Source organism: Xanthomarina sp. (assembly GCF_035306605.1).
Lineage (GTDB): Bacteria > Bacteroidota > Bacteroidia > Flavobacteriales > Flavobacteriaceae > Xanthomarina.
Window position 1 is genome coordinate 1 of the sequence record NZ_DATGNR010000047.1, and the last position, 56,600, is coordinate 56,600.

The 56,600-nt window shown below is 31.9% G+C and carries 64 protein-coding genes, 1 tRNA gene and 1 pseudogene (1 of these 66 running past the window's edge); 26 read left to right on the forward strand and 40 right to left on the reverse strand.

From position 1 onward, the window contains the following. The 8 genes and pseudogenes from VKY41_RS06860 to hemN all read right to left on the reverse strand — a co-directional run. Positions 1–329: pseudogene (locus VKY41_RS06860) on the reverse strand (nitrous oxide reductase family maturation protein NosD); the annotation flags it as partial. A 300-nt stretch (positions 330–629) separates the two neighbouring features. Further along, entirely contained in the window at positions 630–1,070 is a 441-nt protein-coding gene (locus VKY41_RS06865; RefSeq protein ID WP_163515472.1) for a nitrous oxide reductase accessory protein NosL, read from the reverse strand. A 110-nt stretch (positions 1,071–1,180) separates the two neighbouring features. Next, entirely contained in the window at positions 1,181–1,795 is a 615-nt protein-coding gene (locus VKY41_RS06870; RefSeq protein WP_473792087.1) for a hypothetical protein, read from the reverse strand. 141 nt (positions 1,796–1,936) lie between these two features. Then, positions 1,937–3,910 (reverse strand): Sec-dependent nitrous-oxide reductase, encoded by a 1,974-nt coding sequence (gene nosZ / locus VKY41_RS06875; RefSeq protein ID WP_500813698.1) that lies wholly within the window; start codon positions 3,908–3,910, stop codon positions 1,937–1,939. Between the two features lie 33 nt (positions 3,911–3,943). Beyond that, positions 3,944–4,516 carry a fasciclin domain-containing protein gene (locus tag VKY41_RS06880; RefSeq protein ID WP_500813699.1) on the reverse strand — a complete coding sequence of 191 codons (573 nt, stop codon included), beginning with the start codon at positions 4,514–4,516 and terminating at the stop codon, positions 3,944–3,946. Positions 4,517–4,522: 6 nt separating this feature from the next. Continuing rightward, positions 4,523–5,026 (reverse strand): c-type cytochrome, encoded by a 504-nt coding sequence (locus tag VKY41_RS06885; RefSeq protein WP_500813700.1) that lies wholly within the window; start codon positions 5,024–5,026, stop codon positions 4,523–4,525. A 249-nt stretch (positions 5,027–5,275) separates the two neighbouring features. Further along, entirely contained in the window at positions 5,276–6,109 is an 834-nt protein-coding gene (locus tag VKY41_RS06890) for a universal stress protein (RefSeq protein ID WP_500813701.1), read from the reverse strand. A gap of 18 nt (positions 6,110–6,127) precedes the next feature. Further along, positions 6,128–7,492 (reverse strand): oxygen-independent coproporphyrinogen III oxidase, encoded by a 1,365-nt coding sequence (hemN, locus tag VKY41_RS06895; RefSeq protein ID WP_500813702.1) that lies wholly within the window; start codon positions 7,490–7,492, stop codon positions 6,128–6,130. Positions 7,493–7,628: 136 nt separating this feature from the next. On the opposite strand from hemN, the gene VKY41_RS06900 reads away from it, so the two are divergent. After that, positions 7,629–8,216 carry a superoxide dismutase family protein gene (locus VKY41_RS06900; RefSeq protein ID WP_500813703.1) on the forward strand — a complete coding sequence of 196 codons (588 nt, stop codon included), beginning with the start codon at positions 7,629–7,631 and terminating at the stop codon, positions 8,214–8,216. A 180-nt stretch (positions 8,217–8,396) separates the two neighbouring features. After that, the gene (locus VKY41_RS06905; protein ID WP_500813704.1) at positions 8,397–9,572 is read left to right on the forward strand and encodes an LETM1-related biofilm-associated protein; all 1,176 of its coding nucleotides are present in this window, start codon (positions 8,397–8,399) and stop codon (positions 9,570–9,572) included. A gap of 1 nt (position 9,573) precedes the next feature. Here the strand turns inward: VKY41_RS06905 and VKY41_RS06910 are convergent, their stop codons facing one another. From VKY41_RS06910 to VKY41_RS06925, 4 genes are all read right to left on the reverse strand, one after another. After that, positions 9,574–10,338 (reverse strand): LytR/AlgR family response regulator transcription factor, encoded by a 765-nt coding sequence (locus VKY41_RS06910; protein ID WP_500813705.1) that lies wholly within the window; start codon positions 10,336–10,338, stop codon positions 9,574–9,576. Positions 10,339–10,383: 45 nt separating this feature from the next. After that, positions 10,384–10,695 (reverse strand): 2TM domain-containing protein, encoded by a 312-nt coding sequence (locus VKY41_RS06915; protein ID WP_500813706.1) that lies wholly within the window; start codon positions 10,693–10,695, stop codon positions 10,384–10,386. Between the two features lie 2 nt (positions 10,696–10,697). Then, positions 10,698–12,035 carry a histidine kinase gene (locus VKY41_RS06920; protein WP_500813707.1) on the reverse strand — a complete coding sequence of 446 codons (1,338 nt, stop codon included), beginning with the start codon at positions 12,033–12,035 and terminating at the stop codon, positions 10,698–10,700. Positions 12,036–12,413: 378 nt separating this feature from the next. Beyond that, a complete protein-coding gene (locus tag VKY41_RS06925; RefSeq protein WP_500813708.1) occupies positions 12,414–13,145 on the reverse strand; it encodes an energy transducer TonB in 732 nt (243 codons plus the stop codon). Positions 13,146–13,327: 182 nt separating this feature from the next. Between VKY41_RS06925 and VKY41_RS06930 the strand changes: the two genes are divergently transcribed. Beyond that, complete coding sequence (locus tag VKY41_RS06930; protein WP_500813709.1) at positions 13,328–13,996, forward strand: lysoplasmalogenase; 669 nt, start codon at positions 13,328–13,330, stop codon at positions 13,994–13,996. Between the two features lie 65 nt (positions 13,997–14,061). Here VKY41_RS06930 and VKY41_RS06935 read toward each other — a convergent pair whose 3' ends face one another. Further along, positions 14,062–15,339, reverse strand: coding sequence for an NAD(P)/FAD-dependent oxidoreductase (locus VKY41_RS06935; protein WP_500813710.1), 1,278 nt, complete (start codon positions 15,337–15,339; stop codon positions 14,062–14,064). A gap of 128 nt (positions 15,340–15,467) precedes the next feature. Between VKY41_RS06935 and VKY41_RS06940 the strand changes: the two genes are divergently transcribed. Continuing rightward, the gene (locus tag VKY41_RS06940; RefSeq protein ID WP_500813711.1) at positions 15,468–15,962 is read left to right on the forward strand and encodes an RNA polymerase sigma factor; all 495 of its coding nucleotides are present in this window, start codon (positions 15,468–15,470) and stop codon (positions 15,960–15,962) included. A 4-nt stretch (positions 15,963–15,966) separates the two neighbouring features. After that, positions 15,967–16,611 carry a DUF8845 family protein gene (locus tag VKY41_RS06945; protein WP_500813712.1) on the forward strand — a complete coding sequence of 215 codons (645 nt, stop codon included), beginning with the start codon at positions 15,967–15,969 and terminating at the stop codon, positions 16,609–16,611. Here the strand turns inward: VKY41_RS06945 and VKY41_RS06950 are convergent, their stop codons facing one another. Together VKY41_RS06950 and VKY41_RS06955 are read right to left on the reverse strand one after the other, a co-directional pair. After that, the gene (locus VKY41_RS06950; protein WP_500813713.1) at positions 16,612–17,427 is read right to left on the reverse strand and encodes a lysophospholipid acyltransferase family protein; all 816 of its coding nucleotides are present in this window, start codon (positions 17,425–17,427) and stop codon (positions 16,612–16,614) included. Positions 17,428–17,475: 48 nt separating this feature from the next. After that, positions 17,476–18,117 (reverse strand): NUDIX hydrolase, encoded by a 642-nt coding sequence (locus tag VKY41_RS06955; RefSeq protein ID WP_500813714.1) that lies wholly within the window; start codon positions 18,115–18,117, stop codon positions 17,476–17,478. A 72-nt stretch (positions 18,118–18,189) separates the two neighbouring features. On the opposite strand from VKY41_RS06955, the gene VKY41_RS06960 reads away from it, so the two are divergent. Beyond that, complete coding sequence (locus VKY41_RS06960) at positions 18,190–18,894, forward strand: peptidylprolyl isomerase (RefSeq protein WP_500813715.1); 705 nt, start codon at positions 18,190–18,192, stop codon at positions 18,892–18,894. A gap of 27 nt (positions 18,895–18,921) precedes the next feature. Here VKY41_RS06960 and VKY41_RS06965 read toward each other — a convergent pair whose 3' ends face one another. After that, complete coding sequence (locus VKY41_RS06965; protein ID WP_500813716.1) at positions 18,922–19,533, reverse strand: trimeric intracellular cation channel family protein; 612 nt, start codon at positions 19,531–19,533, stop codon at positions 18,922–18,924. A 234-nt stretch (positions 19,534–19,767) separates the two neighbouring features. Between VKY41_RS06965 and VKY41_RS06970 the strand changes: the two genes are divergently transcribed. Then, positions 19,768–20,190 (forward strand): DUF2141 domain-containing protein, encoded by a 423-nt coding sequence (locus tag VKY41_RS06970; protein WP_500813717.1) that lies wholly within the window; start codon positions 19,768–19,770, stop codon positions 20,188–20,190. Positions 20,191–20,278: 88 nt separating this feature from the next. Here the strand turns inward: VKY41_RS06970 and VKY41_RS06975 are convergent, their stop codons facing one another. Further along, positions 20,279–20,758 carry a Dps family protein gene (locus tag VKY41_RS06975; protein ID WP_500813718.1) on the reverse strand — a complete coding sequence of 160 codons (480 nt, stop codon included), beginning with the start codon at positions 20,756–20,758 and terminating at the stop codon, positions 20,279–20,281. Positions 20,759–20,864: 106 nt separating this feature from the next. Between VKY41_RS06975 and VKY41_RS06980 the strand changes: the two genes are divergently transcribed. Continuing rightward, positions 20,865–21,815, forward strand: a complete 951-nt coding sequence (locus tag VKY41_RS06980) for a hydrogen peroxide-inducible genes activator (RefSeq protein ID WP_500813719.1) — start codon at positions 20,865–20,867, stop codon at positions 21,813–21,815. An 89-nt stretch (positions 21,816–21,904) separates the two neighbouring features. On the opposite strand, the gene VKY41_RS06985 is transcribed toward VKY41_RS06980, so the two are convergent. From VKY41_RS06985 to VKY41_RS07000, 4 genes are all read right to left on the reverse strand, one after another. Beyond that, positions 21,905–22,105 carry a hypothetical protein gene (locus VKY41_RS06985; protein ID WP_500813720.1) on the reverse strand — a complete coding sequence of 67 codons (201 nt, stop codon included), beginning with the start codon at positions 22,103–22,105 and terminating at the stop codon, positions 21,905–21,907. 129 nt (positions 22,106–22,234) lie between these two features. After that, the gene (locus VKY41_RS06990) at positions 22,235–23,035 is read right to left on the reverse strand and encodes a TIGR00266 family protein (protein ID WP_500813721.1); all 801 of its coding nucleotides are present in this window, start codon (positions 23,033–23,035) and stop codon (positions 22,235–22,237) included. A gap of 121 nt (positions 23,036–23,156) precedes the next feature. Then, a complete protein-coding gene (locus VKY41_RS06995; protein ID WP_500813722.1) occupies positions 23,157–23,612 on the reverse strand; it encodes a DUF4442 domain-containing protein in 456 nt (151 codons plus the stop codon). A gap of 82 nt (positions 23,613–23,694) precedes the next feature. Then, positions 23,695–24,885, reverse strand: a complete 1,191-nt coding sequence (locus VKY41_RS07000) for a T9SS C-terminal target domain-containing protein (RefSeq protein WP_500813723.1) — start codon at positions 24,883–24,885, stop codon at positions 23,695–23,697. 147 nt (positions 24,886–25,032) lie between these two features. Between VKY41_RS07000 and VKY41_RS07005 the strand changes: the two genes are divergently transcribed. The 4 genes from VKY41_RS07005 (at position 25,033) to VKY41_RS07020 (ending at position 28,576) form a co-directional block, all read left to right on the forward strand. Next, positions 25,033–25,479: a DUF4870 domain-containing protein gene (locus VKY41_RS07005; RefSeq protein ID WP_500813724.1), complete on the forward strand. Its 447-nt coding sequence runs from the start codon at positions 25,033–25,035 to the stop codon at positions 25,477–25,479. 121 nt (positions 25,480–25,600) lie between these two features. After that, on the forward strand, positions 25,601–25,939 hold the full coding sequence (locus VKY41_RS07010; RefSeq protein ID WP_500813725.1) for a PadR family transcriptional regulator: 339 nt from the start codon (positions 25,601–25,603) through the stop codon (positions 25,937–25,939). Beyond that, the gene (locus tag VKY41_RS07015) at positions 25,939–27,711 is read left to right on the forward strand and encodes a PspC domain-containing protein (protein WP_500813726.1); all 1,773 of its coding nucleotides are present in this window, start codon (positions 25,939–25,941) and stop codon (positions 27,709–27,711) included. Before VKY41_RS07010 ends, VKY41_RS07015 begins: the two co-directional genes overlap by 1 nt. A 136-nt stretch (positions 27,712–27,847) precedes the next feature. Beyond that, on the forward strand, positions 27,848–28,576 hold the full coding sequence (locus VKY41_RS07020; RefSeq protein ID WP_500813727.1) for a head GIN domain-containing protein: 729 nt from the start codon (positions 27,848–27,850) through the stop codon (positions 28,574–28,576). Positions 28,577–28,650: 74 nt separating this feature from the next. Here VKY41_RS07020 and VKY41_RS07025 read toward each other — a convergent pair whose 3' ends face one another. The 19 genes from VKY41_RS07025 to VKY41_RS07115 form a co-directional block, all read right to left on the reverse strand. Further along, on the reverse strand, positions 28,651–29,094 hold the full coding sequence (locus VKY41_RS07025; RefSeq protein ID WP_500813728.1) for a GNAT family N-acetyltransferase: 444 nt from the start codon (positions 29,092–29,094) through the stop codon (positions 28,651–28,653). Between the two features lie 140 nt (positions 29,095–29,234). Next, positions 29,235–30,215: a thioredoxin-disulfide reductase gene (gene trxB / locus VKY41_RS07030; protein ID WP_500813729.1), complete on the reverse strand. Its 981-nt coding sequence runs from the start codon at positions 30,213–30,215 to the stop codon at positions 29,235–29,237. 250 nt (positions 30,216–30,465) lie between these two features. Further along, positions 30,466–30,624, reverse strand: a complete 159-nt coding sequence (locus VKY41_RS07035) for a hypothetical protein (protein ID WP_500813730.1) — start codon at positions 30,622–30,624, stop codon at positions 30,466–30,468. Positions 30,625–30,650: 26 nt separating this feature from the next. Continuing rightward, positions 30,651–30,812, reverse strand: coding sequence for a DUF1328 domain-containing protein (locus VKY41_RS07040; protein WP_500813731.1), 162 nt, complete (start codon positions 30,810–30,812; stop codon positions 30,651–30,653). A gap of 133 nt (positions 30,813–30,945) precedes the next feature. Then, entirely contained in the window at positions 30,946–31,974 is a 1,029-nt protein-coding gene (locus VKY41_RS07045; protein WP_500813732.1) for a helix-turn-helix transcriptional regulator, read from the reverse strand. A gap of 238 nt (positions 31,975–32,212) precedes the next feature. Beyond that, positions 32,213–34,795 (reverse strand): ATP-binding protein, encoded by a 2,583-nt coding sequence (locus tag VKY41_RS07050; RefSeq protein ID WP_500813733.1) that lies wholly within the window; start codon positions 34,793–34,795, stop codon positions 32,213–32,215. Positions 34,796–34,809: 14 nt separating this feature from the next. Then, entirely contained in the window at positions 34,810–35,256 is a 447-nt protein-coding gene (locus VKY41_RS07055; RefSeq protein WP_500813734.1) for a response regulator, read from the reverse strand. Between the two features lie 9 nt (positions 35,257–35,265). Then, positions 35,266–35,823 (reverse strand): helix-turn-helix domain-containing protein, encoded by a 558-nt coding sequence (locus VKY41_RS07060; protein ID WP_500813735.1) that lies wholly within the window; start codon positions 35,821–35,823, stop codon positions 35,266–35,268. 145 nt (positions 35,824–35,968) lie between these two features. Further along, positions 35,969–36,859, reverse strand: a complete 891-nt coding sequence (locus VKY41_RS07065; RefSeq protein ID WP_500813736.1) for a mechanosensitive ion channel family protein — start codon at positions 36,857–36,859, stop codon at positions 35,969–35,971. Between the two features lie 14 nt (positions 36,860–36,873). After that, a complete protein-coding gene (locus VKY41_RS07070; protein ID WP_500813737.1) occupies positions 36,874–38,700 on the reverse strand; it encodes an SLC13 family permease in 1,827 nt (608 codons plus the stop codon). Between the two features lie 293 nt (positions 38,701–38,993). Beyond that, entirely contained in the window at positions 38,994–39,605 is a 612-nt protein-coding gene (locus VKY41_RS07075; protein ID WP_500813738.1) for a nitroreductase family protein, read from the reverse strand. Positions 39,606–39,819: 214 nt separating this feature from the next. Continuing rightward, a complete protein-coding gene (locus VKY41_RS07080; RefSeq protein ID WP_500813739.1) occupies positions 39,820–40,020 on the reverse strand; it encodes a hypothetical protein in 201 nt (66 codons plus the stop codon). Positions 40,021–40,147: 127 nt separating this feature from the next. Further along, a complete protein-coding gene (locus VKY41_RS07085; RefSeq protein WP_500813740.1) occupies positions 40,148–40,498 on the reverse strand; it encodes a hypothetical protein in 351 nt (116 codons plus the stop codon). A gap of 5 nt (positions 40,499–40,503) precedes the next feature. Beyond that, positions 40,504–40,833, reverse strand: a complete 330-nt coding sequence (locus tag VKY41_RS07090) for a YtxH domain-containing protein (RefSeq protein WP_500813741.1) — start codon at positions 40,831–40,833, stop codon at positions 40,504–40,506. A 264-nt stretch (positions 40,834–41,097) separates the two neighbouring features. Further along, positions 41,098–41,526, reverse strand: coding sequence for an FKBP-type peptidyl-prolyl cis-trans isomerase (locus VKY41_RS07095; protein ID WP_500813742.1), 429 nt, complete (start codon positions 41,524–41,526; stop codon positions 41,098–41,100). A 340-nt stretch (positions 41,527–41,866) separates the two neighbouring features. After that, the gene (locus VKY41_RS07100; RefSeq protein ID WP_500813743.1) at positions 41,867–42,016 is read right to left on the reverse strand and encodes a hypothetical protein; all 150 of its coding nucleotides are present in this window, start codon (positions 42,014–42,016) and stop codon (positions 41,867–41,869) included. A gap of 393 nt (positions 42,017–42,409) precedes the next feature. Then, a complete protein-coding gene (locus VKY41_RS07105; RefSeq protein WP_500813744.1) occupies positions 42,410–42,553 on the reverse strand; it encodes a hypothetical protein in 144 nt (47 codons plus the stop codon). Positions 42,554–42,783: 230 nt separating this feature from the next. Next, a complete protein-coding gene (locus VKY41_RS07110; protein WP_500813745.1) occupies positions 42,784–43,362 on the reverse strand; it encodes an MliC family protein in 579 nt (192 codons plus the stop codon). Positions 43,363–43,761: 399 nt separating this feature from the next. Further along, positions 43,762–43,836: transfer RNA gene (locus VKY41_RS07115), tRNA-Pro, on the reverse strand. Positions 43,837–43,946: 110 nt separating this feature from the next. On the opposite strand from VKY41_RS07115, the gene VKY41_RS07120 reads away from it, so the two are divergent. From VKY41_RS07120 to VKY41_RS07185, 14 genes are all read left to right on the forward strand, one after another. Continuing rightward, on the forward strand, positions 43,947–45,053 hold the full coding sequence (locus VKY41_RS07120) for a PQQ-dependent sugar dehydrogenase (protein ID WP_500813746.1): 1,107 nt from the start codon (positions 43,947–43,949) through the stop codon (positions 45,051–45,053). A gap of 87 nt (positions 45,054–45,140) precedes the next feature. Beyond that, complete coding sequence (udk, locus tag VKY41_RS07125; RefSeq protein WP_500813747.1) at positions 45,141–45,749, forward strand: uridine kinase; 609 nt, start codon at positions 45,141–45,143, stop codon at positions 45,747–45,749. After that, positions 45,749–46,051: an FtsB family cell division protein gene (locus VKY41_RS07130; protein ID WP_500813748.1), complete on the forward strand. Its 303-nt coding sequence runs from the start codon at positions 45,749–45,751 to the stop codon at positions 46,049–46,051. The genes udk and VKY41_RS07130 overlap by 1 nt, the downstream gene beginning before the upstream one ends. After that, the gene (locus VKY41_RS07135) at positions 46,048–47,400 is read left to right on the forward strand and encodes a methylmalonyl-CoA mutase subunit beta (protein WP_500813749.1); all 1,353 of its coding nucleotides are present in this window, start codon (positions 46,048–46,050) and stop codon (positions 47,398–47,400) included. Before VKY41_RS07130 ends, VKY41_RS07135 begins: the two co-directional genes overlap by 4 nt. Before the next feature lie 19 nt (positions 47,401–47,419). After that, positions 47,420–48,121 carry a hypothetical protein gene (locus tag VKY41_RS07140; RefSeq protein WP_500813750.1) on the forward strand — a complete coding sequence of 234 codons (702 nt, stop codon included), beginning with the start codon at positions 47,420–47,422 and terminating at the stop codon, positions 48,119–48,121. A gap of 1 nt (position 48,122) precedes the next feature. Continuing rightward, positions 48,123–50,246: a methylmalonyl-CoA mutase gene (gene scpA, locus VKY41_RS07145; RefSeq protein ID WP_500813751.1), complete on the forward strand. Its 2,124-nt coding sequence runs from the start codon at positions 48,123–48,125 to the stop codon at positions 50,244–50,246. A gap of 123 nt (positions 50,247–50,369) precedes the next feature. Next, positions 50,370–51,416, forward strand: coding sequence for an AAA family ATPase (locus VKY41_RS07150; RefSeq protein ID WP_500813752.1), 1,047 nt, complete (start codon positions 50,370–50,372; stop codon positions 51,414–51,416). Between the two features lie 47 nt (positions 51,417–51,463). Then, complete coding sequence (locus tag VKY41_RS07155; RefSeq protein WP_500813753.1) at positions 51,464–51,688, forward strand: hypothetical protein; 225 nt, start codon at positions 51,464–51,466, stop codon at positions 51,686–51,688. A 449-nt stretch (positions 51,689–52,137) separates the two neighbouring features. Then, positions 52,138–53,088 carry a DUF2157 domain-containing protein gene (locus VKY41_RS07160; RefSeq protein ID WP_500813754.1) on the forward strand — a complete coding sequence of 317 codons (951 nt, stop codon included), beginning with the start codon at positions 52,138–52,140 and terminating at the stop codon, positions 53,086–53,088. Continuing rightward, a complete protein-coding gene (locus tag VKY41_RS07165; protein ID WP_500813755.1) occupies positions 53,076–54,140 on the forward strand; it encodes a DUF4401 domain-containing protein in 1,065 nt (354 codons plus the stop codon). Before VKY41_RS07160 ends, VKY41_RS07165 begins: the two co-directional genes overlap by 13 nt. Further along, on the forward strand, positions 54,137–54,625 hold the full coding sequence (locus tag VKY41_RS07170) for a GDYXXLXY domain-containing protein (protein WP_500813756.1): 489 nt from the start codon (positions 54,137–54,139) through the stop codon (positions 54,623–54,625). Before VKY41_RS07165 ends, VKY41_RS07170 begins: the two co-directional genes overlap by 4 nt. A gap of 103 nt (positions 54,626–54,728) precedes the next feature. Further along, the gene (locus VKY41_RS07175) at positions 54,729–55,163 is read left to right on the forward strand and encodes an RrF2 family transcriptional regulator (RefSeq protein WP_500813757.1); all 435 of its coding nucleotides are present in this window, start codon (positions 54,729–54,731) and stop codon (positions 55,161–55,163) included. A gap of 137 nt (positions 55,164–55,300) precedes the next feature. Continuing rightward, positions 55,301–56,032 (forward strand): iron-sulfur cluster repair di-iron protein, encoded by a 732-nt coding sequence (gene ric, locus VKY41_RS07180; protein WP_500813867.1) that lies wholly within the window; start codon positions 55,301–55,303, stop codon positions 56,030–56,032. A gap of 228 nt (positions 56,033–56,260) precedes the next feature. After that, on the forward strand, positions 56,261–56,600 hold the 5' portion of the coding sequence (locus tag VKY41_RS07185) for a hypothetical protein (protein WP_500813758.1). The gene runs 848 nt beyond the window's last position; only the first 340 of its 1,188 coding nucleotides appear in the window; it begins with the start codon at positions 56,261–56,263; the stop codon falls past the right edge of the window.

Genomic DNA, 56,600 nt, shown 5'->3' on the forward strand with positions numbered 1-56,600 from the left:
TTAAATTCGGTTACGGCTTCTCCTCTAACGGTGTTATTCAATACTTTTCCATTATTTGATTTTTGAAGATATATTCCGAAAAACAGTTTTTCCAACTCCAAATTCTGGATGGTAAAGCCTTCACTTCGGACAACTCTTACAGCGGCATAGTCGGTGGTATAGCTCACGCCGACATTTATAATCTTAAATCCGTCAAGTGTGACATTATCCGCGCCTATGGTTATGATTTCCCCTTTTTGTTCACCATCTATCGTTGGATGATCTTCGCCAATCAGGGTTATACTTTTATCGATTTTTAAATTGGCCTCCTTATAAATTCCTTTTTTCACAACAATGGTGTCGCCGTCAGACGCCTCTTGGATTGCTTCACGTATTGTTTTGACTGTACAAGAGGAACAGACAGTTATTGTTTTTGACCATATATTAGTCAAGGAAAGCAATGCCGTTAAAAAGAAGATTATGTAGTGTTTATTTTTCAAAATGAAGTTAAAATTTATCAATATGAAGTCATTCTCTTTCAAGAGGATCAATAAATGATGCTTTATAAAATTAATGTAATTTTGAAATCAAAAAATAGACTTCAGCAAATCTCGGAGATTTTAAATCATTAAAGAACTGCTGAAGCCTTTTTATTTTCTAATTTTAAGGTGGTCCTGAATTTCTTTCCAGGAATAGATATCTCCAGTAAATTTTTCTTGAGCTTTCTTTCCCGCTTCTTCATTTGAGAATGCCGAAAGATTTTCTCCCATTGGACTTTGCAATTGTTCGCTGACCAAATAAGTAGCCTTCGTAGCATCGATTAGCTCACCTGGAGCATCAAGGTCTGCCACCAGATAATAAGCCATTTCTGTATCCTTAAACTCATCTTGTACGGAATGCACCATACATTCAATAGCATCATACTTATAGGCTCTACCTTTTGAAGTCACCAATTGAGAGGCGTGTTGCTTGTCTACAATAGTCATATCACAGAAATGACATGCATCCGAACCGTAATTTATTGGTTGGGGGCTCACAGTGCAAGACGCTAAAAAAAGACTTATTATACTTAAGAAAAAAAACTGTTTCATTTGTTTTAATTTTTAATATTGGATAATCAAATTTAAATTTATTCAAAAAAATCTACATATCAATTTCCTATCAGGTCTTACAATTGGTCCACAGTTAAGTTCAGCCCAAATTAAGACACTTTTTGGGATTCTTTTTTCCCAACAAAGAAGGCTACTACAGTAAGCAACATTCCCACAAATATCATATATGCTCCAGTTGCTGGCCAAGAGTCCACATCAAAGTTCAGCATCTTTTGGTAGCCAATCAGTGGTGGCTTATAGGTCATTGGAGTACCATCCAAGTTTTCAAGCTTCATGATTGCTTTCGGATCGAGGTCAGTTCCGTATTCAATTAACCATAGGTTGAAATCATACATACCCATAACGCCAAGTATAGACATCAATATGAACCATCCGAGAAACCATTTGTAACTTAATTTTCCGAAGAAACCCAGCAAACCGATGATGACCCCAAGAGCCACCATAATCCCAATTACCATTGGAAATACTTGAAATTCCCACATATCTTCTACTTTAGGAATGGTTTTCATTCCGATGTAATGGTTAAGGCCGTCAATATTTTGGATATCAAACTCTTCTACCCCCTCAATACCTTGAATATAAATATCCATCCCAAGTGGATCTGGATATTGTGGTGCTCCTAACATGATATTCCACAATGGAAACTTGAATAGTCCTAACAACAAAAGCGATCCTATTATCATTATAATACCAGCTTTTTTCATAATAATTTTAAATTAAATTAACCATTCAGTTAATAGCATTTTTAAAAGAAAGGCGAGAGCGATAATTCAACTCTCGCCTCAGAATAAGGAAATAAACACTAAAACAAAATTTCCTTATTCTTATATTGTGGTCCTTTATAATTAATCTTCACCTAAAGACCAAGACAACTCAATATTTGAATCTGCCGGAGATACACGGACATAACCTTGCATTTCCTGGTGAAGCGCAGAACAGAAATCAGTACAATAGAACGGCCATACACCTACTTGTTTTGGTTCCCAAACCAAGGTCTCTGTAGCTCCTGGCATAATAAGCATTTCTGCGTTGTTAGCACCAATTACTGCGAAACCATGAGGGACGTCAAAGTCTTGTTCAAGGTTTGTGATATGGAAGTACACCTTGTCTCCTACCTTAACACCTTCAATATTATCAGGGTTAAAATGGCTACGTATCATATTCATATAGATATGAACATTTTTTCCGTCACGCACAACCTTAGCGTCTGCAGGAGAAAACGAAGCATATGGGTGTTTATTCTCTGCGAGTTTATAGATTTTTCTAGAGTTCTTTGCAATCAAATCTGCAGGAATAGCAGCGGCATAGTGTGGTTCTCCAATGGTTGGGAAATCAAGCAACAACTCCATCTTATCACCTGTAATATCAAACAATTGTGCCGATTGAGTCAACTCCGGACCTGTTGGTAGATATCTATCTTTTGTAATCTTGTTTAAGGCTACAAAGTATTTACCAAATGGTTTACGTGAATTACCTCCAGGGATCATTCCGTGACCTACAGAGTAAAACACTGGCTGACGATCTAAAACTTCCCAAGTTCCAACTTTCCATTTTACAACTTCAGAAGAAATAAAGAAGGTTGTATATGCATTTCCTTTATCATCAAATTCAGTATGCAATGGTCCTAAACCTGGTTGCTTCACAACACCTGCAAGGATATCTTCAAAATTCAGGATTGGAATACCATAAGCTTCACCATCAAATTTCTTGTTTTCAATAGCATCAAGCATCTTGGTAAAACTGTGCACTGTTAAGTCGGCAGATAGTTTTCCGTTACCAATAATGTATTCTCCTGTTGGGTCGACGTCACATCCGTGAGGCGATTTTGGAGTTGGTAAGAAATATACAGCTCCAGGAACATCCATTGGATTTACGGTCAATACTTCTTTCAACATTGTAGAAGTGGCTATATGCGTGTGCTCATCCATGATATTGTGTGCATAGTTGGCAGGAACCATTTTCCCACCACCATTGTTCACATATTCCTCAATCTTTTTCCAGTTAATGGCAGCAATGAAATCTTTATCATTTTGTGATGCGTTAACTTCCAAAAGTGAGTGGGCTTCTTCAGTATTATAAGTGGTAAAGAAGAACCAACCGTGACTCTTGTCACGCCCAGGGTGAGAAAGATCATAGTTAAATCCAGGCATAATCAACTGGAACTTAATTCCCATTCTTCCCGTTTCTTGATCAACACTGATAAACGTTAAAGAGCCTTTAAAATTCCCTTTGTATTCATTGATCGGCATGTCTTTCTGTGGGATTGGCACAGAGAAACGTGTTCCCGCTACCACGTATTCAGTGTTTTCGGTAATAAACGATGAACTGTGGTTACCTGCACTGTTTGGGATTTCAATAATTTCCTCAGTTTTGAAATTCTGTAATCCAATTCTTGCAATACGAGGCGTGTTATTTCCATTGATAAAAATCCAACGGCCATCCAATTCACCATTTGTTTGTGAAATATCAGGGTGGTGAGAGTCATCCCAAGGCACAAAACCGTATGACGTATTCAACATTGGTTTGGTCTCCTCGGTATAACCATAGCCATTTTCAGGATTTTGGGAAAACACTGGAAGTACTTTTAACATTCGTCCTGATGGCAGTCCATAAACACTAAGCTGTCCACTAAATCCACCTGACATAAATGCATAGTATTCGTCAAGCTCACCAGGAGCTACATACACCCTCTCCGCAGCATTGGTAGCAAGACCGCCTTGAGCGCCCTTTTTACCTTTTTTATTTTGACCTCCATCATTGCAGCTAACCATTGCGGCCACCATAATAAGTGAGAATAATATATTAATTGATTTTTTCATTGTTCTATTTATTTACATTAAATTGATTTATAGTTAATTTGCTGGTAATATCACTTTATCCACTACGTGAACAATTCCGTTTCCTGCAGGAATACTCGCTAAAATTTTAGCACCACCTACATAAACGTCGTCACCCTTTACTTCAATAGTTACATCCTCATTATTTGCTTGTCCTAGTTTTTTAAACTTTTTAAGAAAATCTTTCGAATAGTTTCCAGGGGTTACGTGATTTTTTAAAATAAAAGCCAATTTATCTTTATTTTCAGGTTTCAGTAACTCTTCTACTGTTCCTGATGGTAAGGCATTAAAAGCTTCATTTGTTGGCGCAAACACCATTAAAGGCCCAGCGTTAACCAAAGCATTTTCAAGTTGTGCTGCTTGCACTGCTGCCACTAGAGTTGTGTGATCTGGAGAGCCTATAGCAATTTGCAAGACATTGGGTGCTGACTCATCGTCTTCGATAAAAGCCTGACCTTGCCTCTTGGTTACCTCGTTAGCAGTAGCTGGCGTTGTTGTGTCTTCTGTATTAGTTGTATTGTCTTTACAAGACATAAACAATACAATTAAACAAGCTGTGATTAAAAATTTAAGGTTGGTTGTTTTCATATAAAATTATTTTAGGGTTCTAAAATATTCCAGTACAGCTCTAGCTTCTTCTTCAGTTAAATTTTGATTTGCCATTGGAGAGCCGTTAAATTCAACTAACAATTCTTTCGCTAAAGGATCCGATTGCGTCATTTCTTCTGGATTTAAAATCATGTTCATAATCCATTCTGGCGTTCTGCGTTCTAAAATTCCTGTTGGCGCTGGTCCAATAAACTTTTTATCGGTTCTGTGACAAGCTGTACACATTTTTTTAAAAACATCTTCTCCTTTCGCAGCCATACTTTGATCTATTTCCGCTGGTAATTCTAAAGATTTAATTGGGCCAATCCCTTTATTGGTTAAATCTACTTTTTCGGAAGCTTTTACTGTTTCAACCTTAGGAGTCTCTTTTTTTTCCGTTGGTGCTTTTTTCTGAAAAGTAATTGTTTCTTCCTTTTTTTCTTCCTTTCCACCACAGCTAATTAGTAGTGAAATAAATAGTGCTGTAAAAACTTTTAGTGTTGATTTCATGGTATATTTTATTAATAATATTACAAATGTAAAAGCTAAAGACTGAAGAAAGTATGATATTAATCATATTCAGGATAAAAAAGTCCTATATAATACAGTTTAATTAATACATTTTACCTTGAACAACCATTATAAATACAATTCACTAAAAATCAACGAAACACCAACATTTAAAACAAAAAAGAGTTAAACCGAAGTTTAACTCTTATCTAAAAACCAAACAATTTTTAACTACTAAAACTATATATTTTACATTTTAAATGTCATAACTGGCAAAGTGGAATGATTGGCAATATCTTCAGAAATACTTCCTTCAAAAAAATGAGCTATTCCTTTTCTTCCGTGTGTTGCAACTGCAATTAAATCAGCCCCCATAACATTTGCAAAATTTAAGATACCTTTTTCAATGGTATAATCGTTTACATAATTTACTTTATTAATTTTCTCTAAACTACCTTCAGCTTTTCTTAAAAAATTAGCTACTTGTTTTTCAATTTCACTAGAACTTTTAAATTTAGATCCTGGTAAATTAACATGTACCAAGTGCATAATTGCTCCTAGTTTTTTAACCATTTCTTTCGCTCTATTATATTGTTCTATGGCTTCTTCTGAAAAATCACAAGCAAAAACCACATTTTCAAATTCCATTAAAATAGGATTGTGTTTAATTACCAAGACTGGTATTTCTGAATGCCTAACAACCTTTTCTGTATTTGAACCAATTAAGATTCCTTTTATCCCACTGGCTCCTTGAGATCCCATTACAATTAAATCAGCTTCATGTTCTTTTGCTATATCATTAATCTCACTAAACACCTTAAATTGCTTGACAATAGGAGTTACTTTGATATTCTTTAAATAGTCTTTATCTAAAAACTCTTCAAATTTCTTCTCTGCCAACCTAAGAAAATAAATAGTCTCCGTTTGTTTTGCATCATCTGCCTTTGTAAAAACGGCATTTGAAATTTCCAACATATGTAAAGTTAGAATTTCTGAATTATTCCTATTCGCTAAAGCAGCAGCGGCTTCTAAAGCAAATTCCGATTGCTCTGAAAAATCTACCGGTACTATTATTTTTTTCATGGTATTGGTTGTCAGTTTTTAAATAGTCATTGAGAATAATTGGGTCTCGGGCATATTTTCTTGTAACAGTAAATCGAAGGCCATGCAAATGTTTCTTACAAATGGTTTCCCCTTTTCTGTAACTTGAATATTGTTTTCATGAATGCTAATTAATCCATCGACTTCCATTTCCCCTAGCCTTTCTAAAACCTCTGGAAGTTCTTCAAAATAAAGTTCCTTATTACCCCAAGACGTCTGGAATTGACACATAAGATTTAAAATATGCTTTCTAATAATTAAATCTTTTTCGTTTAAAAGATGTCCTCTATAAATAGGAATAATGTTTTCGTTTATTAAATGATAGTATTCCTCCAAGCCTTTAACATTTTGAGCAAAACCATACCAGCTATCGCTAATAGACGATACTCCCAGTCCGATCATAGCTTGAGTTTTGGATGCTGTGTAGCCCATAAAGTTTCTATGCAGCTCCCTTTGGTTTATAGATTTATATAGTGAATCTGATTTTAATGCAAAATGATCCATACCTATTTCAACAAATCCAGCTTCAGCAAGAAGCTCTTTCCCTAACTCGTATTGTCTTCTTTTTGTTTCAGGAGTTGGCAGATCTTCTTCTTTAAAACCTCGTTGTCCATTTCCTTTTATCCAGGGAACATGAGCGTAGCTATAAAATGCTAACCTATCCGGCATAAGCATTTTGGTTTTTTTTATAGTTTCTTCTATATGTTCTATGGTTTGAAATGGCAATCCAAAAATTATATCATGACTTACAGAGGTGTAACCAATTTCTCTAGCTTCGTCTGTAACGCGTTTCACATTTTCAAAAGGCTGAATTCTATGAATGGCCTTTTGCACAACTTCGTTATAGTCTTGGACTCCAAAACTTACACGTCTGAAACCTAAATCAAAAAGGATTTGCAAGTGCTCTTTGGTTGTATTGTTTGGATGGCCTTCAAAACTAAACTCATAACCTTCAGCCAAAGTGGCCTTTCTTAAAAGTGCCTCTATCAGCCGTTTTAAGTTAGCTGTAGAAAAAAAAGTTGGAGTTCCTCCACCTAGGTGGATTTCTTTTATATTAGGTTTGGTGTCAAATAAATTGCAATATAAATCCCATTCTTTAAGAACAGCTGTTATATATGGAGACTCCACTTCATGACGTTTTGTAATACGTTTATTACATCCACAAAACGTACATAAACTTTCACAAAATGGTAAATGCAAATACAAACTCAAGCCTTCTGAACTATTACTCTCGTTAAACGATTTGACTAGAGAGTCCTTCCATGCTTTGGAAGAAAATGTATTATTATTCCAATATGGTACAGTTGGATAGCTAGTGTATCTAGGACCAGCTACATTATATTTGTTTATTAACGAATTCTTCATATCTCCATAAATCAGATACAAAAATATATTTAAACAGAGTTGCATAATATGATTTTTGTCATATTAGCTAGTTTAAAATTATTAAACCTTCCATATAATGTGTAACTTTGAGTGAACATTAAAATATTATTTTAAAATGAAAAAACCAATTTCAATTGCCTTATTGTTAACGTTAAGCATAGCAATAAGTTGTAAAAACGACAAAAAAGAAAACGTTGAAACCGAAGTTACAGTCACTGAAGAGAAAGCTCCAGAAACTGTAAAGGAGGAGGTTAAAAAAGTAAAAATAAGCTTAGAACCTAAAAGTGATAGTAAAGTAAGTGGCTCAGCTGTATTTACAGAAAAAGACGGACAAGTAACTATGGTGGCAGTATTTGAAGGCCTATCGGAAGGAACGCACGCCATTCACTTACATGAAAAGGCTGATTGCTCTGCCGCTGATGGAACTTCTAGTGGAGGCCACTGGAACCCAACAAACGAACCACATGGTAAGTGGGGCGATGCTAAAGGCTATCATAAAGGAGATATAGGAAATATGGAAGCTGACGCCAATGGTAATGCTACCATTTCTTTTAGCACAGACCAATGGTGTATTGGTTGTGGCGATCCAAACAAAGACATTCTTAACAAAGCTGTTATTGTTCATGATTCTGCCGACGATTTTAAATCTCAACCAACAGGTAATGCTGGCGGACGTGTAAGTTGTGGTGGTGTTATTAAATAATATCGGTTAAACTTAAAGTACCAGAAAAGCTGCCGATTGGTAGCTTTTTCTATTTTACTTAAGTTATATCTGATTATTAAATTATAAACAAACTTGAAATTATAAGCTTTTTTACAGTTCAAAGTTCTTGTTTAATTTCGAATTAAAAATTTATCTTTACACCTTAGAAATATGCTTATTATGAACCCATCAGCAAGTGGCTGGATAAAGAAATTACTAAACGAAATAAGCACGGCTCCTGTTTGGAATCATACCAATCACGATACGTTTTACGACTCTTTAAGAGAAAGCGGTTTCATTTATGGAAGTAATATCAAGATTGTAAAGGAACATCTTGACTATTCTGGAATGACCGAAGAAGAAATTTGTAAAGTGAATTTCTTACTGGCTCTAAAGTATATTTTCCAAGAAAACAATACAGATGATACTGATTTCATTGAAAGTATCATTAATTTTTACATTGAAATAAACGCCTATTCCACCTCTATCTTTTCTGAAATTTTAGGTGAGAAAAAATCAGCTTCACTTTTAGAGAAAATTATTCATAAGCGCATACAAATTGATGATAACCTAATTGATAGAAGTTTCAATTATTTTATTACAAATGCCTTACTTTTTACAGATATTCTAGCTTATAAAGCTTTTCTACAAACTAAAAAGATTTCGGAAAAACATATACAACATCTGGAATCTGCCATAGAAAGTATCGTTAGAGAAGTTTTAAATTCCAAAAATAAGAAAACAGAATACGACAAAAGTTTATTAAAACTGGTTGATCAATCTATAAGATATAAATCTCATAAAACACTTAATTTCCAAGAAGCCTTAGAAATAATAAATACCGATTTGGAAAAATATTATATTATGGATATTGCCAGTATGGCAACTTGGGGAGATTTAAATATTGATAAAAATGAAAAAACTCTACTTTTAAAACTTGGCAAAAAACTGGAATTAGAACAAGATAGAATAAACAATTCCATACATTTTATAGAGACATTTTATAACAACAATAAAGATAAAATTGCCCTATTAAGTTCTCAAAATATTGTAAAAACATTTTACTCCAACTCGAGCAAAATGGTTAGTAAACTTATTTCTAGAAATAGTAAACGTTTACAATTAGAAATTTTAGAAAGTAAGGAGTTAATGGTATTATTAACAAAATCGACGGTACGAGACCTAACGGACGACGAGCAGAAAAAAGTTCAAGCGCAATTGTTGGATATTTTTAAATCCATACCTAGTTTGGCTATTTTTATGCTTCCTGGAGGTGCATTACTATTGCCTTTGGTTATTAAGTTTATCCCTAAATTATTGCCATCATCATTTGATGATAATAGAATTGAAGAGTAGTTTACTCTAACCAATTTTTAAAGTCCTTTACTCGTTCTCTGGCAACAATAACATCTTGCTCGTGGTAAGAATGTAATTTTATTTGCAAACGTGAATTGGTATAGCTTACCATATCTTTTATAGCATTAATATTTACATAGAATGTTCTATTTACTCTAAAAAACAATTCCGGTTGTAATTGGTCTTCTAATTGCTCTAGGGTTAAATCTATTAAATAGTTTCTACCCTCGTTTGTATAAATATAAGACCCTTTGTTTTCACTGTAAATACATTCAATATCTTCTATTGGAATTAATTTTAAATGCTGTCCTACTCTTATCGAAAATCGCTTTTTATATTCCTTTTCTCCTCTTTCAATAGGATTAACCAAAAGCTTTTTAATGTCGTCGAAATTTAAGGTTATAGGGAGGTTTACATTTCGATTTGAATTAAACTTCTTAACAGCTTGCTCCATCTCGTCAACATCTATAGGCTTTAATAAATAATCTACACTATTTAGTTTAAAAGCCTGAAGGGCATATTCATCATAAGCTGTTGTAAAAATAATTGATGATTTTACTTCTACTAAATCGAAAATTTCGAATGACAAGCCATCACTTAGCTGGATGTCTAAAAAAATTAAATCAGGGTGCTCGTTTTCTTGAAACCAATTAACAGATTCTTCAACAGAGTGTAACATAGTTTCTGCGTTAATTCCAATCTTATCAAGCATTCGCTGTAAACGTCTTGCGGAGGGTTTTTCGTCTTCAATTATAATGACTTTCATTTCTTATCAAATTGGTTGGTTAGGCTTACATTCAATTTAAAACATTTATTCCCAATACTTTTTTTCTTCATCCATTAGTTCCTTAATTTTTCGCTCTTCCCAATTCTTTCCTAATACTATATCTGGTAAAAATACACTAAGAGCATGAATAGCTAAACCAATTCCCCAGAAAAATAAAGTAAAGAAGTTTTTATACTGGAAATAACTTTCACCTGCTTTTAAATCTTGTATATTAATAATAACAATCATAATGTTTATGATTATGTACACAAATAAGTGTGTATAAAAGCCCTTAATTTTTTTAACTCGTTTTCTAGCCCGTTCTAAACGCTCTAGTTCTGAAAATTCTCGTTTCATAATTAACTCCATTTGCTTTGATTAAATTTTTCTTCCTTTTCCAAAATCTCCTGTATTTTTCTTTCTTCCCAAGATTTACCATAACCAAATACAGTAAACCCATGAAATATCAAGCCCATTCCCCAACCTAGCATTGGAAACCAAAACCATTGAACCCCCCAATAAGTTTTGTAATTAATGAAGATAATAATGGGAATAATTATACAATATGAAATTAAATTTCCGTAGAATGATTTAATATTTTCAACTTGTTTTTTTGCTCTTAAATAAGCTTCTTCTTTGTTGTTTAGTGATCTTGTTTCCATAACTGTGATTTGTTTAGTTAGCATTGGAATTGCTACTGCAAAACTGTTTGCATCTTGATTAATAATAACTCTTCGTGTGGATAATAATTGGTAGCGCTGTGTAATATTATTTAAACCAACGCCGCTACTTTTTTTAACAATCTGCTTGATTTGCAAATTGTTTTCGATTACTAAAAGCCGGTCCTTTTCGTAAATCTTTATGTGTAAAGGATTTTTTTCGGTAACCATATTATGCTTTACAGCATTCTCCAATAATAATTGGAGTGAAAGAGGTACCACTTTACTATCTGGATTTGAAGCTTGTTCAGGAATATCAAAAACAATGCTGTCTTCAAATCGCATTTTCAATAAAGACATATACGTTTTTGCAAATTTTAATTCCTCGTCTACTGATACTAAATCTTTATTTTTTTGCTCTAGTACGTAGCGATATATTTTAGATAAGGAGGTTGTAAAATCTTGGGCTTTATCTGGATTTTCTTCTATTAAACTAGTAAGTACGTTTAAACTATTAAAAAGAAAATGTGGATCTAGCTGATTTTTTAAGGCATCAAATTTAGCTGTTTGTGTTTGAGCAACTATTTGAGATTCCTTAACCTTCTTTTCCTGATTCTTTTTATAGAAATAAACAGCATGAAACGTAATTACTATAGATAAAGTAATCCACAATCCAAAGGTGTAGTTTCTATAGGATTGATTGGCTATAAAAGTTTCAAACGATTGATGGTTATATACCATAGCCGTAAACATTTTCAATAAAAACAAGCCTACTAAGGTTATAACAACAGAGCCCAAAACACCAATTACAATCCGTTTAACGCTTTCTTTCTCCTTCCAAGGATACTTTTCTAATCGATCAAAAAAGTACATGTTAGAATAACCTAAAACAAAGGCGTATAATTGATAGAATCCAAAATTGAGAAGCAATCCGTTAACATCATCGAATTCAAACCCTTCAAAAAGCGCATTGCCTATTAAAAAGACCAAGCATCCAAGGCTAAAGGTTATGAAAATATTTTTAGTGTTTTTACTCATGATGTTAGTTTATATTCTATAAATGCTGGTTATGCTCTTATTTTCCAAATTGAATCAAATTTTATTTAAGGCTTAAATTTAGATAAACTACCTCAATTATAGTGAGGTCTATTAAACTTACCAATAATTTAATTTTATTGATGGATGAAATATCTTATTAAATACATGGATTTAAAAAAGACACTAACTGAACTGTCGTTTTTTATTTCTGAATTGTATTTTAATAATTTTTATACAAAATCATTCACCAAAACAACCGATTGAACAAAACATAATACTTCAACAACTCTAGCCGTATCCTAGGACAAAAAAAGCACCTTCATTTTTAATACAAAAGTGCTTCTATATATCCATTTCAATGGAATTTACTTATTTTTTTTAATTCTGAATTTTAAAATTAATAGGAATACTATAAGGTACTGATACCGGATTACTTCGTTGTTTACCTGGTATCATTCTAGGTAACAATCCAATAATTCGTTCTGCTTCTTGCTCTAGCATTTTATCTGGTCCTCGAGATTTAATATTAGTTACGTTTCCTTCCTTATCAACTACAAAAAGTACAATTACTCTTCCAGAAATCCCCAAATCCAAGGCCGTTGAAGGATAATTGAAGTTTTTGATAATATGATCGTTTACTTTTTTATTAAAACAATCTTTTAAATCTTGATTTGAAGTCCCCAAGCAGCCCGGATATATGGGCACCACTTCAACCACAGAAAAAGGAACAGAAATTTCCTCCTCTACTTCCTCTACAATTACATCCTCAACTTCAACTATCGGTTCTACAATTTTTTCCTCCTGACTAGTTTCAGTACTTTCTAATACTGTTTCCTCAATATCTTTGGTATCCTCAACCACGGTTATTGTTTCAGGAGTAGCAAGAACTGGTGGCGGTGGCGGTGGTGGAGGCATGTTTAAATCCATAATAGGAATATCCTCCTCAAATTCATGAACAATTTGAACCGTTTCTATACTTACTACGGAAGTTTCGAAAGTTTTATATTCCATAGATAAGTAGGTAAAAAGCAACATGACATTTAAGCCTATAGCGAAATATAGACTACTATTTCTACCGACGTCGATATTTGGATTTTTTTTAAGTTTCATGACAAAGTCATTTAGTCTATTAAAGTTAAGCAATTAACCACCTGAATGCTATGACATTAATCAGTTTCCAGAACCTATAATCAACCAAAAACTGCATTATAGCTTAGCTAAAAATGATGAAGTTGAACAATTAATCAAATTTGTTTGACGAAATGAATATATTTGAATTAAACCATCTACCTATGCTAACAAAAACCGAAAAATCGTTTTCCTTTTTATTTGCCTTCCTTCTTACAATAGAAATTGTTACCTCAAGTTTTGCAGAAATTGCAGCATTAAATTATTTAGCTAAACCAGCATTACTTACTTCATTAATATTCTTTTTCTGGAAACAAAGTAAGCAGATAGAAAAGAATACAAGAATAATGATACTATGTGCGCTGATTTTCTCTTTGATAGGAGACATTTTACTAATGTTTGTAAACCTTTCTGGAAATTATTTTATAGGCGGATTACTTGCCTTTTTAACTGCACATATTTTTTATGTTCTGGTATTTTTAAAACAAAGAAATCCATCTAAAAACAGTCTTGGTTTTATTGGATTTATGTTAGCCTACGGCATGCTTTTATTTTATCTTTTGCAAGACGGTTTAGGACAGATGTTGATACCTGTAATTTTATATATGTTAGTAATTTTGAGCATGGCAACAAGTGCTTTTTTACGTCAGGGAAATGTTGTGAAAAACAATTACATTTTAGTGTTCATTGGAGCTATTTTATTTATGATATCCGATAGTATTTTGGCTTTAAATAAATTTTATGAGCCTTTGCCTTTTACAAATTTTAGCATTATGTTTACCTACGGTTTTGCCCAACTTTTTATCGTTTTGGGACTATTAAAACAACAATAGATTTTATTTATAATACTTTATTTAACAAATAACAATCAACCACTTAACTTAAAGTCTCCAAACAATTAATTTAACTTTTTAAAAGGCCTTATTATCAATCTAGATGCTTTATCAAAATTGATATAATTATAAGTCCAGTTAAATAAAACCACTATTCTATTTCTAAAACCAACTAATGACATAAGGTGGACAAACATCCAAATAAACCATGCAAAAAAACCAGAAAACTTATAAGGTTTTAAATCAACTACAGCTTTATTTCTACCTATAGTTGCCATGGACCCCTTATCCTTGTATTCAAACTTTTTCAAAGGTTTCCCTTCTATTAATTTCATTAAATTTTGACCTAATAATTTCCCCTGTTGAATTGCAGGTTGAGCAACCTGAGGATGACCTTTTGGGTACTTTTCAGTTTCCATTAATGCAATGTCTCCTAGTGCAAAAACATTGGTATATCCTTCTACTTGGTTGTATCTATTTACACGATATCTATTTACTCTTTCAACAAGTGCTTTTTCAGATAATCCCTGAATAGGATTTCCAGTAACTCCAGCTGCCCAAATTAGAGTTTCTGTCTCTAAAATTAAATCGGTATTTGTGGATACTACTAAACCATTATAATTTACAACAAAAGTATTGCAGTGTACTGAAACCCCTAATTTCTCCAAAAACTCTAATGACTTTGCAGAAGCATGATCACTCATTGGCGGTAAAAGTTTGGGTCCAGCTTCCAATAAGTGGATTTGCATATCTTGAGAATTCAAATCGTGATAATCTCTTGGTAGAATATGGTTCTTCAATTCTGCAATAGCACCTGCCAACTCAACTCCCGTTGGTCCTCCTCCAACAATCACGAAATTCAAGAATGCTTCACGTTCCTCCAACGAATTTGCAATGGTTGCCCTTTCAAAGTTCTGAAGTATCAAACTTCTTATATTCAAAGCTTGTGGCAAATTTTTCATAGGCATGCTATTGGCTTCAATAGCCTTATTGCCAAAATAATTGGTTTTTGTACCTGTGGCAATTACCAAATAATCATAAGGCAATGTACCTATATCCGTAATAACCTGATTTTTTTCTGTATCTATTAAGGATACATGTGCCAAACGAAAAAAGATATTATTGTGTTTTTTTATAATTTTCCTAATAGGATAAGCTATAGAATCTGGCTCCAAACCAGAAGATGAAACTTGATAAAGTAATGGTTGAAAAGTGTGGTAATTACGTTTATCTAATAGTACAACTTGCACGTTTTTTTTCGCAAACTGTTTTACCAAGCTTACACCAGCGAAACCTCCGCCAATGATGACAATACGTGGGTTTTCGGATTTAGGAATGTTCATAAAATCTCATAAATAATCAGTAATAAAGGTACAATAAACAGTGGTTATGGACTACTTTTAAATATTATTTTACTTATTTGTAACTAAATGAAACAAATTAATACTAATAGATTAACTAAACCAACGAATTGAATAAAAAGTTAGAACATAGCTTTGTTGAAGAATTAGAGAAAAATCAGAATATCGTCCATAAGGTTTGTAGGATTTACACCAACAACCAAGAGGCACATAATGATTTGTTTCAAGAAATAACCATACAACTTTGGAAAGCTTACCCTAAGTTTAGAGGAGATTCTAAATTTAGTACCTGGATGTATCGTGTTGGTCTAAATACAGCCATAACACTCTATAGGAAACGCAAACGGTCTATTACCACAGAAGACTTTAGTTCTTTTCAGTATAAAATAAAATCGGAACCCTACGACGATACCGAAGAAGAACAATTAAAACTTTTATACAAAGCCGTTAGTCAATTAAATGATATTGAAAAAGCACTTGTTTTTCTTTATTTAGAAGACAAAAATTACAAAGAAATAAGTGAAACGCTTGGAATTAGCGAAGTAAATGCAAGAGTAAAAATGAATCGAGTGAAAACAAAGTTAAGAACCATTTTAAATCCGTAATACTATGGATGAGTTAGACCTATTAAAAAAAGATTGGAAGAAAGATGAAGATACTAAGTATCCGAAACTCTCTTATAACGAGTTATATAACATGATTTTGAAGAAGTCCTCTTCCATTGTCAAGTGGATTTTCATTATTAGCCTTTTAGAATTTACTTTTTGGCTGTTTATATCATTTGCATTTAAGGATGCTGATTTCAATAAACGCTTTGAAACGTATCATGCAGAAAACATTATGGTTCCATTTATGGTTTTGGGATATCTTATTTTAGCTTACTTCTTTTATAGGTTTTACATGAATTATAAAATCATTTCTGCCACAGATAGCGCCAAGATATTAATGGAAAACATATTAAAAACAAGACGTACAGTTAAGCAATATGTAGGTTTTAACTTAATATACTTAGCTGTTTCTTCCTTTATAGTATTAGCCATAAAATTTAACAGAGATAAAGAAGTTATTTCCATGATAGACAGTGCGTCTTCAAATGGCGAAATATTTAAAATCTACGCCATAACCATCATAGCAACTTGTTTAATACTTGCCGTGGCTATTGGGGTGATTTTAGGTTTCTACTACCTGATATATGGAATCTTATTAAAACGATTGAACAAGAATTATAGGGAATTAAAAAGATTGGAAATCTAATTAGTTATCATCTTCCAACCTCCATTTTCTCTTTTTGTTCAACTCCTCTTTTTCTAGCAAAACTTCTTGTGGAATTACTTTAAGAAAAGAAGGATGTTGCTCAATAGCATATTCTATTTTTTCCACAATTTGATCGATAGTTTCATTTTCATAATCGATTTCTAAAGGTTTCTTAATCTCAAAAGTTTGTAAAATATTTTTCTTTTTTACACGTAGTCCCTTTTTATCAAAAGATCGTCTAAACCCATCAATTACAATTGGTACAACAACAGGTTTGTAATGTTTTATAATATGAGCCGTTCCTTTTCTAATTGGCTTAAAAGGCGTTGTAGTTCCTTGTGGGAAGGTAATTACCCATCCATCTTCCAAAGCCATTTTAATATTGGAAATGTCGCTCATTTTAACCTGTCTTTTTATATCTTCACCTTTTGCTCTCCAAGTACGTTCAATACTAATTGAGCCAGCATAAGCTAAAATTTTAGGCAATAAACCTGACTTCATGGTTTCCTTTGCAGCTACATAATAGATGTTTAATTTAGGATTCCATAAGTAACCAATATTTTTAATATTGTCTTCACGATTACTTAAACTTGCATTAAACACATGGAACATAGCAACCACATCAGCAAAGTAAGTTTGATGATTGGATATAAAAAGAACATTTTTATCTGGTAAGTTTTTAATTATTTCTGAACCTTCAATTTGAAGTTCGTTAAATCCTCTAAAGCGTCTATGAGATAATGAACCAATAATTCTAATTACCCATTTTTTTATAAAAAGTATATGTCCGAAAGGATTTCTTTTAAATAATCCCATAAAATTAGTTTCAAAGTTATTAAGCACAAAGGTAACAAAACAGAACTTTTACAGGACTTGTTTTAACAAGTCTTTTATTTCACTAAGCATCATGGCTGTTGCTCCCCAAACCACATGACCGTTTAAATTAAAAGCAGGAACTATAACATCCCTATTATAAGAGGTTGATACAATTTCTGTTACTACATTAGCATCATCAATAAAATCGTTTAAAGTAACCTCCAAAATATCTTCTACCTCATCGTCTTGTTTAATAAAATTAGGAGTTTGTTTAGAGATTCCAAGAAATGGTTGCACAAAATAATTGCTTGGCGGAATATAAACTTGCGTAAGTGCTCTTACCACTTGAATTTGTTGTATTGGCACCCCAACCTCTTCAAAAGTTTCTCTAATTGCTGCATCTTGAATAGATGTGTCCGAAAGTTCAACTTTTCCTCCTGGAAATCCAACTTGCGCTGAATGAACTCCTTTATAGGTTTTTCTTAAAATTAAAACCAAATTGGTTTCTTGATTATAATTTGGATAAAACAGAGCCATAACCCCAGCTCTTTTAGCGTCTTTTATGAGATGTTTTTGTTTTTCCTGAAGTGCTTCCCTAAAAGGAGGAGACATTTTTAACTGAGAAGGTTCGGCTGGAAGTGGGATATTTTCTATTTTTGAAATGAGTTTACAAAATCTATCAAATTCCATGGTTTTTTATTAGATATTAAGCCTAAGGCTATCATTAATAAACCTGACATTTAAAAACATCTAAATTTATTTATGAAATATGTTTTTCTAGTGCTTTTTAGTTTTATTTTATTGAATTGTGAAGATAAACAATCTAGCAAAAATACGAAGGACTCTTTAAAAGAAACACCTAAAAAAGTTAAAAAAGACAGTCTTTTACACATTCAAACTAAAATTGAAGACACTATTAAGTTATCCGACAAAAATGCGATGGAGTTTTTTCTTCATTACGAAAAAGAAAACCCTGAAAACAAAGTACGCATTACCACAAGGTTTGGAACAATAGATATACTATTGTTCAATGAAACCAAGTTTCATAGGGCAAATTTCATCTTTTTAACTAAACAAGGATATTTCACTGACACACAATTTTACAGAGTAATAGATAATTTTATAATTCAAGCCGGAAATTCAGATAACTCAGAAATTGCTAAAAAACGCAATAAAATTGGAAAATATCTACTTCCTACAGACACTAAAAGAGGCTTTAAACATGAAAGAGGAGTTATAAGCATGCCAAGTAGTGAAATAGAAAACCCATATAAACTAGCCTCTCCATTCGAGTTTTTCATTGTGCAACAAGAAGGTGGTGCACATCATTTAGATGGAGATTACACCATCTTTGGTAAAGTAATTAATGGAATGGATGTGGTAGATACAATTGCCAAACAAAAAACAGACGATAGCGATTGGCCATTGAGCAATATCTATATTAAAAATGTAGAAATTATTAATTAGTTTATACCATCAACTTCAGATTCAACTTTATTTTGCTTCGTCCTTATAAACAGTTGGCAAACTAATTTTAAAGCGAACAGCTAAAAGTCTTACTACAATTACAATTAATCCAGCTAATGCAAAAGCTATGTCAATATCAATAGGTAGTTTTTTAATTAAAAAATAAGAAAAACCACCAACAATACATGCCGTAGCATAGATTTCCTTTCTAAATATAACTGGAATTTCATTACATAGAATATCTCTTATAACACCACCAAAACAAGCAGAAATTGTACCTAATGATACACATATAATTGGGTTTAGTCCTGCCGAAATCCCCTTCTCTACTCCAACAACAGTATATAGACCTATTCCAACGGTATCAAATAACAATAAGGATTTTCTTAAATAATCAATCTTATGTCTAAATACTACAGTAAAAATTGTTGAACCTAAAATAACATAAGTGTAAGTCATATTTTTCATCCAACTTACAGGGGTGTCACCAATTAAAATGTCCCTTAAGGTTCCTCCACCCACGGCAGTAACAAAAGCTATAATTAAGATACCAAATGGATCCATACGTTTACTTAAGGCAACTAATACACCCGAAATAGCAAAAGCTACGGTTCCTATAATATCTAAAGTATAAAACATCGTAAATTATTTTTTAAGGATTGACACATAAAAAAGGTTTTACCTTATTCTGTTAAATGAGCAAAATAAAGACAATTGTAAACCATATAAAAGGTTTATACTGAAAATCTGAACTCATAAGTGCTAAAAATAAACAATTCAAGGCTATTAAATTACAGTTCGGAACTCCTAGTTCGGTGGGAATTCAAATTATCAGGACATTTGAAAAGTATTAATCAATTTAAACATTTTATCATGAAAACATTAGCTTTAATTTTCTCATTCTTTTTTATTACACCTGTACCTGAAACTTTAGACATTGTAAACACTTATTCTATAACCGTAACAATTAACAATCCTTTAAGTGACAACGGCACTATGATAATTGGATTACACAACGAAAGCACTTTTATGAAAAGCCAAGGTATTGAAAACCAAAAAAGTGTTATTATAGACGGAAAAGTCCAAGTTACATTTGAAGATTTAAAACCTGGGACCTATGCCATTATGGTACTTCATGATGCGAATGGAAATGGAAGAATGGACTTTAACGACAATGGCATGCCATTAGAATCTTATGGTATGTCTAACAACCCGATGTTATACGGGCCACCAAGTTTTACCGATGCTAAGTTTAATTTAGAAAATGAAGACTTAGAGCTACAAATTAGACTGTAAAAGGATAATTTATAAAAAAAATAAACGACCTATTGATAATAAAAAACATCTAAATAGGTCGTTTTATAGTTGCTATTAATCTATTAGGTTATACTGTTTCGCCTAACCAAGCTTTCATCATCCAGATAGTTTTTTCTTGTTCTGTAATTAAGTCACTCATCATGGAATTAGTTCCTTCGTCTTTTACCTCGTCTGTCTTCTCTAAAATTTGTCTCTCAATTTCCAATAGTACACACAAAGAGTCAACAATTAAACCAACTGCTTTTTCATCTTGAGAAATATTTTTACCAACAGGTACTTTCGCTAACTTGGTGTAATCTTCTAGTGTATGTAAAGGTGTTTCCCCTAATGTTAAAATACGCTCAGCAATTTCGTCTACTTTAATGTTGGCGTCTGTATATAATTCTTCAAATTTAACATGTAAATCGAAAAAACGTCTTCCTTTAATATTCCAGTGGATTCCCCTTAAATTTTGGTAATATATTTGAAAGTTTGCTAAAAGCTCGTTTAAGTCTTTTGCTATATCTTTAGTCTTATTTTGATTTAATCCTATACTATTAAGTTTCATAATACCTTCTTTTTTAATTATTTACTCAAAGTTACAAGATAATTTTCAAAAATTATCATAGTTTTAATTGATAGTTTTTATATTTTTATAGTCTAAATTGATACTCATGACAATTACGCAATTATACTACGTTCTTGCAGTAGCTGAACACAAGAACTTTACTAAAGCCGCAGAAAAATGCTTTGTTACCCAGCCTACATTAAGTATGCAAATACAAAAATTAGAAGCGGAATTGGATATCTTAATTTTCGATAGAAGCAAAAAACCTATAGAACTGACAGATGTTGGTAAAAAAATAGTAAACCAAGCTAAAAATATTGTAAACGAATCGTATAGAATTCAAGATATTGTTGATCAACAAAAAGGGTTTATTGGAGGTGAGTTTAAGTTAGGTATAATTCCAACTATTATGCCCACGCTTTTACCCATGTTTTTAAAAAGCTTTATAAGGAAATACCCTAAAATAAAACTTAAAATTGAAGAGTTAACCACAGAGGATATTATCTTCGGTTTAAACGAAGGTCATTTGGATGCTGCAATTGCTGCAACACCTTTAAAAATAGATAGTATTAAAGAACGTGTACTCTATTACGAACCTTTTGTAGGTTATATTCCCGAGCATCATAGGTTACATAACCAACAAAAAATAAGCACAACTAGTTTAGAAATAGACGACATGCTTCTTCTAGAAGATGGTCATTGTTTTAGAGATGGAGTTATTAATTTATGCAAAACTTTTAAAAACCAAATAGATAGTAATTTCCAATTAGAAAGCGGAAGCATTGAGACCTTAATAAAACTTTCAAATGAAGGTTTAGGAATGACACTCCTTCCTTACTTACACACATTGGACCTAAACGACAAATCTAAAACTAATTTACGTCACTTTAACTCACCTCCTCCCGCTAGAGAAGTTAGTTTGTTATATCATAGAAGCGAATTAAAAATGCAGATTATTGAAGCACTACAAACTGTAATTTCAGGTATTATAAGAGGCGCAATTGCATTTGAAAATGTAGAAATAATTAGTCCGTTACCAAATAAAAAGGAAGCCTAATCTTGCAATTATTCTGGTCCAACCATCAATTTAATAAGTAAAAAATAATAAATCAAAAAGAAAAAGCGACCAGTTGGTCGCTTTTTCTTTTATTCTTCTTTTAAATAGATTAAACATTGATTCAAATCGGGGTTTTGCTGAACAAGAGATTGAATAAAAACTTTTAACTCTTCAATTTCATAGGGCAATAATCTTTGAAGGGCTTTTTGTACTTCTCTGCAAAACAACGTAGCATCAAAACTTACTTTATCGAGTACAGTTTTTGTATACTCGAACATTGCTCTTGACATAGTATTATTAGGTTTTGGTTAAAAAGTAGATTTGTTTAATAAGCTTAATAGTTTAGATTAGTATGCTAAATTTAATGAAAAAAAGGATTGCTTTCTCATTTAAGCATAAATTTAACAATCTATTTAAAACTAGAACTTATTATCACCATCTAATAAATTGCCTAAGCCTCCAAGAATACTACCTTCTCCCTTGTCTTTACCTCCTCCTTGTGGAGCAGCCGCCAAAACACGTCCAGCCAATCTACTAAATGGTAAAGATTGAATGTATACAGTTCCTGGTCCTTGAAGTTTTGCAAAAAACACTCCTTCTCCTCCGAAAATAGTGTTTTTTATGCCCCCAATAAACTCAATGTCATAGTCTACATCTTTTGTAAATCCTACGATACAGCCAGTATCTACCCTAAGCACTTCTCCTGATTGAAGTTCTTTCTTTGCCATAGTTCCACCCGCATGAACAAAAGCCATTCCATTACCTTCAAGTTTTTGCATAATAAAACCTTCGCCACCAAACAATCCTCGACCAAGCTTTTTGCTAAACTCGATACCAATACTTACTCCTTTGGCAGCGCATAAAAAAGCATCCTTCTGACAAATAAATTTCCCATTAAAAGCCGTTAAATCAATCGGGATTATTTTTCCGGGATAAGGTGATGCAAAACTAACCTTACGCTTACCTGATAAATTATTGTAAAAGGCTGTAATAAATAAACTTTCTCCTGTAAGAATTCGTTTTCCAGCTCCAAGAATAGAATTTAAAAAACCTTTGTTTTTAGATGAGCCATCACCAAAAATAGTTTCCATTTTAATGCCATCATCCATCATCATAAAGGTTCCTGCTTCAGCTACAACGGCTTCTTGAGGATCCAATTCTATTTCAACAAACTGCATCTCTTCACCGTAAATCTTGTAATCTATTTCGTGAGCTATCATAATATTTTGAGTTATTGTATTATTTATAGTATCAGTTGCTACTTTAAATAATTTGTTACATTTTTTTAAAAATTTTGTACTGTTGAATACGCAACATTTCTTCTATAAACCATATAAAAACCTATGCTTTCAATTTAAGAGTCCACTCAAATTTAAAATTAGAAACCTCAACTCCTTCTTCGTTAGTTCCTTTTGCATACAGCCATAAGGTTTGCCCCTCGCCCGTGGCAATAGCTTTTTTTATCACCTCATTTACTTGATGACCTTCAGTACAAACAAAGGTAATTTTACCTGTGGCTTTTTTTACAAAGCTTGCTTGATTGTTAGCAACTAACATGGAAATGTTTTTACCACTAGCTTTTATTTCCTGCATAACTAATGCACCTGTAGTAAGTTCGGCTGCCATGCCTTGAACTGCCCAAAACATAGAATTGAATGGATTTTGATTTATCCATCTATGTTTTACAGTTACAACACATTTTTCTTTGTCGATAGAGCGCATTCTAACTCCAGTAAAAAAGGCCGAAGGCAATTTAAAAAATAAGTAGGTATTGAGTTTTTTAGGTGTTATATTCATTGGTGTTTTTTATTTTTTATAAGATTTTCAAGCGATTTATTAGCTCTATTTTTCGTTTTAACCTTCGATGATATATTTTTATTTATTCCAGTTTTTCAACAACAAAAGCTGGTGGATATTGGGTTGTAAACAAACCATCCCAACTACTAGCAAAAATTACTTGGGTACCATCACGATTAGGTACAGCCTGAGCTCCTTGTGGATAACCATTATGGTAAGTTGCGTGATGAACTCCAAACCTCTCAACAATATCGCTTGAATCTAATTTTATTGCAAATATTTCTTTTTCACCTATCGTTTTACAGCAACCTTCACTAACATAAGCCCAGCCAGGTCTATTAATATTCCTACAGCTAATATGACCTCCCCAAACGCCATAAGCTTCTGTGTATTTAAAAAGGGGAGTTAGTAACCCATCACTTAAACGAACCATTTTAATATAATAATCATTAGGTCTTGTTTCTACATCTCCAAAGGCCACATAAACTTCGTTTCCCTCTGAATCAATCCCTAAATCTGCATGAGTTGTAAAATCTGTTAAATGTCTTTTATTTGTTAAATCTAAATCATAAACTTTTAATCCTTGATTGTCTGCACTTCCATCTGGTTGCCAGCTAACCACTGCATAATTCCCTAAAGGACTTACAGAAAACCAATCTAATCCTTCTTTTGAACCTAATTCTTTTGTTCCCACTATAGTAGAGTTCAATATATCAAAAACTATTAAAGTTACATTATTAAAATTTTCACCTATCAGACCTATATACCTATCATCGTTAGACATATTTCCTTCATTATATCCGTAACTTATATTTTGAAAATCACTAAAAGTATAAATAGTCTGACTAACATTTATTAATATATTATACGAAACCAATTTATTACCTGAAGTACCATACATAATATTCGGGTTAATATTCGACCAAGTAGCCGAACTTGGAATATTAGCCCATTTTTTAAACTTAAAGGTCTTGGCATCTAAAATTGCAGCAGGGAAACCTGCTAATTTAATAAGAGTACCGTCACTATTCCAAGGAGAATCTTTACTGTAATGATGACGTAGTTGCTGTGTGTCTTTTCCAAAAACTTCAACGTCGCTTATTCGAGTTACCTGATTACCAAAATCATTTACAAATGGCACTAAATACTCGGGACTATTTAAGGCAGGTTCATAAGCCTTCCAGGTGGCATCCAAAACTGTTTCAACAATTGGATAAGTTTGAGAGAAACAACTAGAACACAATAAGAACAAGACATAAACTGCTTTTTTCATTTATACAGACCAATTGATTTACTGCAATTTATTAAAAATAACTGAATTAAACTTTGTTAATTTTTTGTTAAATTCTAGTACTTTGTATTGCATAATACCTTCCTAAAGACATATATTTGCATTAGATACTATTATATACTTTACAAAATGATTAATAAAAACCATAAAAATATTGCCACATTTATTCATTTATCAACTTTTTCAAGGTTCCTTTTCCCTTTAGGAAATTTTATTGGACCAATAGTTTTATGGGTTGCCAATAAGGACAAGTCAGAATTTATAGACACTCATGGAAAACAAGCTTTAAACTTTCAGATTAGTATTTTGTTATATGCTATTATACTGGGGATGATTACCATTCCATTATTCATATTTAACTTGTTTAATGGTTTTAACTTTTTAGATATAGATGCTTTTAATAGCATACATATTAGTTTAACAAAACCCTCTCCTTTACTTTATATCACTGGAGGATTCGGCTTTATAGCAGTTGTAAGTTTTATCCTTGAATTAATTTTTATTGTTAAAGCAAGTCTTGCAGCGAAAGAGGGAGAATATTATAAATATCCATTTACAATCAAATTTCTAAAATAAATTCATCAATCGCTTTATATAAAAATATTAAGCAACAAATCAAAAAAATGAACAGTTTAATAAAATCAGGAGGTGTAGAATGCGAGAAGCATACTACCTTAATTAAAAACAGCATTGACACATGAAGATAGAAAACACAAAGGCTCAAATGCGAAAAGGCGTACTAGAATACTGCATATTGTCCGTACTAAAAGATGAGGACGCTTATGTTGCAGAAATTTTAGAAACCTTAAAAGATGCCAAAATGTTAGTAGTGGAAGGAACTATCTACCCTTTATTAACACGACTTAAAAATGCCGGGTTACTTAATTACCGATGGGAAGAATCCACCTCGGGCCCACCAAGAAAGTACTATGGCCTTACAGAAAAAGGAAAATTATTTCTAATGGAATTAAACACCACTTGGAATGAATTACAAAACGCAGTCAATTTAGTAACCAATCAAAAAACCACGAAATAATGAATAAAACAGTCAATATAAACTTAGCAGGTATCTTTTTCCATATAGATGAAGATGCATACTTAAAACTGCAGCGCTATCTTGAGGCTATAAAACGTTCATTTACCGACTCTCAAGGACGCGATGAAATTATTGCTGATATTGAAGCAAGAATTTCTGAACTTTTTACTGAGCGCATTAAACATGATAAGCAGGTTATTGGTATCAAAGAAGTTGACGAAGTAATAAGCATCATGGGACAACCTGAAGATTACCTGGTGGATGATGAAATTTTTGAAGACGAACCAAGATCCACTTACCAAAGTCGACCTTATGGATCTTCTAAAAAATTATTTAGAGATACTGACAACTCCTACATAGGTGGCGTATCGTCTGGGCTTGGACATTATTTGGGAATTGATGCCCTTTGGGTTCGTTTATTATGGATTTTATTAGCTATTGGATCTGGTGGAACTTTCATATTTATATACATACTTTTCTGGATTTTAGTTCCTGAAGCTCTTACAACAGCCGACAAACTAACCATGACAGGAGAGCCTGTAAATATCAGTAACATTGAAAAAAAAATTAAAGATGGATTTGAAAATGTAACACAAACCGTTTCGGATACTGTAAAAAACATAGACGTTGCTAAACAAAGCAACAAAATTAAATCAAGTTCGAAATCGTTTTTTGACACGTTAGGAGAAGTGATTATGTTCTTTTTAAACATTATCGCCAAATTTATAGGAGTAATACTAATAATCATTGGAGCCTCTACACTAATCGGATTAATTATTGGTTTTTTAACCGTTGGAGTGGCAGACATAATTATGGTTCCAGGATTCGACTTTATCGATGCAGCCAACGCAGCAAACACACCTGTATGGCTAATGTCGTTATTGATATTTTTTTCCATAGGAATTCCATTCTTCTTTGTGTTCTATTTAGGCTTAAAGATTTTAATAAACAACTTAAAGTCCATAGGGAACATTGCTAAATTCTCGCTGTTAGGAATTTGGATTTTAGCCATAATAAGTCTAATAGTAATTGGTGTAAAACAAGCTAGTGAACATGCTTTTGATGCCAATATATCTGAAAAGGTAGAATTAAATATTACCGCAAATGACACCTTGAAAATAAAGATGTATGGAAATGACTCATACAAGAAACATATTAGAAGAAATACAGGTTTTGAATTAGTTTATAATGAAGCGGATGAGAAAATTATTTTTTCTTCGGATGTACGACTCATTGTAAGATCAACTAAAGATAGCTTAGCATCAATTAACATTCAAAAAAGTGCTGAAGGGAGTAGTTATAAACAAGCAAAAGAACGCGCCAAGAACATAAATTACAACTTCAATTTACGAAATAACGTATTGATGTTAAATTCTTATTTAACAACCGACTTTCAAAATAAATTTAGCGATCAGGAAGTTGAAATAATACTATATCTACCGGAAGGCACAAGCTTAATAGCTGATGAAAACACCTCAAGTTTTCATAGTAACACAAGTAGTTATAACGACATTTTGGATCACGGCATGGAAGGTTATTTATTAAAAATAATGGATAATTCTATTTATTGTGAAGACTGTCCTAGCGAATTTAATATAGATATTGATGTTAACGACAAAAAATCGCGAGTTAAAATAAACAATGAAGGTGTAAACATTAAATCGAATGAATCTAGTTTGGAAATTAACGAAAACGGAGTAAAAGCCGAAAGTGAAACAGTTAGAGTAGATATTGACGAAAATGGCATAAACATAAGCACAGAAGGAAACTAATCAATTCATCTGTAAAAAATAACAATTCAGAAATATTAAATTTATTAACAGCTAATAAAACACAATCTTTACATCACACATCATCCTTCCAACAAGGAATAACAGCTTTAGCGGATACATCAAAAAACGAACAATTATGAACACACTAACAAAAGTATTAGCTTCTATTATTCTTGCCATCGTAATGATGTCATGCAATTTCACCGGAAAATTTGGTACAGGAATCAATGGTAACGGAAACGTTATAACAAAAGAAAGAGCAATAAAGGAATCTTTTAATTCGGTAAAAATAAGTCGTGGATTAGAGTTACAGCTTACTCAAGGTGACACTGAAAGCTTAAAGGTTGAAGCAGATGAAAACCTTCACGATATTATTACCACCACAGTTGAAAATAAGGTTCTAACAATATCAACTACAGATAACATTGGAGAGTCCACTGCACAGAAAATTTTGTTGAGTTTCAAAAATATAATCTCAATTAAAGCAACAAGCGGCAGTGAGGTTTATTCTACAAACACCATTCAGGTAGAAGATTTAAAACTTGATACAACCAGTGGCAGCGACTTGGAATTAAGCATAAATGCAACTTCGATTTCTTGTCATTCTACGAGCGGCAGTAATATTGAGTTAAAGGGGAAAGCAGAAGTTTTTATTGCTGAAGCATCTAGTGGAAGCTCTATTGAGGCTGAAAACCTAATAGCCAAAAATGCTCAAGTAAAATCATCTAGTGGCGCTAACATTGTTGTTAATGCTATTGAGAAACTTACTGCAAAAGCGTCTAGTGGTGGAGATGTTAAATATATTGGAAATCCCGAAGTTATTGAAAAAAGCGATGGTGTTTCAGGTTCTATAAAAAGAGAATAGAAACCATGAATTATAACAATGTATTAAAGTGCCAGTCCAATCTATTATTAGATTCGACTGGCCTTTTTATTCAATTACTGTTTATTCTTTAACTTCATTTGATAAAGATCAAAGTTTTCAGCCCAATAATCTTTAATTACAAACTCTAATTCAAACCCCAACTTTTCATAAAACCTATAGGCAAGCTGCGAAGTTCTAACAACAACTGTAGCTATTTCAAAATTCCTTTTTAAATAGTTAAGTCTGTATTCGGCCAACTTTTTCCCAATACCTTTTCCTTGAAAATTAGGATCAATAATATCCCACGAAATCCTGGCTAATTTTTCTTTAGGAAAATAATTTATTCCTCCACAACCAAGAATTTGTTGATTTTCTTCAAATACAAAATAGTCTTCAACTTCATTATTTAAATAATTTTTAAAGTCGTTTTCTTCCGAATGATCAAAATATTCAGGTGTATTCCGTCTTAATAATTCAATTAATATAGAATGATCTTTTTTTGAATATTTTCTTATCATATTGATTATATTAGTATTTCTATACAAAATACAACTTTTCAATTCTTTTTAAGAAATAAAGTCAAGCTATTTCGAAGTTTCATAAAACAAAAAATCCGAAAACTTTCATTTTCGGATTTTCAATTATTTAGTAATTCTAATTAGTTGTAGTTAGACGTTGACACTTCAAAAGTAGAATCTTTTGAAGCCAAATATCTTTCAGCATCTAAAGCTGCCATACATCCTGTTCCTGCAGCTGTAACAGCTTGTCTGTACACATTATCTGCTGCATCTCCTGAAACAAAAACACCTTCAACGTTAGTTTTAGAGGTTCCAGGAACATTAATGATGTATCCCGTTTCATCTAATTCCAAAAAGTCTTTAAAAATATCTGTATTTGGTTTGTGTCCAATGGCTACGAAAAATCCAGTTGCTGGAATAACATGCTTTTCATTAGTTTTATTATTAACCACACGCACTCCTGTAACTACTTGACCGTCTCCTAAAACCTCATCAGTTTCAGTATTATAAAGAATTTCAATATTCTCGGTATTTTGTACACGAGCGGCCATAATTTTAGAAGCTCTAAACTCGTCACGTCTTACCAGCATAGTTACTTTTTTACAAAGTTTAGATAGGTAATGAGCTTCTTCGCAAGCAGAATCTCCTGCTCCAACAATAACAACTTCATGATTTCTATAGAAAAACCCATCGCAAACGGCACAAGCAGAAACACCTCCACCAAGTTTTAAATACTTTTGCTCAGAATCTATTCCTAAATATTTTGCAGAAGCTCCCGTTGAAATAATTACTGTTTCACAATGAATTTCTTTAGTATCGTTTACCCAAACTTTATGCAGATCGCCAGAAAAATCCACACGAGTTACCCATCCGTCACGAACATCTGCTTCAAAACGCTCGGCTTGTTTTTTAAGCTGCATCATCATTTCTGGGCCTGTTATGCCATCTGGATATCCAGGAAAATTCTCAACTTCATTTGTTGTGGTTAATTGACCTCCAGGCTGTAGTCCTTGGTATAAAACCGGTTTCATATTAGCTCTAGCGGCGTAGATTGCTGCGGTATACCCTGCAGGTCCTGATCCTATAATCAAACACTTAACTTTCTCTATTTTTTCAGACATAATACACTTGTAATTTATTTGTGCAAAAATAGAGTTTTTAAAAGAAATCATCGCCCTATAACTAATTAAAAGTTACAATACATAGATAGCTTTGTTCTATCTACTATTTTCAAACTAAAAAATATACTTACCATTTTATTAAAATTAATAATGGCATCCCAAAAAAAACAGACAAGCGTTTTCAAAAACGCCCATCTGCTCCATCGCTATTAACCAAACTAACTAATATTCTATTAGGTTTTATATTTTGTTAATCAATTATATCTCCAACATCATCTGCAACATCTTCTACGGCATCACCCACATCATCTGCAACGTCTTCAATGTCATTAGATTTTTGATCTCTACAACTTGGTAATACCAAGGACATAGTGAATGAAAATAAAAATATATAAAGTAAATTTTTCATGATAATAAATTTAAATGGTTGATGATTTACAATTTTTTACGCCCCATTAATAGTGAAATGATAAATAACACTAGAAATATAAAAAATAAGATTTTAGCAATTCCTGTAGCTGCTCCGGCAATTCCTCCAAAGCCTAAAACTCCAGCTATTATAGCCACTACAATAAATATGATTGTCCAACGTAACATAATTTAATTTTTTAAGGGTTAAAATTTGAGATTTTGTTTATCAAACCTCTACACTACAAATATCGAGATTTGTTTTAGGCATGTTTTGCTTTATTGAATTAACCTTTAACTCAAATGCCCATCAATTAACGCATTAAGCGTAAACACTTATACCATTTTGAGCAAACTTGTAGTCTTTAGGACTACAGTTATATTTTTCTTTAAAAATTTTAGAAAAATAACTTCTACTTGTTAAACCTATGGAGTAAACTACTTCTGAAATATTCATATCGGTGTTTTTTATCAACTCTTCTGCTTTTTTTATACGAACCTCTCTAACATATTCAGTAACAGTATGACCATACATTAATCTAAATCCTTCTTGAAGTTTTGATGGTGAAAGGCCAAATTGATCATATAATTGGTTGATGGTAATTTGATTTTCGTAGTCTGTATTAATATATCTTGACACTTCTTGAATGGTTTCAATTTCTCTTTTATTTAATGAACCTGATTCTTGTTGTGGATTTTTAAGATCGTCGGCATGTTGTTGAATTTCTAAAGCCAAAATAACATGAACTAATCCTTGGATTAAAAGACTTCTTACAATACCTTTTTGTGTAATAGCATTTAATTGTTCAATTTTTTCTGCTATCTGTAGATTATTAGAGCCTATGTAAACATAGTTTTCAGAGTTATTTTGAGTGAAAAATGTTTCTCTTAATTTTCCAATTAAATCATGGTTCCCAGAAACACCTACTCTATCAGAAGTTTGAACCGTAATTAGAGTAGTTTGCAACTGTTCATCTTTAGTGAAATACAATATATGTTGTTTGTTTTTCTTACAAGTTAAAATCCCTGTTTGGTAACTTTCTAAATTGTGCTTTTCCTTATTTAAACCAAAGCTATGACTAATACTTCCTTTTGAACAATAGGTAAAGTAAATAGGACTTTTGTCTTGAATATTAATAGCCAACTTTAAATTATGATAAAAAAGCATATCGAATTCAAGATAGGAAATACCTCCTTTTAAAGTCATACCTTTAATTTTTCCCTTCCCTATTCTATTGTCTATCTCCAAGGAATATTCATCTAAATCTTTTAAAATTTTGCCACCAAAATTAGCTTTTAACTGTTCTAACATGGCTTTAATAGTACTGGAGTTAAGATGTGTGATTTTCATAGTATTTGCCTTTATAAATTAACGCTTGGTCAACTTGATTATAAAGGTCGTAACACTACCATGATAATTCATTACACAATTTTTGTATTATGTTATAGAACTATTGTTTTTGAAGCAAAAAGCTGATAAATAACTCTAAAAACAAAGCTTACTTTATTTAACAATCCAATAATCCTTAGAGTTTTATTAAAAGTAGAAGATGATATTTTAATGCTTAAGTAAAAACAAAAAGAAGAGGTTAAACAGGTAATAAAACCACAAATTGTGCACCTTCACCTAGTTTTGAAGTTGCATAAATAAAACCATTATGATTTTCTACAATTTTTTTACATATAGCTAAACCTATTCCCGTTCCTGTATATTCGGTTCTTTGGTGTAGGCGTTGGAAAACTTCGAATATTTTTTGAGCATGTTGGTTGTCGAATCCTATACCATTATCTGTAACCGTAATTTTATAATAATACGTATGGGTTTTTATATTGTTTAAAGGCAAACCAGATGCTGGTATTTTTTCTGATTGAATTTCAATCATAGGTTTTTCGGTAAGACTTCTATATTTAAGGGAATTTGAAATTAGATTTGAAAACAATTGTTCCATCTGAAAAAACAGGCCTTTAATTTCGGGAAGTTCACCAATTTTAATTTCAGCTTTGGCTTCAGAAATATGAGTAGTAAGGTCATCTGAAACCTTTTCGAGTACTTGGTTTAAATGTATTGTACTAAAATTAGCTTCACTACTGTCAATTCTAGAATAGGTTAATAAATTCTGAATTAGAGATTGCATTCTACTTCCGGCATTCTTTACTTTTTCAAAATACTCTTTGCTTTTTTCTGAAAACTGACTGTCCTCCTTATCTTCTATTCTAGAAATAAAAAGTTGAATTTTTCGAAGGGGCTCTTGTAAATCGTGGCTTGCTACACGATTAAATGACTCTAATTCAGCATTACTTTGCTTGAGCTCCAAATTGCTTTTACGCAAACTTGCTTCGGCCTTTAAAGCATCCGTAACATCCTGAACCACTCCAATCATAACTGTCTTGTCTTCTTTATTTATAAATTGTTCATTTGTTTTAAAATACTTAATAGAATCGCTTTTTGTAATTACTCGGTAGGTGTATTCCTTAGGTTGCAAGTCATCTACGGACTGCCTAAACATATTTTCTACCAAACTAAGGTCTTCAGGATGAATAAATTCTTTATATCTTTTAATTGAAGATTCGAAGCCTTTAGGCTTATAACCTAGCATATGGAAGAAATTATCGGAAATCTCTAAAGTGTCTGAATCCGTATACCAAAGAAAACTGCCTATTTTCGCCATACTTTCGGCATCAGTAAGAATAGAGTTTCTTATAATAAGTTGTTCGTTTAAATTTATTAGCTGATTTTCTTTTTGCTTTTCATCTGTAATTTCTCTCATTGTTACAGTAACGCCATCGCCTAATTTTATAGCCGTTGACCTAAACCAAAGTAACTTATCGTTTATTAGGTGTGATAACTCATAAGTTTCTGACTTGTTTTGTTCTACTGAACTTACTAGACGTTCAAAAACACCATTTTCGAAAACCTCAGGAAAAACTTGAGATAACTTTTTGTTTTTTAAATTTTCAGGTTGGTCGCCTATGAGAGGATTTATTCTATCGTTTACAAACAAAATCTCAAAATCAATAATTTCTCCTTGATCATCACGAATACTTTTGAAATTCATAATTACATGAGAAATACTTTTAAAAATATTTCCTAAAAAAGCATGATTATCTAACAATCTAAGATTCTGATCCTCTAATTCCTTTTTTAATGTTAACTGTTCTTTTCTCGCTTCTTCCTCTACGGTTGAATTTCTTGCTGTAATTAAAATACCTTCCAATAAAGGTGTTGATACACATTGAAACCACATTTGAGATTGGTTCATAGTCATTTCAACTTCAAACTTTACCTTTTCCTTATTCTTATAACTTACTTTAAAACTATTAAAAGTATCGCTATCTTTTAAAAACGGATAAACTTCAATAACCGTTTTACCTATTATTTCATCGGGTTCAAGTCCGAAATAATCTCGGTTACGATCGTTTGCAAAAACTATTTGAAAATCGACAATGTTTTCAGAGGCATCAAATATTGGTTCGTAATAGTTTACTACATTATCGGTAGTTCCTACGACACTTTTTAGAAATGCTTCCGATTCTCGAAACCTGATTTTATTTTTATATATTCTTATAAATGAAATAACAAAAACGAAAAGTGCAAAAACTCCTAAAAGCAATAAAGTTATAGGTGCTAATGATTTATATGAATTGTAAACAGCTTTTCTTTCCTCCATCAAATTTTCAACCTCATCTATCATTTCAACTGTTAGATCTCGAATATGATGAAGAGTTCCATTGATCTTCATTTTTTGTTCTTGCGAATAACCTTTAGCATGAAATTGGTTACTGTCTGCTTCCTGAAGTTGTTGGTACAATCTGTTCAATAATACATTTAAAGCCTCAACACGGTTTAATTGGCTCGGATTGTTACTGGTTAAAGTTCGTAAACTGTCTATAATAGATCTTCCTTCTTCTTGGTAATTTTTAAAAATGATACTAGCTCCATCAGTTTTTAATATGTTATTTCTAAATTCTTCAGATTCGGCTTCAGTATAATGTGTAGTTAATTTACTTATTCCGTTATATACTTGTAGTGTGTGGTTTACCGTTTCAGCAGATTCTTGCATCCGCTTAATCTGCTTATAAGTAGTACTTGTGGAGAAAATAAGCACAGCTAAAGCAACAACTAATAAAATGATGTATGTTTTAGAAGAAGTGTATAACTGTTTAAAATTCATAGTAACTTAAAGCTTTAAATACGGAAAAGAAAGGTCTCTTTATTTAAATTGGAATTATGGTACTGCCAATTTAGTTGTAAAACTTTCTCAACCACTTCACGCAATTTACTAAAGCTATTGGGCTTATTTACATAAATATTTGCCCCGTTTGAAAATGTGTCTTCTATGTCTTTTTCCGAAGATGAAGTGGAGTATATAGCCACACACAAGTCCTTAAGTTTGGGGTTACTTCTAATTTCCAACAAACACTGTTGCCCGTTTTTTATGGGCATATTAAGATCTAAAAACACCAGACTAGGCAAAATAACATTGGGTAAATTAAGGTAATCCATCAACTCCTGTCCATGATTAAAAAGGGAGAGTTTTGTTCTTATATCTAAACCTTCTAATGCTTCGCCAAACAAAATTCTATCATCCTCATCATCGTCTGCTAAAGCTATATTTAATAAAATATCACTCATTTAGTAAACTTAAATTAATTGTTGTTTTTTATTTTTCATTATTCGCTGAAAAGCACTAGGTGTAAGTCCGGTTGTTTTTTTAAATTGTCCGGACAAGTGGGCAACGCTACTATAATCTAATTGAAAAGCAATTTCTGTCAAGGTTAAATCTGTATTACACATAAGCTCCTTTGCCACATCAACTTTTTTAAGAATGATATAGTTTTCGATGGATGAATAAGTGTTTTCTGAAAAAACTGTTGATAAATGCGGGTAAGAATAATGCAATTTGTCCGCCAAATAAGCTGAAAACTTAACGCTTCGTAAGTCTTTGTTTCTTAAATATTCATCAATAGAATATTTAATACGTGCAACTATTGTTGCCTTGGGATTTGTTACAATATCAATTCCATACTGCTTTAAGGTAGAAGATATGATGTTTAATTTTTCTTCAGAAAGTGTTTTATCTATATGAATCTCGCCAGTATTACCTATAGTAAAGGAAACATCAAAAGTATCGAGTTTTTCTTTTAATAAGGTTTTACATACCAAATCCAAATTGTATTTTATAAAAAGCGTCATTGACATTCTAAACCCTATATTTCTATTTATAGTGTTCTAAAGATATATCAATTAATTGATAAAAATAAAATTGGTGTAAAAGTTTTTATAATCTTAATGCTATTAAAAATCACATCATTAATTAAGAGACTATTACAAACTGACACTACTATTATGCTTTACTGTCTGTTTTAATTTGAACGCTGTTTTTACTAAAATCCAAGGTACGAATTGGGAATGGAATATTAATGCCGTGTTCGTCAAAACTACTTTTAATGAGTTTAATAGCCTTATGGGTTTCTGCAAATTTCTCTTGACTTTTAACCATATCTATCCAAAAACGTGTAATAAAATTAATAGAACTATCTCCAAATTCTGTATAGAAAAACTCTACTTTTTCTCCTTCTTTTTGTTTTAAGTTTTCTGAAATCACACGTGTAACTAACTCTTCTACTTCTTGTAAATTGCTTTCGTAACCTACACCACAAGAAACTGAAATTTTACTTCTTGGACTTAAGGAATAATTAGTAAAAGCATTATCTACAAATTTTGAGTTAGGTATAATAACATGATTATTATCTGGTTGGCGAATTACGATACTGCGCAAACTAATTTCTGACACAAACCCTTTAATACTCTCTGTTTCAATACAATCGTTAATCTTTATTTTTGGCATAAACGACAATATTAAACCTCCAAACGTATTGCTTAATGTTCCTTGTAAAGCCAATCCAACAGCTAAACCTAAAACTCCTGCTCCTGCAAGAACGCTAGTTAACACTTTATTAAGTTCTAGCACTCCGAGTGCAATGAAAAAACCTATTAGAATAACAACCAAGAACATTATTTTTGAAACAATTTCTTGAATTGATTTTTGACTAATACTTCTCAATAGATACTTTCTGAAAATTTTCTTTACTGCACCTGCAATAAAGTAGAACAGAATCATGATTAAAATAGCCATGACTAGATTTGGTAATTTTAAAATAAAGGCCTCTAACCAGCCATCTAATTTGTCCCATAATTTCATTAGAGACTCTTCTATTGAAAATTTTATATTCATATAAGTATAGTTTTTTAAAGCATTTTAGTTAATAAAAAGGTTGCTACCAGCCATAGAATAAGACTTAATCCTCCTCCTATCCATAAAAAATGTTGAAATTTATAATTTCCAATTCCATAAATAAGCGTGTTAGTTTGATAACCTACCGGAGTAAAAAAGCTGAAGTTGGCAGCAAACATAACGGATAATATAAACGGTTTATAATCTAATCCCATTTCATAGGCTACAGAAATTGCAATAGGCGTCATTATAACTGCCGTGGCATTATTGCTTACCACACCACTCAAAAGCATGGTTATTAAAAACAGGGTTCCTATAATAACATAATTTGGCTGACCATCTAGAAACCCTAATAGTTTTTCCGAAATCCACATATCGGCTCCCGTGTTGTGCATAGCCACTCCTAAAGGAATCATTCCTGCTAAAAGAAAAAATATTTGCCAATTAACTTTCTTATAAACAGTGTTTAAATCTAGGTTTTTTGTAACTAACAATATACTAATTCCTGTTAAAGCACTAACCATAATTGACAAAACTCCAGAAGCAGCTAAGGCAATTACCAGCAAAAATACAAAAAATGAAAAAGACCTTTTAATTTTCGAGGTGCTAGTTACACTTCCAAATTCTTGTAAAACCACCATATTAGTCATGGTGTTTAAAGCACTAAGTTTTTCTTTGGAAATTTCAACAAGCAAACGGTCTCCAGCTTTTAACCTTAGCTTATCCTCGCTACTATGTACCATTCGTTCTTCTACATTAACAAGCGTTTTACGTTTTCTTATAGCTATAGGAATAATATCTGGCATCATAAAATACCGCAAGTTTCCTAAGGTTTTCCCTAATAATGTTGCTCCAGGCAACATAAGTAATTCCACAAAAACACGTTCCTCTAAGTCCATTTCTTCACCTGCTTCAGTTAATTCTGAAGGTTCATTATTCTGAATATTTAAATTTTCCTTGTCGTAAATATTCATGTTTGCCGACTTGTTAATTCGAGATAAGTTTTCTAAATCACACATAAGGATTAATTGATCGTTTGCTTTAAGTGTAATATATTTCCCTGGTGAATTATAAGTGTAGTTGTTTCTAATTAGCTTTAAAAGTATTACTTCTGGATTGTTATGTAAAAAGCTGTTGTAAATGTTTTTTCCAATCAATTTAGATTTTGGTGTGACTTTTACTTTTGTAATATAATTATCAATCTTGTAGTCTTTATTTATATTTTGTTTTTTTCCCCAAGGCAACCAACGCAGTGTTAAGGTAATATATACTACAGAAATAATTAGAAATATTAATCCAAGGTGGGAGAATTCAAAAAACTCTAGTTTTTGAGAAACTAGATTGCTTGAAACTGAATTAACAATTAAATTGGTAGATGTCCCCATTAAAGTACACGAACCTCCTAAAATACCTGCAAACGAAATAGGCAATAAGAGTTTAGATTGAGAAATATTATATTTTTCGGAAAGCTGATTAATCATTTTAATAAAAACAATTACTACAGCTGTAGTACTAATAAAGGCCGAAATACCCGCAGTAACAAACATAAAAACTGGCGCCATAATGTAGAGAGGCAATGATTTCACGCTACTCATTCCTGATGTCAACCAATTAATTACGCCATTTTCTTCCATGGCTACGGCTAAAATCATTAATGATAATACCGTTATAGTGGCGTTATTGGAGAATCCACTAATTCCTTCCTCGGGTGAAACAAGTCCTAATAAAATAAGCGAGACAATAACGAAAAAGGCAATTTTATCTATGGAAAAAACTTCAAAAATAAATAAGACTATAGTCAGCAATAAAACAGAAAACATTAAAATAATTTCAATATTCATTTTTTCATGTTTTAGTTTTTATTTTGAAAGCTAAACTTTTACTAAAAGTAAGAAAGAATCATGAATTTTGTTTGTTAAAACTTGTCTATATTAGAAAAAAAGACAATTACACTCACCAACAAACCACTCATAATGAATTAATTGTAAAACACAAAAAAACACTTTAGTTAAAGTTTTATTAGGCCATACTAGCTAAATTTTATCATAAAAGAACATCTTAAAATCTATAAATAACCAGCTTTAAAAGTGTGGTGGATTATCTTTAAATATATGTCATAATATATTTGTTTTTACTACGCATTTGGATTCCAAGCTTCCTTAAATGCAAATTCTTGAATAGACATTCTTTCCCGATTTGCTGTTTCTTCACGTTGTAAATCCTCAGGTAAATCGTTTAAATCTCCTCCATAATAACCTAAAGCTATTCCTGTTGAAATATGATAACCTTCAGGCACCTGAAACACTTCCTGAGCTTTCTTCCAATCTAACCCAGCCATATGGTGTACTGCAATTCCCAAGTATTGTGCTTGAACAGTCATTAGACCTAAACTCAGCCCTAAATCGTGTAAAGCATGAAAATTTTCTTTACCACTATTTGTTTTTTCTTTATAAGCAGTAAGTACTAAAACTGGAGCATTTCTCACCCAAGATTTATTGAAACTGCTAAAGCAATTGAAAATCTTTTCATAGGCTTTAGATCCTTTTTCCGCATAAATAAAACGCCATGGCTGTAAATTATTAGAACTAGCAGACCAACGTATAGCTTCAAAAAGTTGATTTAAATGGATTTTTTTAATGGGCTCTTTTTTAAAAATTCTAGGACTGTATCTTTGTTTTAGAAGCGCGAAAATTTCGTAGTCAGTATCTGCAATATTTTCTAATCTAATTTGATCTGATACATTCATTTTACCTTGTTTTTATTTTAATCTATTCCATTGCAAGATATTTAACTACACATCGAATTCTTGCCTTAAAGCAAAAATTTATTAACCCATACAAACGAAAAAACAACAACTACAGACCTGTATTTTAGAAAAGGATTGCTCTTAAATTGTATTTGCTATAAAACAAAAAAGGAACCGTAAACCGATTCCTTTTTTATTTTATATAAAGTTTTTACTATTTAAAAAACCGTTTGGCAATTAAAAACAAACCATACTTGCCACCCATTTTAAGAGCATACTGTATCCAATTTGCAGGTTTTAAATCTTCCTGAAATTCGCCTTTTATCAGCTTCACCTCTTCCCAAGCTATTTTCCGCTCTAAATCTAGTTGTTTTAAATCTCTTTCTATGTCTTCAAAAGACTGATACTGTTTCATTCGTTCTATTCTATTGTGTTTTATCTATCACATTATACATTGAAATAATCTTTAATACGTTAAATGATTTCTACAAATGTTTTATGTTACTTTTTGTTTTAAAGATAACCTTAGATTCAAAGTAAATTTAGGTATCGAAAAATTTAGATGACAAACTTTTAATTATCTTGTTGTTAATAAACGCTCTCTTATAGTATACTAGCGTTGTTGCCAATAAAAATAATAATGCTACAATTAAATAACCTAAAGCTAAATTATCTAGCCATTGACCAATAGCAAGCGCTAAGGCAAATGCTAAGAAAAACAAGCCAATAAACATCAACCCTCCTATTACTAACACTTTAGCCACTAAACTAATAGAAACACTAATTTGCTGAAAGATTTTTAGCTTAAAATACTCTTGAGACTTTTTTACGTAAGTCTCTCCAGCATCAGCCATCTTCCCAGATTTATGGTTTATAGTTTCAAAAATATTCATTCAAATTACGATTTTTGATATTTTTTGTTTTGGGCTTTAAGTTCACTTAATTTTTTTTCTAGTGTAGAAATCACATCTTCTGTCTTATGGCTTACATTGCTAACAATACTTTCAAGTTGATCGTCTAAGCTGTCTTTTCTGCTAGCTACCGTATCCGCTACTTTGTCGCGTAAATGATGAGCGCTTTCAGATACTCTATCTCTAGCCATAGCAGCTTCATCAGCAATTCTTTGTCTTGTTTTCGAACCTTTATCTGGTGCAAATAAAATTCCTAATGTTGCACCAATAGCTGTACCTGCTAATATTCCTAATAACGTACTACTTTCTTTTCCCATAATATTTGTATTTTAAAGTTAATAATTTTTAGTTTTTAAAGAACTTTTTAAAATATTGTCCTTTAAACTCAAAAGAGTGAAGTGTTTTTAAATTCTATATGCAATTTACTAAAAGTCGCAGACATCTAGATAATTACATATTATGAATTACTCCATATTACCACTATTTTCTGAAATTAACACAGTGATTATAATTATTTTAACATTCGGACATAAAAAAAGCTTGAGTAAACTCAAGCTTTTAAAATTATTCGCAAAAAATAATTATTTAATCTCAACCAATTCTAATTCGAAAGTTAAATCTTGACCAGCAAGAGGGTGATTTCCATCAACAATAATATGGTCTTCATTAACAGCTGCTACACGAAATTGACTTTCAGAACCATCAGGGTTTTTTGAAGCTAATCCCATTCCTACTTCTGGAGCCATATCTTGTGGTAATTGCTCCTTTTTCACTTCGTGAAATAATTCCTTTTGAACATCACCATAAGCTTCGTCCTTAGCAATTACAACTGTTTTTTTCTCGTTAATTTTCATATCTAACACAGCTTTTTCAAAACCAGGAATTAGCATCCCTTGACCAAGTGTAAACTCTAATGGTTCTCTACCTTCAGAGCTATCAAAAACTTGACCACTGCTTAATTTTCCTGTGTAATGAACTTTTACCGTATCATTTTCTTTTACATGACTCATAAAATTGTATTTTTAAATTTGCACAAAACTACCAAAATATTAACGGAACAGCCTTATTTCAAGCAATAAATCCCTATTTATTAAGATAATATTAACTTTATAAGCCCAAACTAAACCTTTAGAAAAGTAGGTAAATAGTGTTTTAGCAAAATGTTTCTACTTATTGATAAGAATTTAAAAACCCGCTTGTAAACTCAATTTATGCCTCGTATTATTCTACGACATGTATTTGAGGTTCCCTTACATTACATATTAATTAAAATGATTACTACTAGTGGTATCCTTCTTATTATTCATAGTTTAGAATATTTAAGCCTAAAACAATATCTCGCTTAACAGTTTAAATATTTTTTTGTATTACTGGTTTTACTACTCCCGAACCTCCAAGATTTTCTAAATTAACTCTCACCTTTTGTGTTAATTTTGGGTCGTCATTAAAAACAAACTCATCAATGTAATATTCGTTCTTATTTGGCTCTTTTATAGTCATATGAATGTATTCCGGGGTTCCATTTTGTTAGGATAAGAGGCTAGTCTAAAAGCGAAGAAAATATAACTTCTCACCTGGTGTTGTTCCATCTTTTCAAATATAGTTCCAGTCAGTTTTAACTTTGGTTCATTCTCCTCAAAATCTGGTAGTGTATCAGTTTCTTTAAGATTTTTGTTTTCAAATTCAAAAATGGCCTCACAACCTTCACAAGGTCCTCCAACAATTTTATTTAAGTAAGTAGATGTTCTATGGAGAACATGAAAAAACTGATGTATTAATCAAAAAACACAACTAAAATTATTTTTGAAAACAACGCAGGAAGCTAAGTTATTATTGTTGTTTTTGGACTGATGATGAATACGAGCTTTTCAAATACATTTAACTGACAATACATTACTTTTTCTTAGCTAATAAAACTGAAATTATAACAAAGCCTATTCCGGTGAGGATTGGAGGAAGTATTTCAGATTGTACTCCTAATACAATCATACCTATGGCAATTAATACTAATAGGATTAAAAGTGTATTTTTCATCATTTAATTGATTTGTAATTATTTTGATTAATATAACAAATTCACATGCGAATGGCACTTATTAACTAGTTGTTATTTACAATAAAATCTGAAAGATTCCATATTTAACTTATTCGTATAAATGAATCATCAACAAAACTGAATAAATTTTCATGAAACAATATCTAATTAAAATAAAAAAACGGATTGAAATATTTTCAAACCGTTTTTTTAATATTAATAAATGACTCTGTTTAGTTTTTAAAAACGGTTTTACCATCTTTAGTTAACTCAATCTTGTCACCTTTCCCTCTTAATTCATATTGATCATTTTTATACCAAATTCCAGATGCCGGTTTTTCTCCAACAAGGTCTATTTGCTCACCTCCGTTTAAATATGCCTTAGCTTCGTTAGTTGTTGCATTAACTGTTAAATCAAGCGTTGCTCCTTTATTATCCTTGTACGAAGTGTGAATAATTTCATCTTCATGTTCAAAAACAACTACATCTCCTTTTTTCAATTGAATGTTGTTACCTTTTCCAATAAGTTCGTAAGTATCATTTTTGTACCAAAATCCAGATGCCGATTTTTCTTGTTGCAAATCAACAGTTTCTCCATCAAAAACAAAAGTAGCAGTACCTTTCGTATTATTAAATACAATCTCTAATTCCTTTCCGTCTTTACTTATTGATGTAGTAGTTACAAATTCATCTGCCACTTTATCAACAGTTTCCGTTACTTCAACTTCTAGTGTTTCTTGTTTTGGAGTTTCTTTACAAGCATTTAAAAATAATGCAGCTAACATTGTAATTGTTAAAAATTGTTTTGTCATTTTCTATTTGTTATTTTTTATTAAATTTTATTTTTTAGTGGTTTTAAATACATATAATTAATTCAATAATTATGCCAACAGATTTTTTCCGACTCTAATTTTTAATTTATTTGTTACCACTAGCGCCGCACTTATATCATTTTATTCGGAATTTTTTTAGCAGAAATGCAGTAGGCGTTTTAATTGAAATTTTCATTAAAACAAAAGGCAAATCAACTATTTCATTTACACCGTTTTAACCCTTAATCTGGTTCACACTTTTTTTAAAATGAAAGTGTTCACCGAATTGTTAACCAGATTATATCATATTAATTCAATTTATATGATATCCTAAAAACAATAAAACCTTGTAAATCATAAGATTTACAAGGTTTTAATTTCTATTGGTATTCATTTTAGTCGGGGTGGCAGGATTCGAACCTGCGACCTCCGCGTCCCAAACGCGGCGCGATAACCGGGCTACGCTACACCCCGAATTGGTTATCTAGAAATCACATATAGTGAATTTCGAGCTGCAAATATATAGCTTTTCTTTTTTAACTAACAAGTTTTATCATTAAATTTATAGGTTAAAGATTAAAATAATGAAACCACATTTATCTACTTATTTAATTATCTGCTTCTTAAGCGTTCTTTCTTGTTCACAAACAAAAAAAGAAAAACCTTCTCAAGACACTTATCAAGTTGTTGTTTCTGATTTAAACATTCCATGGGGCTTTGTTTTTCTACCTGACAACTCTATGTTAATTACTGAAAAGAAAGGTCAACTTATTCATTTTAAAGATGGGAAACGAAAGCTTGTTTCAGATTTGCCCGAAATTGAGCTAAGAGGTCAAGGTGGATTTATGGATATTGAACTTCACCCAGACTATGAAAATAATGGATGGATTTACTTCTCTTACTCCTCTCCGGAAGGTGAAGGGGAAGGCAGTAATACAGCTATAATGAGAGCTAAGCTAGAAAATAACAGATTAATAGACAAAGAGGTACTCTATAAAGCCAATCCAAACAGTACACGAGCAGAACATTTTGGATCTAGGATTATTTTTGATAACAACGGCTATTTATTTTTCTCTATTGGAGATAGAGCTGATAAGGACTCGAACCCACAAGACTTAACAAGAGACTGTGGAAAAATATACAGATTACACGACGATGGCAGTATACCAACAGACAACCCTTTTTACAATACACCAAATGCCAAACAAGCCATTTATAGTTATGGTCATAGAAATCCGCAGGGTATGAAAATTCACCCTGAAACTGGTGAGATTTGGACACACGAACATGGACCAAAAGGAGGCGACGAAATAAATATCATTCAAGCTGGGAAAAATTACGGATGGCCAAAAGTTTCGTATGGTGTCAATTATATTGGAACAAAAATTTCAGATTACACCGAACTCCCTGGCTTAGAATCTCCTCTACATTATTGGGTACCTTCTATTGCTCCCAGTGGAATGACCTTTATTTCTAGCGATAAATATCCGGAGTGGAAGGGTAATTTACTAGTTGGCTCGTTAAAATTCCAATATGTAAACAGATGTGTACTAATGAATAAAAAGGTAGTGAAAGAAGAAAAATTACTAGAAGGTCTTGGAAGAGTTCGTAGTCTAGCTCAAGGACCAGATGGTTATATTTATGTGGGAATAGAAAATTTAGGAATTGTAAAACTTTTATCCGAAAAATAAAATTACAATAGCCTCGTAAGTTTCAGGAATAGCTCCTATACTTTCAATGTAAATAACTAAATTTGTGCTCTAAAAAAATACTAATTCATGCTTATTATAGGAATTGCAGGAGGAACAGGTTGTGGGAAAACAACTGTAGTAAATCAAATATTAGATCAATTACCAGAGGGAGAAGTTGGAGTTATTTCACAAGACTCTTATTACAAAGACACTTCTCACTTGACCATGGATGAACGAATAAAAATCAACTTCGACCATCCCCGATCCATCGATTTCGAATTACTAGAAGCACATTTAAAAGAATTAAAAAAAGGGAACGACATTTATCAACCAGTTTATTCTTTTATAAAACACAACAGAACTGGAGACACTATATTAACACATCCTAGAAAAGTTATGATTGTTGAAGGTATTTTAATTCTAACAAATCCGGAATTAAGAGAAATGTTCGACATTAAAATATTTGTACATACTGATAGCGATGAAAGATTAATCCGTCGATTAAGAAGAGACATAACTGAAAGAGGTAGAGACATTGAAGAAGTATTAGCAAGATACCAAAACACCTTAAAACCGATGCATCAACAATTTATTGAGCCAATGAAGGAGTATGCAGATATTATTATTCCAAACAATAAATACAACACAGTTGCTGTAGATATTGTTAAGTCAATTATCAATCAACGCCTTATCTAATGTCAAAGAAAGCTAAAAGATCCTTAATTTTAGTTTTAATAGCATTCGCTATCTGGATGTTGTTTTTCGACGCAAATTCTTGGTTAATACATCGTGAATTGAACGCGGATATTGAAGATTTAGAAACCGAGAAAGAATTCTATAAAAACGAAATAATTAAAGACAAGAAAGCTATTAAAGAACTTAGTACAGACGAAGGTCTGGAAAAATTAGCTCGGGAAAAATATTATATGAAGCAGGAAAATGAAGAAATATTTATTATTGAATATCAAGACAGTCTCCCAAAACACAACGAAAAATGAGTAAAAAATTGTTTAATGATTTCAGCGAAGTTTCATCGAAAGAGTGGAAGCAAAAAATACAGGCCGATTTAAAAGGTGCCGACTACAATGAAACACTTATATGGAAAACAAACGAAGGAATTGATGTAAAGCCGTTTTATCATGCTGATGAATTCCCTTCAACTCCAAACGTAAGTTCTTCAAAAGCTACACAATGGAAAATTTGTGAAACTATTTTTGTATCCGATACTGAAATATCAAATGCTCGAGCTAAAAAACTTTTAGTTAATGGAATTGAAAGCTTAAAGTTTATCATTCCTTCGGAAGACATTTCAGTGGAAACTCTAGTAAAAGATATTGATTTAGGTAATACACAAGTGTTTTTTGAACTTCAATTTTTATCAGCCTCCTACACGGATCAAATTTTAAAAGTAACATCAAAAGAAAACACCTTTATTCTAACTGATATTGTAGGAAACCTTGCTAGAAGTGGAAATTGGTTTTCAAACTTACAAGAAGATCATACGCAATTAGAAACCATAGCTTTAAAAACTTCAACCATCAGTTCTGATATAACTTTATATCAAAACGCTGGCGCTAACATGGTACAACAATTAGCCTATGCTTTAGCTCATGTAAACGAATACTTAAATCACCTAAACAACAAAGAAACTCTTCAGGTGGTATTTAATGTGGCCGTTGGCACGAATTATTTCTTTGAAATTGCCAAACTTAGAGCCTTAAGAGTGCTATGGCGTACTTTGGCTTCGGAATACGGAAATACCACTGAGTGCCATATTTTTGTTACACCTACAAAACGCAATAAAACACTTTACGATTATAACACCAATTTACTTCGCACCACAACTGAATGTATGAGTGCTGTTCTTGGTGGTGCAAATACTATAAATAATCTAGCTTACGATGCTATTTACCATAAGGATAATGAATTTGGAAGTAGAATTTCTAGAAATCAACTTTTGGTGTTAAAACACGAAAGCTACTTCGATAAAGTAGACAATCCTGCAGATGGCGCCTTCTATATTGAAAGTATCACGCAACAATTAGCAGAAAAAGCCTTAGACTTATTTAAAAGCATAGAAGTTGGTGGTGGCTTTTTACATCAACTAAAAGAAGGCATTATTCAAAGAAAAATTAAGGAAAGTGCTGAAAAAGAACAAACCCAATTTAATACTGGCGAAGAAGTTTTACTTGGAACCAACAAGCACCCAAACCCTGACGATAAAATGAAACATGAATTGGAACTTTATCCTTTTTTAAAAACCAATCCACGAAAAACACTTATCGAGCCAATAATTGAAAAACGACTAGCAGAAACCCTAGAACAAAACAGATTAAAAACCGAATAAATTTTAAATTAAAAAAACTATGAGTAAAACATTATTAAACATTACAATTTCTGTATTATGCTTAACTCTTTTTAACTGCAAAAATGAATCGGGAGAATTCAATAATTACAAATATGCAGATCAAGAAAATGTTATAATCTGCGATAATTTAGATACTAAATTATATTTTGAAGCATTACTTTCTTTCGAAAATGACATAGTTAATAAATATGATCCAACAAGCAAAAGTATTAGAAGAGGCTACTCCTTTTTCACAAGAGATATACTAGCAGGAAGGGCTGGAATTGAAGAAATTGTATCACCTCATAGTATGGAGGTTTTTGAAGCTTTGAAAAAAGACACTGATCTTTGGAATAAAGACAACACCATTAATTACAATTCCAAACTCTTAACTTGTATTGGAAACAATTTCAAAAACAACAATTTAAAAACCACGTTTAATGCTTTAGTTTCAACAAATAGTATGCGTCCAGAAATTTTTGGAGCTCCACTTATTAAACTTGTAAAAAATGCTCACGACGACAGATATATGGCTGCTTACGTAGCTTTCGATTTATTTTACGCTAACTTGTTTGATGTAGACGCTGAAAAGGTAATGCAAAAAGCAGAAAACACCAATATCGTAAAACCTGAACCCTCTTTTAACCCTGCTGCTAAAAGCAATCCTGATAATTTAAAAATAAGCAATCCAGAAAAAGTTAAAGAATTGATAAACAAATAAAATGTCAAGAAAAAACATTCAACATATCACCATAAAACCAGATGTAATAAACGAAAAGTCTTTGGACACAACCGTTTTTAATACAGCTGAAAACATGGATGTTAAATCCACCTACACCAAAGAAGATTTAAGTGAAATAGAACACTTAAATTTTGTAGCTGGAATTTCACCATATCTTCGTGGGCCGTACAGCACCATGTTTGTTCGCAGGCCTTGGACTATTCGTCAGTACGCCGGATTTTCAACGGCTGAAGATAGTAACGCCTTTTATAGACGAAATTTAGCTGCTGGACAAAAAGGATTATCTGTTGCTTTCGACTTAGCAACACATAGAGGCTACGATTCAGACCACGCACGTGTTGTTGGTGATGTTGGAAAAGCTGGTGTAGCTATAGATTCTGTTGAAGATATGAAAATACTCTTCGACCAGATTCCTCTTGATAAAATGAGTGTTTCCATGACCATGAATGGTGCTGTATTGCCTATTATGGCATTTTATATTGTCGCTGCAGAAGAACAAGGCGTGACACCAGATCAATTGGCAGGAACCATTCAAAATGACATTTTAAAGGAGTTTATGGTACGTAATACCTACATCTACCCTCCTACACCATCCATGAAAATTATTTCAGATATTTTTGAGTATACTAGCAAGAATATGCCTAAATTCAATAGTATTAGTATTTCTGGATATCACATGCAGGAAGCTGGAGCAACTTGCGATATCGAATTAGCTTACACTTTAGCTGATGGTTTAGAATACATAAGAAAAGGTTTGGATGCAGGAATGGATATAGACACCTTTGCTCCTAGATTATCTTTCTTTTGGGCTATTGGTATGAACCATTTTATGGAAATTGCCAAAATGAGAGCTGCCAGAATGCTATGGGCCAAAATAGTAAAACAATTCAATCCTAAAGACAAAAAATCCTTAGCCTTAAGAACTCATAGCCAAACAAGTGGCTGGAGTTTAACAGAACAGGATCCTTTTAATAACGTAGCAAGAACTTGTATTGAAGCTGCTGCCGCTGCTTTTGGTGGCACACAATCTTTACACACTAATGCTTTAGATGAAGCCATTGCGCTACCTACAGATTTTTCAGCAAGAATAGCTAGAAACACACAAATATTTCTTCAAGAAGAAACCAAAATTACAAAAACAGTCGATCCTTGGGCGGGTAGTTTTTATGTTGAAAAACTAACGCACGATATTGCCAAAAAAGCATGGGAACTTATTGAAGAAGTAGAAGAGCTTGGTGGAATGACTAAAGCTATTGAAGCTGGAATACCGAAATTACGAATAGAAGAAGCTGCAGCAAGAAAACAAGCTCGAATTGATTCTGGCCAAGACATTATTGTTGGTGTTAACAAATACCGTTTAGATCATGAAGCTCCAATTACAACTTTGGAAGTAGACAATCAAACAGTTAGAACCCAACAAATTGAACAGTTAAACAAGCTTAAAGCTGAACGAAATTCAGAAAAAGTACAAAAGGCTCTAGCTAATTTAACAGAAGCTGCTAAATCAGGAAAAGAAAACCTCTTATCTTTAGCCGTAATAGCTGCTCGCGAAAGAGCAACTCTTGGAGAAATTAGTGATGCTTTAGAACTTGTTTTCGGACGATATAAAGCGCAAATTAAATCCTTTTCTGGCGTGTATAGTAAAGAAATTAAAAACGATGAATCCTTTAGCAAGGCTAAACAAATGGCTGATGCTTTTGCTGAACAAGATGGTAGAAGACCACGTATAATGATTGCTAAAATGGGACAAGATGGACACGACAGAGGCGCAAAAGTAGTAGCCACAGGCTATGCGGATGTTGGTTTTGACGTAGATATAGGTCCTCTTTTCCAAACTCCTGAGGAAGCGGCCAAACAAGCAGTAGAAAATGACGTACATGTACTTGGAGTTTCTTCTTTAGCTGCTGGACATAAAACCTTAGTTCCTCAAGTAATTGAAGAACTTAAAAAATATGGTCGCGACGATATTATGGTAATCGTTGGAGGTGTCATCCCGAAACAGGATTATCAATATTTATTTGATGCTGGAGCTATGGCGGTTTTTGGCCCTGGAACAAAAATTAGTGATGCGGCTATACAGATTTTAGAGATTTTAATGGATTAAGTTCATTTTTTAATTGTTATTTCCACCGAAAATTGGGGTTAAATCACATTTATTAATCAAAACATAACTAGTGCTACCTGCACTGAACCATCCTGAGAATTAAAAATCCAGAATACATAATCAATGGCTTTAATCAATAGCACTTTAAAATCAAAAAACGCGCCCTTAACGCTTGATAAACTTCATTTGAAATCTGAAAACAGAAGTAGAATCAATCAACTAATAGAGGAATTCAACTATATTGATGCCTTAAATAATCTAAATATTCCTGTAGATAACAAGATTTTATTACACGGACATACAGGTTGTGGAAAAACAGCCACAGCCCACGCCATAGGAATTGAGTTAAATAAAAAAGTCATCACATTAAATCTAAGTGGTTTTGTATCATCTAGATTAGGAGAAACTGCAAAAAACCTATCCGATATTTTTAAATCTGCATCTAACGACAAAGCCATTTTATTCATTGATGAATTTGATTTTATAGGTAAAATTAGAGATTATGACAATAAAGATTCTGGTGAAATAAAAAGGTTAGTTAACGCGCTTATTCAGCAAATTGATAATTTATCGGGTACTTCTTTACTTATTTGTGCCACCAATCATATCGATATTATTGACAGTGCCTTATTAAGAAGGTTTCAAATTAAATTAGAATACCAATTACCAACTAAAGAAGCTTTAGACGCTTATTATGATACCTTATTAGCTTCTTTCCCCAAAAACCTTAATACCATAAATAGAAGCTATGGAATTTCTTTTGCTGAAGCTAAAGATAGAACCTATCAGCAAATTAAAGCGCATGTTATTAAGCTCGAAAAGCAACGAAAGCATTTGCTTTTTTCTTATGGTTCTTTAAAATCAAAACAAGTGCAACTAGAGCATTTTGGCAGAGAACTTAAGGGAACGGCAGACAGCTTATCCGGATACAAATTAACAGATTTAGAAATAAAAGATACGACAGTAATTAAAATAGATAAAACAGATATTCTCTCCATAGCATCAAAATCTAGAGAGGTAACAGATAAAATTGAAGGGCTTGTACTTGAAATAACTGGAGAAGAACTTGTGCAGATAGATAAATTTGGACTTTCTAATTACAAAAGAATTAAGGAAACTACTAATTCAGGAGCTGAAGTTTGGGTTTATGTAGCACACAACTCCTATTAACAAGTTTTTCAAACCAGCAAGTAGAAACTTTATTTAGGTTAATTTTTATGAAAATACTACACAGAGAACTAGAAGACATTAAAGATATTTTTAAAATTTATAACGCTACTTATTATCAAAAAACTGTGAATTATAAGAGTTGGAGAGGATTTGAGAGAACTTTAATAGAAAAAGAAATAGGTGAAAACAGACATTTTAAAATTGTAAGGTATGGTGAATTAGCATGTACTTTTGTGATTGCGTTTAACAATCCAATTATTTGGCAAGATTAAGGACAAGACAATGCTATTTACCTTCATCGAATTGCTACCGATTTATGATTTCGAGGTCGCTCTTATACAAAAAGCATAGTAACCTGGAATCTAGACCATGCCATAGAAAACAATAGGTCTTTTATTTGATTAGACACTCATAGCGGAAATGAGAAATTAAACAACTTCTATAAAAGTTGTGGTTTTACATATAAAGGGATTACCAGTATTGAAAGGACAAACGATTTTCCTCAACATTACAAGGATGGGCCTTTCAGTATATTTGGAATTGCTATATAATCTATACAGAAATATAGTTGTTAGAAACTAGGTCAATCCAAAACACCTATATTTTTCCTTCAAAATATCATATCAGAAATTCCTCGTACTTTCACTATCTTAGTTACTTAAACTAAAAACGCGTAAGTGATTTTCAGTTCATCAAATCTAAAATAAACTCTTCAGCTAGCATGTCAAAAATTGATCGAGAAGATATTCAAATTATAAGTAGAAATAGTAATTGGTCCGAAGCTCAGATTGAAAAAGTACTAAAGGAAAACGTGTACAACAACAAGGAAGCTTGGTATAAATTCCTTCGTCTATTTTTCATTAGTCTAGGCGTAGGCTTTACTACAGCTGGAATCATATTCTTTTTTGCATACAATTGGGCCGATCTACACAAATTCGTAAAACTTGGACTAATAGAAGGAATAATTGTTATATCAACTACTTTCATATTGTTTTCAAATCTGAATATCGACATAAAAAACATCCTTTTAACTGGAACCTCTATAATGGTTGGTGTATTATTCGCTGTATTTGGACAGGTTTATCAAACAGGAGCAAATGCTTACGATTTTTTCTTAGGGTGGACCCTTTTTATAACACTTTGGGTTGTTGTCTCAAACTATACTCCTTTATGGTTTCTTTTTATAATATTAATAAACACCACTCTAGTTTTATATTGGAAACAAGTTGCACATGACTGGACTGAAGTTTTTATGTTCACCTTAATTTTTATAGTCAATTCAGGATTTTTAATAGCTTCTATATTTATAACAAAATTACTTGAGGTAGTAAAAATTCCGATTTGGTTTTCAAACACACTAGCTCTTGCTACAGTTTCTTGTAGTACTATAGGTGTCACTTTAGGTATATTTGAGCAGCAGGAAAGTAGTTTCTATTTTCTAGTTTTAATTACAACACTCCTTTATATTCTAGGTATATACTTTGCACTAAATTCAAAAAGCGGATTTTACCTAGCAACAATTTCATTCAGCATCATCATAATAGTTTCTGCTTTACTTTTAAACCTATCAAATGATTTTATGATGTTGTTATTTATAAGTTTGTTTGTTATTGCAAGTGTCACCTTCGTTATAAAAAACCTAATCAATCTTCAGAAAAAATGGGCAAATTAGATAACATAAAAACTTTATTGGAACGTATTCACGCATCTGAAGCCACTGGGTTTAAGTATGACGAAGATGCTATTTTAAAGGAATATAAAACCCAGCAAGACAATTCATCTAACATAACTATTAAGGTGCTTTCTATTTTTGGAGGGTTTCTAGCTACACTTGCTTTTATGGCTTTTTTAGGAATTTCCGGGTTTTACAATTCAGAAGTAACCCTTTTGATTTTTGGAATTACATTTGTAATCTCTGCTATTATTTTAAACAGAAAATTCCATAAACTAATTATTGACACCTTTAGTATTTCCATTTATATTTTAGGTATAATTTTAATTGCTTTTGGATTATCGGAATTAGGAATAAGTATAAATATGGTTACTCTATTAATTGGTTTAACAGCCATTTCAACCATAGCTACAACCCAAAACCTCATCCTATCATTTATTTCTGTGCTCATTATTGGTGGAAGTATTTTGACCTTAATATTTTATAATAAGGCTTATAATCTAATTCATCTATATATTGCATTTTACACCTTTACTTTGACATATATTTTTTTAAATGAAGCGAAAATTGTGTCTACTGGTAAGATATTATCTCGACTTTATAATCCAGTTAGAATTGGAATTATATTCTCGTTATTGTTTGGTCTTATTTCAATTGGAAAAAGAAACCTTATAGATATATCTCTAAATCATATTTGGATATCATCTATATTTACAGCTGTCATTATAATCTATCTAGTACATATTATCATTAAAATCAATCAAGTAGAATCAGTAAAAAGCAAAGTTCTAATTTATGCTTTAAGTTGTTTATGGATAATTACAACCCTATTCGCTCCCGCTATTTCAGGAGCTATAATTATAGTTCTGCTAAGCTTTTTAGTCAATTACAAAACAGGATTAACAATAGGGATCATCTCCATTATTTATTTCATTTCTCAATATTATTACGACCTAAACTTAACCCTACTTATTAAATCTATCATCTTATTTTCCTCCGGAATAATTTTTCTTGGCTTCTATTTATTTACTACTAAAAATAAAAACTTATGAAAAAATATAAGTGGATAATCATCTTGATAAACCTGCTCATTTTCCTTGCCTTATTTAACAACTCCATTTTTAAAAAAGAAGAATTATTAACTAAGGGAAAACTAATTTTATTGGAATTAGCTCCTGTGGACCCCCGATCTTTAATGCAAGGAGATTATATGACATTGAATTATGCCATTTCACAAAACATTAATCATGACAGCATTTCTAAACGAGGTTTTTGTGTGGTTAAAATAGAAAAAGATGGGATTGCTAAAAAGGTAAGATTACAAGAAGGACGAAGTCCTATAAATAAAAATGAACATCTTATTGAATACACCTCATTAAATTGGGGAGGAATTAATATTGGCGCCGAATCCTTTTTCTTTCAAGAAGGCGAAGCTAAAAAGTATGAAAAAGCCAAATATGGAGGACTAAGGATAGATGAAATAGGAAACAGTATTTTGGTAGGATTATTTGATGAAAACAAGAAAAAAATTGAATAATTTAAACAGAATTCTTATAAAAAAAATTAACAAATTCAATTAGGATAAAAATGTCCTAATTGAAAAATTATACTTATATTTGTATAGAATTTAAAACAATACTATGTTTTCTAAAGCATGTGAATACGGAATTAAAGCATCTATTTTTATAGCATTAAACTCGTACGAAGGTAAGCGAGTAAGTCTTAAAGCAATTGCTAAGGAAATAAATTCTCCTGAAGCTTTTACAGCTAAAATTCTTCAAGATTTAGTACGACATGGTATTATAAATTCAGTTAAAGGCGCCTATGGTGGTTTTGAAATAGATAAACATTCTATTTCTACCATTAAATTATCACAAATTGTGAATGCCATAGATGGCGATAGTATTTATAAAGGCTGTGGTTTGGGATTACACAGGTGCGACGAAAACCACCCCTGCCCGGTTCATGATAAATTTAAAAGTGTTAGAGACGAATTAAAACAAATGTTAGAGCATACAAATTTAGAAGAACTAGCTTTAGATATTAAATCTGGAGTAGCCTTTTTGAAAACCTAAAAAAATTTGAATTTAAATAGGATAATTTTATCCGAGTATATAAAAATTAGTAATAATCATTAATAACATCCTTAAAAATAACTAAATCTTATTGTATGCTCAGCAAAAGCAAACTAAGAAGAAGTTGGGAGAAGCCTATGGAAACATTAAGCAAAGAAACAAAAAAACAAATTGGACAATTTGTTACCGAAGATTACAGAACTGCATCCGTTTTTTCTAAGTACGGAATAGACTTTTGTTGTAAAGGCCATCGAACCTTAGAAGAGGTATGTACTAAAAACAATATTGATTGCGAACTATTATTGAGCGATCTAGAAAAAGTTTTATCAGCCACTTCTAACCAATCTATAGATTACAAATCTTGGCCATTAGATTTACTTGCTGAATATATAGAAAAAAAACATCATAGATATGTGGAGGAAAAAACTCCGATACTACGTCAGTATTTAGATAAATTATGTAAAGTTCATGGTGGAAGACATCCAGAGTTATTCAAAATAAACGAATTGTTTATTGCATCTACTTCTGAGCTAGCCGCTCACATGAAAAAAGAAGAATTAATACTTTTCCCATTTATTAAAAAAATGGTGAAAGCACAAATAGACAAAAGCGTAATTTCATCGCCACAATTTGGAACAGTTAAAAACCCAATTTCCACGATGATGCAAGAGCATGAAAATGAAGGTGAACGTTTTAGAGAAATTGCAGAACTATCAAATAATTATACTCCACCAGCGGACGCCTGTAATACCTACAAAGTAACTTTTGCTATGTTAGATGAATTTGAAAAAGATTTACATTTACATATCCATCTTGAAAACAACATCTTGTTCCCTGAAGCTGAAAAATTAGAAAAACTAATCCAGTAAGAATAAACAACAGAATTTTAATCAATTAAACCTGAAAGTTTTACACAAACTTTCAGGTTTTAAAATAATGTAATCATAAAAATAGTTGTTTAACAAAAACACTTCATTTATAACTAATAATAAATTTAATTTGTAGAGAAGCACATTTATTTTGCTTTAGTTTTAATTCAAAAGAAGTATTCCTTTATTATTTCTCTACATTCACCAATCCGCTATTTACTTTAGTATATGCCTAAAAAGCTCGTGCTTACTTGCTTAGTTAATTTCCTTATTGCCGCCCTAATGGGATTAGCTTTAAGGTATACTTACATTTCTCCTATACCACTCAACTATCGGTTTTTAACACATGCCCATTCGCATGTCGCTATGTTAGGATGGGTGTATTTAATGCTTTATGTGTTTATTGTACAATATTTTGTTCCAAACAAAAAACCCATTTACCACAAACTATTTTGGTTTACAGAATTAACGGTGATAGGAATGATGCTCAGTTTTCCATTTACGGGTTATGCTGTTCTTTCCATTATATTCTCCACCCTTCACATATTCTGTAGTTATTATTTTGCTC

What these genes read in the sequence shown, in the direction of transcription:
- VKY41_RS06865 (WP_163515472.1), bottom strand. Translation starts at nt 1,070, where the DNA reads ATGAAACAGTTTTTTTTCTTAAGTATAATAAGTCTTTTTTTAGCGTCT.
- VKY41_RS06870 (WP_473792087.1), bottom strand. Translation starts at nt 1,795, where the DNA reads ATGAAAAAAGCTGGTATTATAATGATAATAGGATCGCTTTTGTTGTTA.
- nosZ (WP_500813698.1), bottom strand. Translation starts at nt 3,910, where the DNA reads ATGAAAAAATCAATTAATATATTATTCTCACTTATTATGGTGGCCGCA.
- VKY41_RS06880 (WP_500813699.1), bottom strand. Translation starts at nt 4,516, where the DNA reads ATGAAAACAACCAACCTTAAATTTTTAATCACAGCTTGTTTAATTGTA.
- VKY41_RS06885 (WP_500813700.1), bottom strand. Translation starts at nt 5,026, where the DNA reads ATGAAATCAACACTAAAAGTTTTTACAGCACTATTTATTTCACTACTA.
- VKY41_RS06890 (WP_500813701.1), bottom strand. Translation starts at nt 6,109, where the DNA reads ATGAAAAAAATAATAGTACCGGTAGATTTTTCAGAGCAATCGGAATTT.
- hemN (WP_500813702.1), bottom strand. Translation starts at nt 7,492, where the DNA reads ATGAAGAATTCGTTAATAAACAAATATAATGTAGCTGGTCCTAGATAC.
- VKY41_RS06900 (WP_500813703.1), top strand. Translation starts at nt 7,629, where the DNA reads ATGAAAAAACCAATTTCAATTGCCTTATTGTTAACGTTAAGCATAGCA.
- VKY41_RS06905 (WP_500813704.1), top strand. Translation starts at nt 8,397, where the DNA reads ATGAACCCATCAGCAAGTGGCTGGATAAAGAAATTACTAAACGAAATA.
- VKY41_RS06910 (WP_500813705.1), bottom strand. Translation starts at nt 10,338, where the DNA reads ATGAAAGTCATTATAATTGAAGACGAAAAACCCTCCGCAAGACGTTTA.
- VKY41_RS06915 (WP_500813706.1), bottom strand. Translation starts at nt 10,695, where the DNA reads ATGAAACGAGAATTTTCAGAACTAGAGCGTTTAGAACGGGCTAGAAAA.
- VKY41_RS06920 (WP_500813707.1), bottom strand. Translation starts at nt 12,035, where the DNA reads ATGAGTAAAAACACTAAAAATATTTTCATAACCTTTAGCCTTGGATGC.
- VKY41_RS06925 (WP_500813708.1), bottom strand. Translation starts at nt 13,145, where the DNA reads ATGAAACTTAAAAAAAATCCAAATATCGACGTCGGTAGAAATAGTAGT.
- VKY41_RS06930 (WP_500813709.1), top strand. Translation starts at nt 13,328, where the DNA reads ATGCTAACAAAAACCGAAAAATCGTTTTCCTTTTTATTTGCCTTCCTT.
- VKY41_RS06935 (WP_500813710.1), bottom strand. Translation starts at nt 15,339, where the DNA reads ATGAACATTCCTAAATCCGAAAACCCACGTATTGTCATCATTGGCGGA.
- VKY41_RS06945 (WP_500813712.1), top strand. Translation starts at nt 15,967, where the DNA reads ATGGATGAGTTAGACCTATTAAAAAAAGATTGGAAGAAAGATGAAGAT.
- VKY41_RS06950 (WP_500813713.1), bottom strand. Translation starts at nt 17,427, where the DNA reads ATGGGATTATTTAAAAGAAATCCTTTCGGACATATACTTTTTATAAAA.
- VKY41_RS06955 (WP_500813714.1), bottom strand. Translation starts at nt 18,117, where the DNA reads ATGGAATTTGATAGATTTTGTAAACTCATTTCAAAAATAGAAAATATC.
- VKY41_RS06960 (WP_500813715.1), top strand. Translation starts at nt 18,190, where the DNA reads ATGAAATATGTTTTTCTAGTGCTTTTTAGTTTTATTTTATTGAATTGT.
- VKY41_RS06965 (WP_500813716.1), bottom strand. Translation starts at nt 19,533, where the DNA reads ATGTTTTATACTTTAGATATTATAGGAACCGTAGCTTTTGCTATTTCG.
- VKY41_RS06970 (WP_500813717.1), top strand. Translation starts at nt 19,768, where the DNA reads ATGAAAACATTAGCTTTAATTTTCTCATTCTTTTTTATTACACCTGTA.
- VKY41_RS06975 (WP_500813718.1), bottom strand. Translation starts at nt 20,758, where the DNA reads ATGAAACTTAATAGTATAGGATTAAATCAAAATAAGACTAAAGATATA.
- VKY41_RS06980 (WP_500813719.1), top strand. Translation starts at nt 20,865, where the DNA reads ATGACAATTACGCAATTATACTACGTTCTTGCAGTAGCTGAACACAAG.
- VKY41_RS06985 (WP_500813720.1), bottom strand. Translation starts at nt 22,105, where the DNA reads ATGTCAAGAGCAATGTTCGAGTATACAAAAACTGTACTCGATAAAGTA.
- VKY41_RS06990 (WP_500813721.1), bottom strand. Translation starts at nt 23,035, where the DNA reads ATGATAGCTCACGAAATAGATTACAAGATTTACGGTGAAGAGATGCAG.
- VKY41_RS06995 (WP_500813722.1), bottom strand. Translation starts at nt 23,612, where the DNA reads ATGAATATAACACCTAAAAAACTCAATACCTACTTATTTTTTAAATTG.
- VKY41_RS07000 (WP_500813723.1), bottom strand. Translation starts at nt 24,885, where the DNA reads ATGAAAAAAGCAGTTTATGTCTTGTTCTTATTGTGTTCTAGTTGTTTC.
- VKY41_RS07005 (WP_500813724.1), top strand. Translation starts at nt 25,033, where the DNA reads ATGATTAATAAAAACCATAAAAATATTGCCACATTTATTCATTTATCA.
- VKY41_RS07010 (WP_500813725.1), top strand. Translation starts at nt 25,601, where the DNA reads ATGAAGATAGAAAACACAAAGGCTCAAATGCGAAAAGGCGTACTAGAA.
- VKY41_RS07015 (WP_500813726.1), top strand. Translation starts at nt 25,939, where the DNA reads ATGAATAAAACAGTCAATATAAACTTAGCAGGTATCTTTTTCCATATA.
- VKY41_RS07020 (WP_500813727.1), top strand. Translation starts at nt 27,848, where the DNA reads ATGAACACACTAACAAAAGTATTAGCTTCTATTATTCTTGCCATCGTA.
- VKY41_RS07025 (WP_500813728.1), bottom strand. Translation starts at nt 29,094, where the DNA reads ATGATAAGAAAATATTCAAAAAAAGATCATTCTATATTAATTGAATTA.
- trxB (WP_500813729.1), bottom strand. Translation starts at nt 30,215, where the DNA reads ATGTCTGAAAAAATAGAGAAAGTTAAGTGTTTGATTATAGGATCAGGA.
- VKY41_RS07035 (WP_500813730.1), bottom strand. Translation starts at nt 30,624, where the DNA reads ATGAAAAATTTACTTTATATATTTTTATTTTCATTCACTATGTCCTTG.
- VKY41_RS07040 (WP_500813731.1), bottom strand. Translation starts at nt 30,812, where the DNA reads ATGTTACGTTGGACAATCATATTTATTGTAGTGGCTATAATAGCTGGA.
- VKY41_RS07045 (WP_500813732.1), bottom strand. Translation starts at nt 31,974, where the DNA reads ATGAAAATCACACATCTTAACTCCAGTACTATTAAAGCCATGTTAGAA.
- VKY41_RS07050 (WP_500813733.1), bottom strand. Translation starts at nt 34,795, where the DNA reads ATGAATTTTAAACAGTTATACACTTCTTCTAAAACATACATCATTTTA.
- VKY41_RS07055 (WP_500813734.1), bottom strand. Translation starts at nt 35,256, where the DNA reads ATGAGTGATATTTTATTAAATATAGCTTTAGCAGACGATGATGAGGAT.
- VKY41_RS07060 (WP_500813735.1), bottom strand. Translation starts at nt 35,823, where the DNA reads ATGTCAATGACGCTTTTTATAAAATACAATTTGGATTTGGTATGTAAA.
- VKY41_RS07065 (WP_500813736.1), bottom strand. Translation starts at nt 36,859, where the DNA reads ATGAATATAAAATTTTCAATAGAAGAGTCTCTAATGAAATTATGGGAC.
- VKY41_RS07070 (WP_500813737.1), bottom strand. Translation starts at nt 38,700, where the DNA reads ATGAATATTGAAATTATTTTAATGTTTTCTGTTTTATTGCTGACTATA.
- VKY41_RS07075 (WP_500813738.1), bottom strand. Translation starts at nt 39,605, where the DNA reads ATGAATGTATCAGATCAAATTAGATTAGAAAATATTGCAGATACTGAC.
- VKY41_RS07080 (WP_500813739.1), bottom strand. Translation starts at nt 40,020, where the DNA reads ATGAAACAGTATCAGTCTTTTGAAGACATAGAAAGAGATTTAAAACAA.
- VKY41_RS07085 (WP_500813740.1), bottom strand. Translation starts at nt 40,498, where the DNA reads ATGAATATTTTTGAAACTATAAACCATAAATCTGGGAAGATGGCTGAT.
- VKY41_RS07090 (WP_500813741.1), bottom strand. Translation starts at nt 40,833, where the DNA reads ATGGGAAAAGAAAGTAGTACGTTATTAGGAATATTAGCAGGTACAGCT.
- VKY41_RS07095 (WP_500813742.1), bottom strand. Translation starts at nt 41,526, where the DNA reads ATGAGTCATGTAAAAGAAAATGATACGGTAAAAGTTCATTACACAGGA.
- VKY41_RS07100 (WP_500813743.1), bottom strand. Translation starts at nt 42,016, where the DNA reads ATGACTATAAAAGAGCCAAATAAGAACGAATATTACATTGATGAGTTT.
- VKY41_RS07105 (WP_500813744.1), bottom strand. Translation starts at nt 42,553, where the DNA reads ATGATGAAAAATACACTTTTAATCCTATTAGTATTAATTGCCATAGGT.
- VKY41_RS07110 (WP_500813745.1), bottom strand. Translation starts at nt 43,362, where the DNA reads ATGACAAAACAATTTTTAACAATTACAATGTTAGCTGCATTATTTTTA.
- VKY41_RS07120 (WP_500813746.1), top strand. Translation starts at nt 43,947, where the DNA reads ATGAAACCACATTTATCTACTTATTTAATTATCTGCTTCTTAAGCGTT.
- udk (WP_500813747.1), top strand. Translation starts at nt 45,141, where the DNA reads ATGCTTATTATAGGAATTGCAGGAGGAACAGGTTGTGGGAAAACAACT.
- VKY41_RS07130 (WP_500813748.1), top strand. Translation starts at nt 45,749, where the DNA reads ATGTCAAAGAAAGCTAAAAGATCCTTAATTTTAGTTTTAATAGCATTC.
- VKY41_RS07135 (WP_500813749.1), top strand. Translation starts at nt 46,048, where the DNA reads ATGAGTAAAAAATTGTTTAATGATTTCAGCGAAGTTTCATCGAAAGAG.
- VKY41_RS07140 (WP_500813750.1), top strand. Translation starts at nt 47,420, where the DNA reads ATGAGTAAAACATTATTAAACATTACAATTTCTGTATTATGCTTAACT.
- scpA (WP_500813751.1), top strand. Translation starts at nt 48,123, where the DNA reads ATGTCAAGAAAAAACATTCAACATATCACCATAAAACCAGATGTAATA.
- VKY41_RS07150 (WP_500813752.1), top strand. Translation starts at nt 50,370, where the DNA reads ATGGCTTTAATCAATAGCACTTTAAAATCAAAAAACGCGCCCTTAACG.
- VKY41_RS07155 (WP_500813753.1), top strand. Translation starts at nt 51,464, where the DNA reads ATGAAAATACTACACAGAGAACTAGAAGACATTAAAGATATTTTTAAA.
- VKY41_RS07160 (WP_500813754.1), top strand. Translation starts at nt 52,138, where the DNA reads ATGTCAAAAATTGATCGAGAAGATATTCAAATTATAAGTAGAAATAGT.
- VKY41_RS07165 (WP_500813755.1), top strand. Translation starts at nt 53,076, where the DNA reads ATGGGCAAATTAGATAACATAAAAACTTTATTGGAACGTATTCACGCA.
- VKY41_RS07170 (WP_500813756.1), top strand. Translation starts at nt 54,137, where the DNA reads ATGAAAAAATATAAGTGGATAATCATCTTGATAAACCTGCTCATTTTC.
- VKY41_RS07175 (WP_500813757.1), top strand. Translation starts at nt 54,729, where the DNA reads ATGTTTTCTAAAGCATGTGAATACGGAATTAAAGCATCTATTTTTATA.
- ric (WP_500813867.1), top strand. Translation starts at nt 55,301, where the DNA reads ATGGAAACATTAAGCAAAGAAACAAAAAAACAAATTGGACAATTTGTT.